We start from the raw sequence: 54,219 nt of genomic DNA on the forward strand, positions 1-54,219 counted from the left end.
TGCGGCGTTTGATCTCTGCGCTGCCAAGCGCACCTCGCGGTGCGACGTTGAGCCGCTCTAGAGGGTTGGTGCTCCACACCTTGCGCCAGTGCTCCTGGGGAAAGTGGAGAAAGGCCAGCACGTCGTCGCGGGCGGCGTCCATCACCGGCACGGCTGTTGGGAACTGCTTGCGCAGCATCTCGGTGACCCGCTGCCAGTGGCCACGCACCTGATCAGGAGCCTGGATCACGAACACGGCCTATGGCCTCCGGCCGACTGCGTCTACATGGCTGCTGCCACCATGTCCTGGCCGGCTTTCGGCACATGGCTGAGCAGGTTGCGCAGGAAGTGCACCCGGCACCTCTGCCAGCTACTGCCCTGGAACATGCGCCTGATCGCTGCCGTCAGTCCCAGGTGGGCATCTGAGATCACAAGCCGGGTTCCAGTGAGGCCGCGTTCCTTGAGTGAACCCAGGAACTGGCGCCAGAAGCCCTCCGCCTCACTGTCACCCACGGCAATGCCGAGCACCTCGCGGTAGCCGAGGGCATTGATGCCAATGGCAACGACGACGGCCCGGGACACCACCTGCATGTTTCGGCCCAGGCGGCCGTGGAGGTACGTCGCATCGAGGTAGACGTACGGGAAGCGGGCATGGTCCAACGTCCGGCCAAGAAAGGCTTTCACCTGCACACCTGTGCCCCTGGCAGATGCGGCTCACCTCTGATTTGGAGATGCCACTGGCCCCGCCCAGGGCCTCCACCAGCGCGTCAACCTTGCGGGTAGAGATGCCGCCGGTGTAAGCCTCCATCACCACGGCGTAGAGCGCCTTGTCCACCCGGCGGCGAGGTTCGAGCCAGTCGGGAAAGAAGCTGCCCTGCCTCAGTTTGGGGATGGCCAGGCTGAGGTCACCCACCTGGGTGGTGAGCAGCCGCTGGCGGTAGCCATTGCGGTGGGTGGATCGCTCATCAGGGCAGCGTTCATGGCGAGTGGCTCCAATGGCAGCGGAGACCTCGGCCTCCAGCAGATCCTGGAAGCCCCGGCGCACGATCTCAGGGATCAGGGCGCCAGCGGTGGTGCCCTCCATGAGCTGGCTCAACTCGGAGGCGCCACTATGGGTAAGGGTCATGGTCTGTGTTCGGTTTGGTGGTAGTGCTCCGAACAGGGTCACAGACCGGCCCACCCATTGCCACAGCTAAAGACTGAGGGAGTTGAGCCGTCAGCCCCGGCGTAGCCGGGGCTGATCCCCCCGAGTTACACCACTCCATGGGACGCCGCTTGGTGGAGCTGGGCGCCGCGATCAAGGTGGCATCAACGATCGTGCCTTGGCGCATCGTCATGCCCCGCGCACTGAGGTGGGCTTTGACGACCTCAAAGATCTGCTCGCCCAGCCCGTGCTTCTCCAGCAGGTGGCGGAAGGTGAGAATCGTGGTTTCATCCGGGATCCGATCGCTGATCAGCTCGATGCCCGAAAAGCGGCGCATGGTGGGCACCTCGATCAGGGCCTCTTCCATGGCCGGATCACTGAGGGAATACCACTGCTGCAGCAGATGGATCCGCAGCATCGTGGCGAGTGGATACGGAGGGCGGCCGCCTTTCTTACTCGCTTTGGGGTAGTGGGGCTCGATCAGATCGATGAGTGCCTGCCATGGCACCACCACCTCCATCTCAGAGAGAAACTTCTCCCGTTTGGTCTGCTTCTTGGCTGTTGTGAGCTCGTAATCCGAGAAGCCAAGCTGCTTGCCGCCCATCAACCCAGTCCTGGCCTGCGGTAACAGGCTCATTTTCGCGCAGATAGGCTGGGTTTTCCAGAGTCTCCCTAGATATCTGCGAGCGGTTTTAGATTTCACTTGTGGTTCAGTTTTAAGGCTCTAATGGCACTACGTACTTAAGTTGATATTTCTAAAACGCTAGTCATTTCTTTTCTTGTCAAGAGAGAACAGCCAAGATTGATGCTGTGCCGACTGGATCATTGATCAGGACCTGATGGGGGCGATAAGGGCGGCGAGATCGTCGTGGTAGGAATGCCTGAAACGTTGGCAGAGCATCCCACCAGCCATGCGGGCAGATACCTCAAGCAAGTGCTGCAGCAGCATCCACCAGAGGTAGTGGTGGTTTGAAGGTGGTGTTGGAGGGGTAGGGGATGGACTGGGAGTGGCTTGGGTGGTGGCTTGCCTATGGGGATCAAATGTGACATGGCTAGATTTTGTGCTAATTTATACTCACATATACGAGCAGTAAAATGAGGGTCTTGCTCCCCAAGCGCCTTGCCTCCTCGGCTTTATTTGTTGGTATATTGATTGAGGGTTCTCTTTTCCCCACTTTGCATGCTGAGGAGTCAACACTAAAAGAACAGTTTTTTATCCAGGAGGCTATGCCCCTAAAAAAAGCACAAGCCTGCGAAAAGGTCACTTATGAATTTAATAATCAACAGCTTGATAGATTCACCTCTAATGGTTCTCGATTCATCGGTGTTGACCTTCATGGAAAGATCTGGGAGGTCAAGCAGAAGCGTGCCGGTATCTGTGTTATTGAAAATATTGCCAGAATTGGAATTGCTGCCCATCAAAAAAATGCAATTGGAGAAACCGAGAAAGCAGCATTTTATTATGAGCCTCCCTCCATCTGCGCATATATTCAAAGTGCTAATGATTTGCGACGTGTCAGGCGCCTGTGTTATCAACCCATTGGGATCGTCAATAAATATGCTCCTTATAAAAGTCCTTAGGCAGCAATTATGCTTCGAGAAAAATCCTTTCGATTTTCTCGGCTTTATTTCACTTCTTGCTGTCAACAGTGATAATGGTGGCGAGATCGTGGTGGTGGGCACCCCCGAAACGGTGGTAGAGCATCCCACTAGCCATAAGGCAGATACCTCAAGCAGGTGCTGGAGCAGCATCCGCCAGAGGTGGTGGTTGGTTGAGTAGATGTTTTTGAGTTATTAGGCATCTAAATTAATTTAAAACCCACAGCCTTGCTTGGTTTAGCTTGTCCAAGTAAGTGGATATACCGCCATTTTACTGCTTACGCCTTTGAGGCTAACAAGATGTTCTTGGGGGAATAAGCTCTCGGATTCGGAAAGATTATCGCGAACTTTTTTTGTGATCAGTACTTCCTAGTCAAGTTCCCTTGTTTTTCTTTCTATCCTGCTTGCAATATTGATAGCATCTCCAACAAGGCCAAATCTTAAGTCGTCAATTGGTCCAATGTTGCCAACAACGGCAGGGTCGTAATGAATGCCAATCCCAACCTCAATTTCTACAGAAAATTCTTTTCTTAGTCCTTCTGATAAAACTTCAATTCTCTTTTTGATCGAGATAGCGGTTTGAACGGCGTCTTCGCAATAGGAAGAATGCTTCATCTCGTTTATGCCGAAGACACAGCTCATTTCATCGCCAACCCACGGATTAATTGTGCCATTATTTTTTATAATCTCTTCCTTGAGTGATGTAAAATATCGATTAAGAATATTTACCAAATCGAATGCTGGAAGGCTCTCTGATAATGGAGTGAAGCCTTTTAGGTCATTAAATAAAACCGCTAAGCTACGGATTGCTCCTGCCCCATCTTGTTTTAATCTCCTTTTCTCAGCTTTTCTTTCGCTGGGTGGCTTAATCAGGCGCTTGATTACTACTGTGCCACCGCTTTTGAATCGGGTGGCACACCCTAGTCGAATGTTATCTCCCCACTTCAGTCGTTCAGCGATCCTCAATTCCTCTGGGGATCTTGGTTCAAGCTCGTCTCGGTCTTCAATTATTTCAACTTTACAGGTACTGCAAATAGCATTGTCTCCGCATGTCGATACCATCTCGATATCTGCTTCTGACGCAATCTCAAGCAGAGTTTTTTCTGGATGATGCCATGGGGTGCTTAATTGTGCGCAATCCCAAGTGATTCCCATGGCCTACGGAGATTTGTTCTCACTATAGCTCATCTTTAGGCTGATGAGATGCTTCTGTCTTGTTGGTTTGACCAGCAGGCTCCATTCCAACAGCCTCCATTCCAGCAGGCTCAATTGTGTATTTGAGGTGCTGAATAGTCGGCCTATTCCCGCACCGTGTATGTGATCTGCTCTCCTACCTTGAATAGGGGAATGGTGGTGTTTATTACCGTGTCTACTGTGGATATCTCGTCGGGGCTTTCTTCTGTGCGTACCACCACCACTCCCTTGGGCTTGCTGTATATGTAGATATTGGTGTTGTTTGATGCTTCGAAGCGGCCAGAGCCTGATGTTTTGATGGGTTTGGGACCTTTTTTATACCAGGTTTCGGTGAAGGCGAAGCTGTTTTTGCCCGTGCTTACTTGGTCAACCCTGCTGTAGGCACCATCGGAGGAGTTGCCGCGCCATTTCGACGTTTTTGCGTTTAGTGCTGAGGCGGGGTCATCCTTGCGGTGGGCACGGGAGAGCTCGTCGCAGCCATAGCCACCAGCATTTAGCAGGAGCCCAGTACCGACGCAAAGCAAGCGATTTAGCGTGATTGCGATGGCCATGCCCAGACCAGGTCCAACACCAACCTATGGGCTGATTTGGTCGCTGCCAACCCCGGCGTAGTGGCTATTTCCGTTGGGCATCCAGTAGCTGAGGTCGTTGTGCCAGAACAGGCGGCCAGGAAGCTGCTGGGTGCTCAGTTTGGTGCTGGCCATCGCAGAGATCAGCTGGCCCATCTCCACTGGCGAAAGATCGGTTTTGATGTCTTCGCCGGCGACTTTCAGTAGTTCCGGTAGCTGGGCCAGGGTGGAGGGCTGGGCTAGTTTGGAAAAAACCTTTGCCAGCACTAGTTTCTGACGCTCCATCCGGCCTAGATCGCCCATTTCGTCATGGCGGAAGCGCAGGAAGCCCTCCAATTGCTCCCCTTTCAGTACCTGCACTCCTGGATAGAGGTCGATGTAAAGGTTCTGGGCATTATCTACGTAATACATCCGTTTAGGCACATCAACTTCCACGCCGCCAATGGCATCGGCTAGGTGCTCCACAGCGCGCATATTCACCCGCACATAGCGATCCACTGGAGCATTCAGCAGGCTGGTGAGCTCCTGTTTCAGGGCACCCATGCCGCCAAATGCATAGAGGGCATTGGCTTTTACAACACCGAATTCGGCTGATTCCACGAAGGTGTCGCGTGGCACCTGGGTGAGCTGGGTGACACCGTCTTTGAGCTGCACCGTGAACATCACATCGGTGTTTTCGCCCACCTTGTCTGTGCCGATCACAAGAACGCGCCTGTTGCCGCCCCCGAATGGATTGATCAGGCTGCTGAGCTGGCTGGGCCCGTGCAACATGGCTGCCCAAACCCCTGAGGCCATTTGCGGCAGGGGCCCGGCAAGTCCATAGCCCAGGCCGATACCTAGTAAGAAGGCCAGAATTGGCGGTTTGCGTCGTCGAGGATTTGGCGCTGTTTGGGGTTTGATGTTGGTGGATGGCGTTGCTTGACGCAGCTCGCGCCGGTTGCGCAGGTCGGTGACCACAGCCCCGCGGCTGCTTTCGCGTCGGCTGCGACGCGGGCGGGGTTGGGCCTGGCTCATATCGGCTCCTATTTAGCGCACCTTAAGGGCCGGATCCCTGCTGCACCAGGGGGTGAGCGCCGCTTGTTCAGCTGGAGGCCCGCACCTGGATGTGGGCTGCGGCCTTGTCTGCCTTGCGGCGGGCCTCCTCATCACTGCTGCCGCGGGCCAGGGCTACGCCCATGCGCCGCTGGGGCCGGGCGTGTTGCTTGCCGAAAAGCAGCACCTCCGTATCGGTTTCGCTGAGGGCCTGCGCTACGCCGCTATAGGAGACCTCGGCTCCGTCGCTGTTGGCCAGAATCACCCGGCTGGCAGCTGCTCCCAGGCTTTGGATTGACGGGATCGGCAGGCCCAGCACCGCCCGCAGGTGGAGTTCGAATTCGCTCAGGTTCTGGCCAACCAGCGTCACCAGGCCGGTGTCATGGGGGCGCGGTGAGAGCTCGGAGAAAATCACCTCAAGCTCCCCTGGCTGACCGGAGCTGCTGCCGGGCTTTTTGCACAGGAAAAACTCAACGCCAAACAGGCCGGCGCCGCCCAGGTTGTCGGTGAGGCCGCGGGCCATGACCTGGGCTGCCTCTAGAGCGGCGGCTGGCATCCGGGCTGGCTGCCAGCTGCACTGGTAGTCGCCCCGCTCCTGGATGTGGCCGATCGGCGGGCAGAAGAGCGTTGGCCCTTGCCACTGCTTCACGGTGAGCAGGGTGATTTCGAGCTCGAAGTGCAGGAACTCCTCCACGATCACCAGCTCCCCGGCACCTCGGGCACCCGCCATCGCGTTCTCCCAGGCGGCGGCAATTTCTGCTGGACCCCGCACCACGCTTTGGCCCTTACCCGAGGAGCTCATCACCGGTTTGACCACCACGGGCCAGCCCAGGCCGGCAGCGGCGCTTGCCAGTTCATTGGCGCTGCCGGCGTAGGCAAAGCGGGCGGTGCGCAGCCCCAGCTCAGTGGCCGCTAGGTCGCGGATGCGGTCCCGATTCATGGTCACGGCCGTGGCCCGGGCTGTGGGAATCACGCAGATGCCTTCCGCCTCCAGCTGCGCGAGGGCATCAACCGCAAGAGCTTCTATCTCTGGAATCACCAGATCGGGCCGGTGCTGGCGCACCACCGTCTTGAGGGCTTCTGGGTCGGTCATGGCGACCACCTCAGCGACATCAGCCACCTGCATGGCCGGGGCGTTGGCGTAGCGATCCACTGCGATCACCCGGCAGCCAAGCCGCTGGGCTGCGATGGCCACCTCCTTACCAAGCTCACCGCTGCCGAGCAGCATCAAGGTGGCCGGAAGAGTGGGAGGGGTGGGAAAGGTCATGGTGGTCGCCCGGATCGCGGGCAGGACAGCAAGATGGAACCGATCTTCTTGCACACCGGGGCGCGTTGATGGCTTGGCTGTTGGGATTGCCCTTGGGTTTCAGTACGGCTGGGGACGCTGCCAACGGCCTGTTATTTGGCTGGGACATCGCCACCTTGCAGAAATGGGCCCTGATCTACTTAGGCCTTTCCTCCCTGGCTTTTGTGGTGGTGTGGCTGGTGGGCTATTTGCGTCGAAACTGATCAGCTCAGCAACGTCAGCTGCCGCACCGGCGATTCCTCGTTGATGAAGCCATAGGCCTCAAATACGTTTGGATCCGGGTGGGTGATGTGCTGGCCATCGCTGTGGCGCTCCAGCTGAAAGCCCTCGCTGGCCATGCGGCGCATCAGGGCAGCGGCCTCCTCGAAGCGGGCAGCCATGGCGGCCAGGCTGGCGCAGTCGGAGCTGAGGCCGGTTTCCTTCCAGGTGAAGTAAGCCATGGGTGATAAGCGAGGGCAGGGCTTAGGGCAGCAGCACTAAACCCAATCCCACCAGTAGCAGGCTGGCGAGCCAAAAGCGGATTACGACCACTTGTTCGTTGAGCCCACCAAGCTCGAAGTGGTGGTGCAGCGGCGCCATCTTGAACAGGCGCCGGCCCTGGCCCGTGGCTGGGTCTTTGGTGGCCTTGAACACCCACACCTGCAGGATCACCGACAGCGATTCCGCCAGGAAGACGCCGCCCATCAGCAGCAGGGGCCAGAGGCTATTGGAGAGCAAGGCGACGGCGCTGAGGGCTGCGCCCATGGCCAGCGAGCCGGTGTCGCCCATGAACACTCGAGCCGGGTGGCGGTTGTGGACGAGAAAGCCCAGCCAGCAGCCAGCCAGCGCGGCGCAGAAACCGGCCATAGCCGCATCGCCTTCATGGCCGCGCAGCATCAGCTGCAGCCCCATGCCTGTGAACACCACGGCGCCGCAGCCTGCGGCTAGGCCGTCGAGGCCATCGGTGAGGTTGGTGGCGTTGCTTTCGGCCATAAACACAAACAACCCCAGCGGCCAGATCAGCAAACCGATCGGCAGCACCCAGCCCAGGGGCAGGGCGATGTCGCCGGGGGAGGCCCCACCCAGCCACTGGCCCGCTGCGGCCCAGATCAGAAACAACAGGGCCGCGCCGGCCTGGAGCAGCAATTTGCCCCGGGGCGTGAGGCCCGTGTTGGTGCGGCGGGTGAGGCTGCGCCAGTCATCGATGGCCCCGATCGCCATGTAGGCCAGGGTTACGGCGGCAACAGCAAGCAGGCGGGGATCGCTTGGGCTCAGCAGGCCGCCCACCAGCACCCCCACGGGCACCGCCAGCAGTCCGCCCATGGTGGGTGTGCCTGCCTTGCTGAGGTGGCCCTGGGGCCCCTCTGCGCGAATCACCTGACCGAGCTTGAGCTGCCGCAGTCGCGGCACCCCCCAACCTGTGACTCCAGCGCTGATCAGGCCGGCAACTAGCAGCGGCAAGGTGAGCTGGGGCGCGCCGCTAAGCCAGTCGCACAGCAGACAGGCCAGCAACAACAAACTGCTGAGAAGGGCAGCCGGGGTCGAAACAACCAAGGGAAAGGGACGGCGACCGCCCCAGTTTCCCCTGCGGAACTCAGTCTTCCCAGTCTTCGTCCTGTTGTTCGTCGTCCTTGTTGTAGTCCTCCTTCTCGCCCATCAGGGCGGAAAGCTCCTCCTCTTCCACCGTGCTCACTTCGGTGCTGGCGGTTTCTTCATCCGCCACCAGGCGGCCACTGCTCTCCAGCCAGCTCAGCAGATCGGGCTCATCGCGCAGGGGCAGCACCGGGGCTGGATCGCTGCGCCGGTAGCGGGTCAGCGAGGGATTGATCGTGTCGAGTCGACTGCTGTCACTGGTCGCGAGTGTGCTCATGCGTGCGCCTACCGGTAGCTAGGTCTGGGGCTAGGCCCATACAGACCAATCAGTCACCATAGCTGCAAAGCAAATGCAGCCCTCGAGCCCATGCCCACCAGCAGCCAAAAGGCCAGCCCCCTAGCCGGGGTGCTGAGGGTTTGGGCCCTGGCCCTGGCCATCAGTGCTGCGCTGGCCGCAGCGGGCGAGCGCTGGCCCCAGCCGTTGCCCCTGCAGCAGGGGGTGGTGTGGTTGCTGGTGGGCCTGCCGCCCCTGTTAGTGGGCTTGTGGTTGCTGACCCACTGGTCCTTGCCACACCCCGACAGGGGAGAATCGAGCAACTGAACGCATGGAGAGGCGTTGATGGGTCGGGCGAAGAAGGCGGTGCTGGCCTATTCCGGCGGCGTAGACACCAGTGTCTGCATTCCCTACCTGAAGCAGGAGTGGGGCGTGGAGGAGGTGATCACCTTCGCCGCCGACCTGGGTCAGGGCGACGAGCTGGAGCCGATTCGCCAGAAGGCGCTCGATTCAGGGGCCAGCCAGTCGATCGTGGGTGACCTGATCGAGCCCTTCATCACCGAATTCGCCTTCCCAGCTATTCGGGCTAACGCCCTCTATGAAGGCCGCTATCCCCTCTCCACAGCCCTGGCCCGGCCCCTGATCGCCCGGCGACTAGTGGAGATTGCCCGCGAGGTGGGCGCCGATGCGGTGGCCCACGGCTGCACGGGCAAGGGCAACGATCAGGTGCGCTTCGATGTGGCCATCGGCGCCCTCGCCCCCGACCTCAAGGTGCTCACCCCGGCGCGGGAGTGGGGCATGAGCCGCGAGCAAACCATCGCCTACGGCGAGCGCTGTGGCATTCCCTCGCCGGTGAGCAAGAAATCGCCCTATTCGATTGACCTCAACCTGCTGGGCCGCTCGATCGAAGCCGGTCCCCTCGAGGATCCCAACGTGGAGCCGCCTGAGGAGATCTACGCCATGACCGTGTCAGTGGATGCGGCGCCGGATCAGGCCCAGACCGTTGAGATCGGCTTTGAGCAGGGCAACCCGGTGAGCATCGACGGCCTGCGCCTCGATCCGGTGAGCTTGATCCGCCAGGCAAATTCCCTGGCCGGCAGCCACGGCTTCGGCCGCCTCGACATGGTCGAAAACCGGGTGGTAGGTATCAAAAGCAGGGAGATCTATGAAACCCCTGGCCTGCTGCTGTTGATCAAGGCCCACCAGGAGCTGGAGAGCCTCACCCTGGCGGCCGATGTGCTGCGCACTAAGCGCCAGCTTGAGCAGCAGTGGGCGGATCTGGTGTATCAGGGCCTTTGGTATGGCCCGCTCAAGGATGCGCTTGATGGCTTCATGGAGCGCACCCAGCAAACCGTGAACGGCACGGTGCGGCTGAAGTTGCACAAGGGCAATGCCACCGTGGTGGGCCGCAGCAGTGCCAGCCACAGCCTCTATGTGCCCGATATGGCCACCTACGGCGCCGAAGATCAATTCGACCACAAGGCTGCCGAAGGCTTTATCTACGTGTGGGGTCTGCCCACCCGCCTCTGGGCGGCAAATCAGCGCCGGCGCTAGGGCTCCTGGTTCGGGCTGAAGCCGAAGGCATGGAGTAGGGCTTGGCGCAGTCGTGGTCTGGCAGGCTCTTGCTGGGGTAGCAGCAGACGCTGGGTACCCGTATCGCTGCCAGGCTGTAACTGCAGCAGGTGCTGGCGCAGGTTGGCGTTGTCGCTGAGCAGCCGCTGTTCCTGGTCGAGCATCGGCTGCAATCGCTGCTGAAATTTGTCTTCAAAGAGGCCGGGTAGGTCTTCGAGCAGGGCCTGCATGGCCAGAAGCTCTTCCCGAGTTTTGGCAAGTTCCTGTTCCAGCTCGTTTTGGCGCTCTTGCTGCTGCTGCCACAAAAAAACCGAAGTGACAGACGGCTGCCACTTCGGTGCTGGTGGTATGGCGACAGGCTCCATGGGCGGAGATTACGAGCGGGCCCGATTTTTTACAAGCCAGGCCTGTATCAGCTCCGCAACTATCTGAAGTCCCTAAGTCAAACTCGGCCCCAGGTCAAACTGGGTCCCGGTCAGACGGTGGCTGGTTCCATGGGAGCGGCTTCAGTGCTGGCGCCGGGCAGGGTGCGTGGTGCCGGCATCGGGCCGTCTTGCTTGACGGTGAGATAGCGAATCACATCTTCCGAAAGACGCATGGCCCGCTCCAGCGGACCTACCTGCTGGCCGTCGCCGTTGTGGTTGAGCTGCACATAGATGCCCTCGCGGTGCTTGGCGATGGAATAGGCCAGGCGGCGCTTGCCGCGCATCTGGCAATCCAGCACTTCACCACCGGATTCGGTGACCAGATCGCGGTACTTAGCGACATGGGTTTCGACCTCTTCTTCCGGAATATCCGGACGAAGGATGTACATGGTCTCGTAATAGGGCTGCGTCATGGTCGCTTCGGGGTTGTCGCCTCAGGAATTGGGGCAGCGGCCGGCGGGCTGATGCCCACCAGCGACGGATCAAACACCTTACAGCTGCATCCGAACGGCTTCCGAGAGGCTGGGAATATCGGCTTCCTTACCCCGCAGGTTTTGCACTACAGCAAACAGCACCAGCACCAAAATGCCGATAAACACTGTGTTGCTGAGGGTTTTGCCGATGAAGTCCAGGGCGCCGAGCTGCAGCACCTGGAAGGCCAGGCTCACCAGCACCACCACGATGTCGATCAGGATCGCCTGCAGCACGTTGAAGCGGATCACGTAGGGCACCTTGCTGTTGCGCACCACCGCCAGGAACAGCACAAGGAACAGCACCAGCCCGCCAAAGGGCACCGCCTGCTCCAGCAGGGCGATCGGCAGGATCGGCACACCAAGCCACTGCAGTGCCGGGAACAGGCCGAACAGCCCCCGACCGAAGGAGAAGGCGTCGCTCCAGGGCAACAGGTAGGCCAGGGCCGCCAGCACTCTCTGCCAGATCGGGGGATCCTGCATGGATGGAGAAACTTCCAGGGCCTTCAGGCTAGGGGCCCAGCTGGGCCAGGGCTGCCGCGCGCATCGCTGCCACCGGCACTTGCTCAAGTCCGCTCCAGCGCCGCAGGGAGGCGGCCCCCTGCTGCACCAGCATCTCCAGGCCATCCAGGCCCCGGCAGCCCCGCTGGCTCGCCGCCAGCAGCAGGGCCGTGGGTCTGGGTGTGTAGATCAGGTCGTACACGGTGGAGCCCGGTTGCAGGGCTTCCAGTTCGCCGGGGCTGAGGGGGCACTGCCGGGCCGCATCCGGATTGCCGGCGGCAGCCATGCCCACGGGTGTGGTGTTGACCACTAGGTCTGCCAGGGCCAGGGCCTCGGCTAGCGCCGCGCTGCCCTCAGCCCATGCCAGCTCCCGCAGTTGGGGCGCCCAGCTGTGGCAGGTGGCCAGCAGGGCCGCGATGCGATCGCTGCTGCGGCCTGCCATGGCGATCGAGCTGCAGCCCAGTTCCACCAGGGCTGCCACCACAGCCCGGGCACTGCCGCCACAGCCCAGCACCACCGCTCGCCGCCCCTGCCAGTTCTGCTCAGTGCTGCGTAGGGGAGCCAAGAAGCCTTCCACATCTGTGTTTTCCCCCAGCCAGCCCCCCTGCTGGTGCCGCACCAAGGTGTTCACCGCACCCACCCGTTGCGCTAGGGGCGAGAGGCTGCGGCAGAGGCCAGCCACGGCCTGCTTGTGGGGCAGGGTCACGTTGAGGCCACGGCAGTCAATGGCCTCCAGCCCTTGCACCACCACCGCCAGCTGGTCTGCCCTGGTGGGCATGGCCAAGTACACCCAGTTGAGCCCCAGCTCCACCAGGGCTGCGTTGTGCATTGCCGGCGATAGGGAGTGGCGCACCGGATCCCCGAGAACCCCAGCAAGGGCAGTGCTTCCGGAGATCGGCTGGGGCATGAAGGTGGGCTGGCTGGCTGGACCTGTTCGGGAACCACCCCTCGCCTGGGATGGCCCCAGCTGCTGAAGATGCTTCCAGTCAGATCCACTCACCGTAAGGAGTTAGTAACCCATGGGCAAGGTTGTTGGCATTGATTTAGGCACCACAAACAGCTGTGTCGCCGTTATGGAGGGCGGCAAGCCCACCGTGATTGCCAACGCTGAAGGGTTTCGCACCACACCCTCCGTGGTGGCATACACCAAAAACCAGGATCAGCTGGTGGGCCAAATCGCCAAGCGTCAGGCGGTGATGAACCCGGAGAACACCTTCTATTCGGTGAAGCGCTTCATCGGACGTCGCGTTGATGAAGTCAACGAAGAATCGAAGGAAGTGAGCTATGGCGTTGAAAAGGCCGGCGCCAATGTGAAGGTGAAGTGCCCCGTTCTCAATAAGCAGTTTGCCCCCGAGGAGGTGAGCGCCCAGGTGTTGCGCAAGCTCGCCGAAGACGCTGGCAAGTATCTCGGTGAGACGGTGACCCAAGCGGTGATCACCGTTCCCGCCTATTTCAACGACTCCCAGCGCCAAGCCACCAAGGACGCCGGCAAAATCGCTGGCCTTGAGGTGCTGCGCATCATCAACGAGCCGACTGCGGCAGCACTGGCCTACGGCCTCGATCGCAAGAGCAATGAGCGCATCCTGGTTTTCGACCTGGGCGGCGGCACCTTCGACGTCTCCGTGCTCGAGGTGGGCGACGGTGTGTTCGAGGTGCTCTCCACTTCCGGTGACACCCACCTGGGCGGCGATGACTTTGACAAGGTGATCGTTGATTACCTGGCCGCCAGCTTCAAAGCCAATGAGGGCATTGATCTGCGCCAGGACAAGCAGGCGCTGCAGCGTCTCACCGAAGCGGCAGAGAAGGCCAAAATCGAGCTCTCCAGCGCTACCCAGAGCGAAATCAACCTGCCGTTCATTACGGCCACCCCAGAGGGTCCTAAGCACCTCGACCTCACCCTCACCCGGGCCAAGTTTGAGGAGTTGGCTTCCAAACTGATCGACCGTTGCCGCGTGCCGGTGGAGCAGGCCCTTAAGGACGCCAAGCTCTCCTCTGCTGAACTCGATGAAATCGTGATGGTGGGTGGCTCCACCCGCATCCCGGCGGTGCTTGAGCTGGTTAAGCGGGTTACCGGCAAGGACCCCAACCAAACCGTCAACCCAGATGAAGTGGTGGCCGTTGGTGCCGCGATTCAGGGCGGTGTGTTGGCCGGTGAGGTCAAGGACATCCTGCTGTTGGACGTCACCCCCCTGTCCCTTGGCGTTGAGACCCTTGGCGGCGTGATGACCAAGATGATCACCCGCAACACCACCATCCCCACCAAGAAAACCGAGGTGTATTCCACGGCGGTGGATGGTCAGACCAACGTGGAGATCCACGTGCTCCAAGGTGAGCGCGAGATGGCCAGCGACAACAAGTCGCTCGGCACCTTCCGCCTCGATGGCATTCCTCCTTCACCCCGCGGCGTGCCCCAGATCGAGGTCACCTTCGATATCGATGCCAATGGCATCCTCAGCGTCACCGCTAAGGACAAGGGCAGCGGCAAGGAGCAGAGCATCTCGATCACCGGAGCCTCCACCCTCAGCGACAACGAGGTGGAGAAGATGGTTAAGGATGCCGAGAGCAACGCTGCTACCGACAAGGAGAAGCGCGAAAAGATCGACCTGAAGAACCAGGCCGAAACCCTCGTTTATCAGTCGGAGAAGCAGCTCGGCGAGCTCGGCGACAAGGTGGGCGCTGAGGACAAGGCCAAGGTGGAATCCTCCTCCGCCAAGCTTAAGGAGGCGATCGCTAAGGAAGACTTCGACACCATGAAGTCTGAGCTCGAGACCCTGCAGCAGGCCCTGTATGCCGCTGGTGCCGCCGTGTACCAGCAGGCTGCAGGAGCTGAGGCCGGCGGCGCCGCCCCTGGTGGCAATGGTGCTGGTGCCGATGCGGCTAGCTCTGCCTCCAGCGACGACGTGATCGACGCTGAATTCACCGAGAGCAAGTGATCAGAATCACTGAGCGCCTTTAGGTGATCTTTATTTAGCCCTCCGTAAGGGGGGCTTTTTGCTGGACTCAGGGGCCTGGCTGGTTTGTCAGCCTTGCTCCAGCTGGTCGGCCACCCATTCCGCTGTTGCCGGTGCCAGCAGCACGCCATTGCGGTAGTGGCCGCTGGCCAGCACCAGGCCTGGCTCCAGTTGCTCGAGCAGGGGCGCAGGGCGGCCGATCGGATGGGGCCTGTGGCCTTGCCACTGGCGTACCACGGTGGCCTGTTGCAGCCACCCTGGCGCGGCACCACCCAGCTGTTGCAGGTTGGCGAGGGCGGCCGGATCGGCTTGATCGCCAGGCTCCAGGGTGGCCCCAAGCCAAAGCTTGCAGCTGGCACGGGGCACCAGGTTGAGTCCCTGCCACACGACTGCCCCAGGCCAGGAGAGTGCCCCAGGCCAGGGTCTGGCGCTGTTCCAGTTTGTGGGGAGTGGCAACTCCAGTTCCAGGGCCTGGCCTAACACCGGCTCCATGGGCACCTGGTGGCCTATGTCCGCCAGCAGAGCGGTACTGGCTACCCCGGCGCTCAGCACCAAAGCATCCACCTTCAGAAGCTCGCCGCTGCGAGTGTGCACGCTCCAGCCACCGGGGCGTTGCTCCAGGCGCTCAACCCGATCGCAGCAGGTCTGCAGGCCCAGCCGCAGGCCATCGGCTAGCAGGGCTGCGAGGGCGGGCCCGGGATCCAGCTGCCCGTCGGCCGGGGAGTAGAGCCCGCCCAGGGCTCCGATCGGCAGGGCTGGTGCCAGGGCGTCAAGCCGGGGCTGGTCCCAGAGCTCCAAGGCAAATCCCTGCTGCCGCCGGCTTCCCACCAACTGGCGCTGGCGCTCCAGTTCCTCAGGGGTGCTGGCCAGCAGCAGCAAGCCGGGCCGCCAGGGCAGCTCCCAGCCCTGGCCCTGCAACTGCTGACGCCATTGGCCCCAGAGCTCCAGGCTGCGTTGACGCAACCGCCAGGCTCGGCCGCTGTTGCGGTGAAACACCTGGGCCATGAGCACCCCCAGGGCCGCCTCGCTGCCTGAGCTGGGGTCGCGCTGGCCGTCCAGCCCAGGATCAATCAGCAAAACTCGGTGGCCACGCTGCAGCAGTAGCCAGGCGCAGGCCCGGCCCACTAAGCCGGCGCCGATTACAGCGATCGAAAGGCGCCTAACGGCTGATCCGACGGGATGGCTCTGCTTAATCAGATTTGCTTTAGGTCTTCCTGCACTTGGGTGGGCAACACCTGGGCATAGAGACCAAAACCGCTCGCCACCTTGATGTAACCCTTACGCAGCTTGTCGCCGTCTTGAAGGCGGGCCGCCTCATCGAGCTGGGCTAGGGCCGTTTTCAGGGCGGTGGCAAGCTTCTCGGCCTCGGGGCGGTCGGCGGGCAGCAGCCTTTGGTTGATGTAGCTCATTTCCCGGCCCACTTCCTGCATGGGGCCGTGGATCAAGTTGGCGGTGAATACCCAGTTGCGTTCATTTACGAGGGCGGCCAACTCGGGCAGGCGGTTGCGGGCTGCCAGGAAGCCCTCGGCTTGGCGCTCGATCAGGGCCATGTCCTCTGGGCTGATGGTCGGCGGCTTCTTGCCCTGGCTGCCGTCACAGGCGCTCAGGCCGAGGCAGAGCACGGTGGCAAGGCAGAGCACCACTAAACGGCGCAGCTGCTGGCCGAAAGCGGTTTGGGTAAAAGCAGTTTTACTGAAAGCATTTTGGCTGAAAGCGGTGAAAACCGCAGGAATCCGCGCAGAAGCCATCAGCAGGTACCAACACCTTTTCGTGGGAGTGAGTTTATCGGGGCGGGCTGGCTCTTCCGGCCTGTCTGTTGCCCCTCGCAACCTGGCCCTACATGCCGCCGAGGTGCTACGTCTGAACTGACGTTGACCATGGCCATGACTACCGCCACTGCCATCCTGCAAATGATCTGCCCGGATAAACCCGGACTGGTGCGGGAATTGTCTGGCTGGGTGGCGGCTAACGGCGGCAACATCGTGCACGCCGACCACCACAGCGATCAAGGCGCCGGCTTGTTTTTGAGCCGGATCGAGTGGCAGCTTGAGGGTTTCGGGCTGCCGCGGGAGGCGATCTGTCCCACGGCCAGCGCCCTGGCGGAGCGCCTGGGTGGCCAATACACGGTGAACTTCTCAGATGTGCGCCCGCCGGTGGCGATCTTCGTGAGCAAGCAGGACCACTGCCTGCTGGATTTGCTGTGGCGCACGCGCACGGGGGAGTTGCCGATGCAGGTGCCGCTGGTGATCTCCAACCATCCTGACCTTGGCGCCCTGGCCGAGGAATTTGGGGCCCGCTTTGCCCATGTGCCCATCTCAGCCGCCAACCGGGAGGAGGCTGAAGCACGGCACTTGGAGCTGCTTGCCGAGCACGGCATCGAGCTAGTGATCCTGGCCAAGTACATGCAGGTGCTGACGCCGGCATTTTTGGAGAGCTTTGATCCACCGGATGCTTTCCATCGAGTGATCAACATCCACCACTCTTTCCTGCCTGCCTTCCAGGGCGCCCAGCCGTATCACCGGGCCTGGGAGCGGGGCGTGAAGCTGATCGGTGCCACCGGTCACTACGTGACCGAGCAGCTGGATGGGGGGCCGATCATTGCCCAATCCACCGTGCCCGTGGGCCACCGCGATGAGGTCCCTGACCTGATTCGCCTAGGCCGCGACTGCGAACGCCTGGCCCTAGCCCGGGCCGTGCGCCTGCACCTCAAGCGCCAGGTGATGGTTTATCGGGGGCGGACGGCGGTGTTTGCTTGAGGTTCAGGCAGCTTCGCCGAGCGCATCAAGCCTGTGTTTGGCGAGAGTTGCCGCAGGCAGCGGTCCCTCCAGGTGCGCCCAGGGCAGCACCCGCTCGCTGTTCCAGGTTGCGTGGATTACTTCCTCCCAGGCTGGTGGGCTCTCGGGGCCTGAGGTTTGCTCCCGCACCGCCCGATATGCCTGCTTCCAGCCCCCCAGGCTCTCGTGTTTGCCGCGGGCGGCGGCGATCACCGGTGCTAGGCGCCGGTCGCTACGCGACAGCAGGGCCTGGATCACGCTCCAGCCATAGCTTTCGGGGCGCAGCTCGATGCCCTTGGGCTTGAGCCGCTTGGCCAGCAGCTTGAGTCGCTTGTCGGCTTCGGGCCGCACCCCCTGCCACTGGAACGGGGTGTGGGCCTTGGGCACGAAGCTGCTCACTCCCAGGGTGAGCCTCAGGCCGGGAGTGGCTTTTTTCAGAGCTAGCAGCAGCTCGGCGGTGGCTTCCACATCGGTGTCTTCTTCCGTAGGCAGGCCCACCATTCCGTAGAGCTTCAGGCCCGTGAGCCCGCCCTCCTTGGCGTAGCGGGCTGCTGAGTAGATCTCCTCGCTGCTGAGCTTCTTATTAACCACCTGGCGCATGCGCTCGCTGCCGCTCTCGATGGCGATCGTGAGCGATTTGCTGCCCCGTTTGGCCAGAATTCGGCCCAGCTCGGCGGTCACGGTGGCGGCCCGCACCGAGCTGACGCTCACCCGCGTGCCTTCAAAGCGGTCCTGGTCGAGCCAGGTCAGCAGGTCGGCGAATTGGGGGTGCTGGGTTACCGAGGCCCCCAGCAATCCCAGGCGTTGGGTGGCGACCAAACCCTTCTCTACCGCTGGGATCAGGCCGTCTTCCAGGCTGGGGGTGCGAAACGGCAGGGTGAGGTAGCTGGCCAGACAGAAGCGGCACAGCTCCGGACAGCTGCGCACCACTTCCACCATGTGGATCGAGGGCCAGGCCGCCTCCGGGGTGATCACAGCCGAATGGCTCAGGGTGTTGCCGCGCCAGGTCTGCTTGGCCACCGTGGCCGGGATACCCGCTTCTGTTGGCTCCACCGCGAGCAGATCGCCTTCGGGGCTGTAGCGGGGGGCATAGAGGCTGGGCACATAGACGCCGGGTACGGCCGCCAGCTGCCTGAGCCGTTCGGCCCGGGGAGCGTCCCGGCCGGCCTGCAGGGCATCGATGAAGGCTGGCAGCAACAGTTCGCCATCGCCTAGCAACACCACATCAAAAAATGGTGCCAGCGGCTCGGGGTTGGCGGTGAGCACCGGCCCACCGCCGAAAACGATCGGATCGTCTTCGCCGCGCTCGGCCGCCCAGATCGGGATGCGCTGCTGCTCCAGCAGATCCAGCAGCACCGGCCCATCCAGCTCCCAGCTCAGCGACAGGCCAAACAGGTCGCAGTGGCGGTGCGCTGGATCGCCCTGGTCGGTGAATAGGCGGCGTACATCCACATCGGCCCGTTGGGCCAGGGTGGCCCACACCACCTGGTACCCCAGGCTGGTGATGCCCACCGTGTAAGTGCTGGGAAAGGCCAGCACGGCACGCAGTGCACCGGCCTCAGCTGGGGCGGGTTCGAACAGCAGGATTTCCTGGTTCAGATGAGACGACGGCTGTAGGCATCCAGCGTCTCACCACGGCAGGCACGACTTACTTACCGGCTAGGGCGGACAGGGGGCCAAGCAGGCCACTGATGGCGGTGTTGGCATCGGCAGCTGATGGAGTGCCCTTGCTGAAGGTGCCGCTTAAGCCTTGGGCAGCGCTTTCGATGGAGGCCCACTTATCCCCGGCCAGGGGCTTGACCACTGGTGCGGCCTTCTCCCAGATGGCCTGGAAGCCGCCCATGGAGGCTGCGGCACCGGCTAGATCGCCGGAGGCCACCTTGCTTTGGCCCTGCTTGAGCAGGTCGAGCACCGGGGTCACGGCCGGCCCTAGGGCCGTCTGGGCGGCACCCGTGGCAGCGGAGGTGGCGGCGTCCTTGGCGCTCTGGGTGACCTGGTTACAGCCGGTGAGGCTTAGGCCACCCGCGAGGGCTAGGGCGATGCCGCCGGCGAGCAGAGAAATGCGACGCATGGGGATGCTGATCAGCAAGCCTCTGGACCCTAGGGACGTCAGTTAGGCCAGCTGATTTCTCTGGTTTGTTGTAAGGATTGATACCAAACTGCGCCAGGTTGTGCAGTGGACGCAGCCCTATTCCCTCACACCCCCGCCAGCACCTTCGCCTCGTCCTCGGCGCTAAGCACGCGGCCGCTGTCTTCAAAGCCTTCGATCTGGTCGAAGTTGAGGTAGCGGTAGAGCTCAGCGCCGAAGGGATCGATCTTTTCGGCGGCGACTTTCAGGTATTCGTTTCTGGAGGGAATGCGGCCCAGCTGGGCGCACACCGCCGCTAGTTCGGCGCTGCCCAGGTACACCTGGGCTCCGTTGCCGAGGCGGTTGTTGAAGTTGCGGGTGCTGGTGGAAAACACCGTGGTGTTGTCGTCGACGCGGGCCTGGTTGCCCATGCACAACGAGCAGCCCGGCATCTCCATGCGCGAGCCCGCGGCTTCGAAGGTGGCGTAGTAGCCCTCCTGCTTCAGCATCTCCTCGTCCATGCGGGTGGGCGGGCACACCCAGAGGCGGGCGGAGTTCTGCCCCTGGCCTTCGAGCACGTTGGCCGCGGCGCGGTAGTGGCCGATGTTGGTCATGCAGCTGCCGATGAACACCTCATCGATAGGTGCGCCGGCTACTTCGGAGAGGGTTTTGACGTTGTCGGGGTCGTTGGGGCAGGCCAGGATCGGCTCTGTGATCTGATCGAGATCGATTTCGATTACGGCGGCGTATTCCGCATCGGCATCGGCCTCTAGCAGTTCCGGGTTGGCCAGCCAGGCCTCCATCGCCTTGATGCGGCGGGCCATGGTGCGGGCATCGCCGTAACCGCGGGCGATCATGTTTTTCAGCAGTGCCACGTTGCTGCTTAGGTATTCGCTCACCGTTTCGGCGCTGAGCTTGATTGTGCTGCCGGCACAAGAGCGCTCCGCGGTCGCGTCTGTGAGTTCAAAGGCCTGCTCAAGCTTGAGATCGGGCAGCCCTTCAATCTCCATGATTCGGCCGTTGAATACGTTTTTTTTGCCTTCTTTAGCCACCGTGAGCAGGCCCTGCTGGATCGCTACGTAGGGAATCGCATTCACCACATCGCGCAGGGTCACGCCTGGCTGCAGGGAGCCTGAAAATTTCACCAGCACCGATTCGGGCATGTCGAGCGGCATGGCGCCGATGGCGGCGGCGAAGGCCACCAGGCCTGAGCCGGCGGGGAAGGAGATGCCTAGCGGGAAGCGGGTGTGGCTGTCGCCGCCGGTGCCCACGGTGTCGGGCAGGAGCATGCGGTTGAGCCAGCTGTGGATGATGCCGTCACCGGGGCGCAGGGCCACGCCGCCGCGGGATGCCATGAAATCCGGCAGCTCGGCGTGGGTTTTGAGGTCCACCGGCTTCGGATAGGCGGCGGTGTGGCAGAAGCTCTGCATCACCAGATCGGCGCTGAAGCCCAGGCAGGCCAGCTCCTTCATCTCATCGCGGGTCATGGGCCCGGTGGTGTCCTGGGAGCCCACGGTGGTCATCAGCGGCTCGCAGCTGCTGCCGGGGCGCACGCCCGCCAGGCCGCAGGCCTTGCCCACCATCTTCTGGGCCAGGGTGTAGCCCTTGCCGGTGTCGGCCGGGGCCACCGGGCGGATGAACAGCTCGCTGGCGGGTAGCCCCAGCTGGGCGCGCAACTTATCGGTGAGCGAGCGGCCAATCAACAGGGGGATGCGGCCGCCGGCGCGCACCTCATCGGTGATCGTGCTGGGCTTGAGCTCGAAGCGAGCCACGATCTCGCCGGCATTCGCTTCGCCGCTGGCCCGCTCGATCGTGCCGGCGTAGGGGCGGATCGTGATCACATCGCCGGAGTTGAGCGCGGACACGTCGCACTCGATCGGCAGGGCGCCGGAATCCTCGGCGGTGTTGAAGAAGATTGGTGCGATCTTGCCGCCCAGGATTACCCCGCCGCCGCGCTTGTTGGGCACGTGGGGGATGTCGCTGCCGGTGTGCCAGAGCACGGAGTTGATCGCGGATTTGCGCGAGCTGCCGGTGCCCACCACATCACCCACGTAGGCCACCGGGTGACCTTTGGTTTTGAGCTGGGTGATCAGCTCCAGGCCGCCAGGCATGCGGGTTTCCAGCATCGCCATGGCGTGCAGGGGGATGTCGGGACGGGTGGTGGCGTGGGTGGCGGGGGAGAGATCGTCGGTGTTGGTTTCACCCTCCACTTTGAACACGGTCACGGTGATCTCGGCGGGCAGCTCGGCTTTGGCGGTGAACCACTCGGCGGCGGTCCAGCTGTCGATCACCTGCTGGGCATAGGGGTTGCTGGAGGCCAGCTCCAGCACCTCGTTGTAGGCGTCGTAGACGAGCAGAGTGGTGCTCAGCCCTTCGGCGGCGGCACTGGCGATGGCCGGATCGGAGTTGCTGAGCAGCTCGATCAAGGCGCTGACGTTGTAGCCGCCGATCATCGTGGCCAGCAGCTTCACTGCCGCCACTGGGTTCACCAGGGGGCTAGTAGCCGTGCCCTGGGCCACAGCCGCGAGCCAGTCGGCCTTCACGTAGGCCGCCTCGTCCACTCCCGGCGGGATGCGCTCACTAAGCAGGTGTAGCAGGAAGTCTTCCTCGCCGGCGGGCGGTGCGCTCAGCAGCTCCGTGAGTGCACTGGCTTGTGTGGCGCTCAGGGGCAGGGCCGGGACCCCCAGGGCTTCGCGCTCGGCCGCAGCGGCGCGGTAGCTGGGGAGGAAGGTGGCTGCAGACATGCCCGGTCGCGTTGATCTACACCCCATTGTTCTTGGCAGCCGGCCCCTTGGTGGTCGCAATCGCTGCTGACTAGGGTGGAAGGCGACTCCACGGCGCCGTTCTGACGGCCTCAGGCCCATGACCACCACCACCTCCGATTTGCATGTGGTGGAAACCCGGCCGCTGGTGCCTCCGGCGCTGTTGCACCGCGAACTGCCGATCAGCGATCGTTCAACGGCAACGGTCCAGCAAGCCAGAGAACGTATTAAGGCGATCCTGCATGGCCGCGATTCCCGCCTGCTGGTGATCGTGGGGCCCTGCTCGGTGCACGATGTGGCCGCGGCCCACGAATACGCCGCGGCAATCGCCCAGGCCCAGGAGCGCTATAAGGACGCGCTCGAGATCGTGATGCGGGTTTATTTCGAGAAGCCCCGCACCACCGTGGGCTGGAAGGGCCTGATCAATGACCCCCACCTCGATGGCAGCTACGACATCAATACGGGACTGCGGGTGGCTCGCGGCCTTTTGCTGCATTTAGCCGAGATGGGCCTGCCGGCGGCTACCGAGCTGCTCGATCCGGTAGTGCCCCAATACATCGCCGATCTGATCAGCTGGACGGCCATCGGCGCCCGCACCACCGAAAGCCAGACCCACCGGGAGATGGCTTCGGGTTTGTCGATGCCGATTGGCTTCAAAAATGGCACCGACGGCAGTGCCATTACCGCCATCAATGCCATGGAAGCGGCGGCTAAGACCCACCATTTCCTGGGCATCAACCACGACGGTCATGCCGCCATTGTGACCACCACGGGCAATCCCGATGGCCATCTGGTTTTGCGGGGTGGCAAGCGCGGCACTAACTACCACCCAGAGGCGGTGCAGGAAGCCGCTGCTGAGCTGGCTAAAGCCGGTCTGCCGCCTCGGGTGATGGTGGATTGCAGCCATGGCAACTCCAACAAGGACTATCGCCGCCAGGGCGAGGTGGCAGCCCAGGTGGCCGCACAACTGCGCGCCGGCTCTGGCCACGTAATGGGCGTGATGCTGGAGAGCCATCTGGTGGCTGGTAGCCAGAAGATTCCGTCAGACCTAAGCCAGCTCACCTACGGCAAGAGCATCACCGATGCCTGCATCGATCTGGCCACCACCGCGGAGGTGCTCGAAACTCTGGCTGAGTCGGTGAGCTAGCTAAGGCAGTGCGCTAGCTAAGCCAGTGCGCTAACTCAGCCGTTGCCAGAGCCAGCCGGCCGCCAGCGGCACGGTGAAGTTGTCGAGGCCCCCCACCGCCACCTGCTCCAGCACCACTGCAGTGGCGCTAATGGCCAGCAGGGCGGGCAGCTCCGGGTGGGGCAGGCCAGCCGCGATCGCCAGCTGGCGAACCAGCAGCAGCATGGCCAGGCTGCCAGCGGCCATGGCGCCGGTGCCAACTACGGATTTGCGCTGGCCCCACACCAGCCAGCAAGGGGAGCTCACCAGGGGACCCAGCAGTCCGGCGAGGCCATCACCCACGGCCATCACCAGCACGCCAGCGGCTACGGCAGCGGGTTGCTGCGGCCAAAACTGCAGCAGCAGCAGGGTGATTGAGGCCCCATAGGCGATGGTGCCGTAGCTGGCCCTACCCACATCTTCTATGGCTGGCAGCAGGCGGAAGCGATGGTTCATTGCCGCCAGCAGCGTGATCAGGCCGGCGGCGGGGATGGCGATCAGGCGATCGATGCCGCTGGCCCAGGCGATCGGCACCACGGCGCCGGTGCCGATGTGCACCAACTTGCGACTCCATTCCCGTTGACCATTCCAGCGCCGCCGCACCTGCAGCGCCGCTAGCGCCAACAGGGCTAGCCAGCCAGCAACGGCCGCCACTCCCAGGAGCTGCTGCGACCATCCAGCGGCCATGGGCTCAAGCGGCCTGCTGGTAGTTGCTCATCAGGCGCAGCTTCATGATCGCTTTTGCCTCCAGCTGCCGGACCCGCTCCCGAGACACATTGATCAGCCGGCCAATCTCCGCGAGGGTGAGAGGCTCGGCCCCTTCCAGGCCGAAGCGCAGCTTGAGGATCTGCTGTTCCCGGTCGTTTAGCTGGGAGAGCCAGGTGCCCAGGTGCTCCTTTTGGATGTGCCGGTCCATCGAGTCCAGGTGCTCGTTGCTGGCCGGATCGGCGATCAGTTCGCCCAGGGTGCTGCGATCTTCTTCGCCGCGGGCGTGGGCATCGAGGGAGGCGCAGGGAGCGCTTTGGGCCATCAGCTCTTCGAGGTCCCGCGGGGCTATGTCCATGGCATGGGCAAGCTCGAGGCGATTCGGCTGGCGGCCGAGGCGATGGGAAAGCTCCCGGCTGATCCGCCGCATCTTCGACAGCTTTTCGCTGATGTGAATCGGCAGACGAATCGTGCGGGCGCTGTTGTCGATGGCCCGGGTCATCCCCTGACGGATCCACCAATAGGCGTAGGTCGAAAATTTGTAGCCCATTGCTGGGTCGAACTTGTCAACGGCTCGCTCTAGGCCGATCGCCCCTTCTTGCACCAGATCCAGCAGCTCAAGACCCTGGTTTTGATACTTTTTGGCGACGCTTACCACCAGGCGCAGGTTGGCGGCCATCATTCGGTCACGGGCCCGCTGGGCCATGCGCAGCTGGCGCTTGTGCTTGGGGGTGTGCTCCCCTGCAGGCAGCTCCAGCAAGCGTTTGCCAGCCTGCACGTGGTGGGCCAGCTCAATTTCTTCGGCGGCCGTGAGCAGGGGCACCCGGCCAATGGTGCCTAGATACCAGCCGATTGAGTCGGCACTAAGCCGCCCCCCGGCTTTTGGGCCTGTGGCGGCGCGTACCTTTGCCGAGGCAGATTTGCTAGCTGCAGCGTTTGGCGCCATCAATGATGGCGACTGCTTCGAGACGCTGCTGTCAACAGCGTCTGAAGCGGATTGCAAAGGCGTCCCCACACCCAAGCCTCCGTATTGAATTTGGCCGAAATGTAGCACTGTTGCGTTGGTTGTGTCTCCTTGATTTGGAAGATTTCCTGTATGGAATGCTGCAGATCAAGCCATCAAACCGCCGCGCCAGCGACGCATCATCTCCCGCTGAACCAGATGTTGTTCGCCTTCGAGCTGTCGTTGACTGAACTTTCCTTGATTGTCCATGTGCCAGGCACCGGTGTCATTCAGGTAGAGATCGATGACCTGCTCAAGCTGATGGCGCAGTTTTGGATCTTCTATCGGGGCTACCGCTTCAACTCGTCTGTCCAGGTTGCGAGACATCCAGTCGGCGCTGCCGAAGAAAAGTTCGGGTTCGCCGCCATTACCAAACCAAAACAGCCGCGAGTGTTCTAGGAAGCGACCGATCACACTCACAACTTGGATGTTGTCGCTGATGCCCTCTAGTTGGGGTCGCAGGCTGCACATGCCACGCACCACCAGCTCGATCATGACGCCAGCCTGAGAGGCCTCATAGAGCAGGGCGATGATCGAGGGATCCACTAGGGAATTCATCTTTGCCCGGATATGACCGCCCCTGCCGGCCTGGGCATGCTCGATTTCGCGGCGGATCAAGCCTTCCATGCGGCTGCGCAGCGTCACTGGAGCCACCAGTAAGCGGCGGAAGCTTTGCTGTTTCGAGAAACCGGTGAGGTAGTTGAACAACTCCACTAGGTCGGCACCGAATTCCGGCCTGGCTGTGAGTAGGCCGATATCGGTGTAGAGGCTGGAGGTTTTGGAGTTGTAGTTGCCCGTACCTATATGCACGTAGCTGTTGAGGCGCTCCTTCTCCTTGCGAACTACCAGCAGGATTTTCGTGTGGGTCTTCAGGCCCAGCACGCCGTAGACGACGTGCACTCCAGATGCCTCCAACTGCTTGGCCCACTGGATGTTGTTGTCTTCATCGAAGCGGGCTTTTAATTCAACAAGGGCCATCACCTGCTTGCCGTTTTCGGCGGCCCGGATCAGTGCTGCCACCACCGCTGAATCCTTAGAGGTGCGGTAGAGGGTCATTTTGATGGCCAATACCGAGGGGTCATCGGCGGCCTGGTTGAGGAATTCCTCTACCGATGTGGAAAACAGGTCGTAGGGGTGATGCAGCAGCACATCTCCCCGGCGGATCACCGAGAAGATGCTTTCAAACTCCTCCGCCTTGATCGAGCCGTCTTCCAGCTGGCTCTTCTGGGTGCGGGCCAGGGCTGGTGTGGTGCGGCCCTTGTGGCTCTTCTCCTTTAACTGGGGCAAGGGAATGGCCAGCAGGCTCATCAGATCGTCAAGGCCCAGTGGTCCGTTGACCCGGTAGACGTCTTCCGCCTCGACGGCGGTGCCTTCCATCAGCAGCTGCACTACCGCTTCCGGCATCTCATCGGCCACCTCCAGCCGCACCACCTCACCGCCGCGGCGGCGTTTGCGTAGGCCCTCCTCAAGGGCCTCCATCAGATCGTCGGCCTCTAGGTCGCGCAATTCCAGGTCGGCGTCACGGGTGACGCGGAAGAAGTAGTGACCCTCCACGTGCATGCCTGGGAACAGCAGGCCGAGGTTGAAGGCCACCACCTGCTCCAGAGGCACGGCCGTATAAACGGCTTCGGGTTGCTTGCCGCTCAGATGGGGGGGGATCTGGACGAAGCGGGGCAGGTTTTTCTGCGGCACCTTCACCCGGGCGAATTCCTGTTGACCCGTATCGGGGTCGCGCACCAGGGCGGCCACGTTGAGGCTCAGGTTGCTGATGAAGGGAAAGGGGTGGGAGGGATCCACCGCCAGGGGGGTGAGAACCGGGAAAATGGCGCTCTGGAAGTAGGCGTTGAGCCAATCCCGTTGGGCTGAGTTGAGGTTGGCGTAGTCGGTGAGGTGAACGCCGTAGTCGGAGAGATGGCTCTTAAGGGAGTGGCGGTAGTGCTGCTGCTGCATCTCCAGCAGGGGGCGCAGCTTGGTGCGGATCGCTTGAAGCTGTTGCTGGGCGGTGAGTCCATCATCGCTAAGACTGCTCACCCCGGCATCGATCTGGGACTTCAGCGAGGCCACCCTCACCATGAAGAACTCATCGAGGTTGTTACTGAAGATGGCGCTGAACTTCGCCTGCTCAAGTAGCGGTGTGTGCTCGTCTAGGGCTTGTGCCAGCACCCGGTAGTTGAATTCCAGCCAGCTAAGTTCACGATTTAAATAAAGCTCGGGAGCTAGTTGGGTTTCAGCCGTTGATTCCGCCATGCCGCATCCTGACTGTGATTAGCGGCAACGTAGCAATCTCAACTGTCCGATCCGTGTAGTCCTGCTGTCATCGCTGAAATTCGGCCAGGTAGGCCACCGGCCACCAGCAGGGCCACGCCCACAAGCAAGGCGATGCCAAGCCAGAAGGGGCTCTGGCGCCCGGTGGTTTCGTAGGCCAGGCCCGCCAGCGGTGGCCCCAGAAAACTGCCCAGGCTCTGTAGCCCCTGGAGGCTGCCCAGGGCGGCGCCCTGGCCTTCGCTGTCGAGTCTGCGGGACACCAGGCTGCGCAGGCAGGGGGTGACCAGGCCGGTGCCCAGGGCCAGGATCGCCACGGCGCTGAATACCACTGGTTGGGCGTTGGCCCGGGTGGCCAGGGGAATCAACAGGCAGCCGGCGATCACAAAGCCCAACCCAGCGAGGGTGAGGCGCCATTCGCCGAAGCGCTTCACCAGCGGGCCGATCAGGCCGCCCTGCACCACGGTGGCCACCACGCCCACCACCAGAAAAGCTGAGGCCGCCAGGCCGGGCCCCCAGTTGAAGGCCTGCTTGAAATAGAGCACCAGCACGGCGGTGAAGCCGTTGAAGGCCAGGAAGAAAAGGAAGAAGGCCACGCATAGCCGCCGCACCTGGGGGTTGGTGAACACCCGTTGCAGGGCGGCAAATGGGTTGAGATCCCGTTTGCGGGGCATGGCCCGGCGTGCTTCTGGCGGGTGGGTTTCTGGCAGCACGGTGAGCACCAGCACCAGGTTGAGCATGGCTATGGCTACGGCAACGAGCAGCGGCAGGGTGACGTTGATCTGGCCGAGTAGCCCGCCCAGGGCGGGGCCAAGAATGAAGCCCAGGCCGAAGGCCACGCCGATCAGGCCGAAGGCCTTAGCCCGTTTTTCCGGCGGCGAGATGTCGGCCAGCACGGCGCTGGCTGTGGCGGCGGTGCCGCCGCTCACCCCATCGATCAACCGAGCCCCAAACAGCAGGGCCAGGGGCAACCCGGCGGCCTGGGCGGCGGGCCAGAGGCTGGCCCAGGGCAAGCTGATCGTGAGAGCAAACAGGGCCAGGCCCAGCACCGAGCCCGCCACGCAGACGCTGATTACCGGTTTGCGGCCGTAGTGGTCGCTGAGGGCGCCAATGAGGGGCGTGAAGGCGAACTGAGCCACCGCGTAACTACCCGCCAGTAGCCCCAGCACCCGGCCATCGCTGGTGAAACCCGCCAGCAAAAAGGGCAGGAGCGGAAACACGATGCTTTCCCCCAGCCGGTCGTTTAGCAGGGTGAGGAAGGCGCAGAAGAAGGTGGAGGGGCGGGAGAGCGACAACGCGTTGGAGCCGGGGGCTGCGGGGTGGTGGGATTTGGGTGGCACTTAGGGCGCCTTGATCTGGCGGCAGGGGTTGGTGCCAAGCATCACCGGTTCTCAAGCTACGGATCCGCCCAGGCCGGCTGCTCGATGATGCCTTGCACCTGCAGCTGCGCGTTCCATGGCTTCGTCCCCATCCCCCGCGGAGCTCACTCACCTCAATGCCGCCGGCGAGGTGCACATGGTGGAGGTGGGCGAGCGCCCGGCTAGCCGCCGCGAGGCCACGGCCGAGGGGTACATCCAGATGGCTCCTGCGGTGCTGGCCCTGGTGCTGGAGGGCCGGGCCCCCAAGGGGGACGTGCTGGCGGTGGCGCGGGTGGCGGCCATCCAGGCGGCCAAGCGCACCTGGGAGCTGATCCCCCTCTGCCACCCGATCGCGCTTAGCGGTGTGGCTGTGGAGTTGGGGCCGGCCGCCGATGGCAGCGGCCTGCGGCTGCAGGCCACCGCCCGCACCACCGGTCCTACCGGGGTGGAGATGGAGGCCCTCACGGCCGTGCAGGTGGGCTTGCTCACCCTTTACGACATGGTCAAGAGCGCCGATCCCGCCATGACCATCGGCCCGGTGCGGCTGCTGGAGAAGACGGGGGGACGCCATGGCCTCTGGCGCCATCCTGAAGCCCCCCACCCCTGTGCCTGAGCGCCCCATGGCCGGCTCCGCTCGATCGTCAGAACCGTTCCCCGCCGAAGGCCTGCCGCTGAAGCAGGCCCAGGCCCAGATCCTCGAGGCCCTGCAGCCCCTGGGATGCAGCGAGGCGCTGCCGCTGTCGGCTTGCCGCGGCCGGATCACTGCGGAGGCTGTGACCGCAGCGGCGGCGGTGCCTGGCTTCCGCGCCTCGATCATGGATGGCTACGCCATCGCCGGGGATGCTCCACCTGAACCAGGCCAGCGTTGGCGTTTGGTGGGGCGCTCGGCTGCCGGGACACCGTTTGCCGGTGTGTTGGCGGCAGGGGAAGCGGTGCGCGTACTCACCGGCGCCGTGGTGCCCCAGGGCAGTGGCCGGGTCCTGCCCCAGGAGTTGGTGCAACCGCTGGCGCTGCCCCAGGGCTCGGGCCTGGAGCTGGTGCGCCCGGCTGGTGCCAACCCCTGGATCCGCGGGCCTGAGGAGGAGGCCGCGGCGGGGCAGGAGCTGGTGGCGGCAGGCTGCCGGCTGGGGGTGGCGGAGCTGGGCCGGCTGGCGAGCTGCGGCGTGGAGCAGCTCAGGGTGTGGGTGCGGCCGCGGCTGGGGCTGCTGATCAGTGGCGATGAACTGCTGTCCCCCGGTGCCGTGCGCGGCCCCGGCCAGATCTGGGAGAGCAACTCGGCCCTGCTGACCGCCCTGCTGGAGCAGCTGGGTTACGGGGTGAGCCAGCAGCGGGTGGTGGCTGATCAACCCGAACCCCTGCGCCAGGCCCTGCTGGAGCTGGCCGGGTGCTGCGATGTGGTGGTGAGCACCGGCGGCGTGTCCGCCGGCGACAGCGATTGGATCCGCGGCCTGGTGGCGGAGTTGGGGGAGGTGCGTTTCTGGAAGCTGTTTCTCAAGCCGGGCCGCCCGTTTGCCTGGGGGCAGGTGGGCGGCACACCGTTTTTTGGGTTGCCGGGCAACCCGGTGGCGGCGGCGATCACGGCCTTGCAGCTGCTCTGGCCGGCCCTGCAGCGGCTGGAGGGCGGCGAGATCCAGTGGCTGCCGCGGTTGCCGGTGCGGCTGGAGCAGGAGCTGCGGCGCGGGGCGGGGCGGCCGGAGCTGGCCCGTGCCCGGCTGGTGGTGGCGCCCGATGGAATGCTGCTGGCCCGGGTGGAGGGCTCCCAGGCCTCCTCCCGCATCGGCTCGCTGCAGGCGGCGGATCTGCTGCTGGAGATCCCGGCCGAGCTGGGCACGCTTGATGCCGGCACCGAGCTCTGGGCCCAGCTGTTGCGGCTGCCGATCTTCTGAGCTGTTTACTTCTGAGGCGTTTAGAGGGGGGTGTTGCCCTGCACCCAGCTACTGCGGCCAGCTGCCAGCCACTCCCGCTTCCAGAAGGGGGCCTCGTGTTTGAGGGCCTCCAGCAGCTCCTGGCAGCAGCGCAGGGCCGGGCCGCGGCGGTTGGCGGCCACGGCCACCAGCACGATCGACTCGCCTGGCAGTACCCGCCCCACCCGGTGGCGCACCAGCACCGCCGTGGCGCCGTGCCTGGCGGCGGCGGCACTGGCCAGGGTGTGCAGCTGGGTCTCGGTCATGCCCGGGTAGTGCTCCAGCTCCAGGGCGGTTAGGGCTTCGCCACCAGCTGCGGTGGGGCGCACCCTGCCGATGAAGTGGCTCTCGGCTGCGGGCAGATCCCCGAGGGCTGCGGCCAGCGTGGTGTGCCAGGCGAAAAGGCTCTGCAGCGGGTCAAACGGTGCAGGCTCCACCGCGATGGCGAGCAAGGGGCCGTCCATGGGCAGAGGCTCCTCAGCCACCGCTGATCGGCGGCAGGAAGGCCAGTTCGTCGCCGTCTGCCAGCGGGGCATCCCAGCTGGCGAACTGCTGGTTGATCGCTACCCGCACCCCGGCGGGCGGCTCGCCTGGCCCGAGCTCAAGCTGCTGCCAGAGGGCCAGGGGTGTGCGGGCCGTGGTTGCCGGGGTCACCAGCTGCACGCTCCAGCCGGTTTCTTCGCGCAGGGACGCGAATAGCCGCACCTGAATGCATGCCCCTGGTTGGGCGGACGCGGCCATGGGTTGCAGCGGCTGGTGGTCAGTCTGGGCCCCAGCACAATGAAACGACGTTTCGTTTGGCCCCCGGTGAGCCTTGCCATCGCCCTGCTCACGGTGTCGGACACGCGCACCCTCGAAGACGACCGCAGCGGCGACGCCCTGCTGGCGCGGCTGCAGGCGGCTGGTCACCGGCTGGTGGAGCGGGCGCTGGTGCCCGACAACCGCTACCGGATCCGGGCGGCGGTGAGCCGCTGGATCGCCGATGAGGCAGTGCAGGTGGTGATCAGTAGTGGCGGCACCGGTCTCACCGGCCGCGACGGCACGCCGGAGGCGGTGGCGCCCCTGCTCGATAAGACGATCGAGGGTTTCGGTGAGCTGTTCCGGGTGCTGTCGTTCGAAACGATCGGCACCAGCACCCTGCAGAGCCGCTGCCTGGCGGGGGTGGCCAACGGCACGGTGATTTTCGTGCTGCCCGGCTCGCTCGATGCAGTGCAAACCGCCTGGGACCGGCTGATCAGCGCCCAGCTGGATGCTGCTACGCGTCCTTGCAATCTGGTGCAGCTGCTGCCGAGGTTGCGGGAGTCGCCGGATCAGCCGGCGGGCCCGTGCTGAGCCCTCCACTGCCCGTGGTGTGCCGGGTGGCCCAACAATCTCTTGCCTGGAATTTCCTGTAGTGATGTCGCTGGTTGAGCGGTATTGAGCAACATAGTTTTGCCCTCAGATTTTTGATCTGGGTTTTCAGCTGCCATCAAGGTTGGCTTGGATGTTAAGTAGAACCGTCAAACACCGTTCACTTCGATCCAAAGAAGCTCGCCTCGTGTTCCCGTCTTCGGTTTGGAGATCCTCTACTCCGAGTAGGGGGCTGCGCCGGACAGCGGCGCACCACTGAACAGGATGAAGAACAGCACGTTGCCAGGCTCTGATGTGGCGTCGCTGCGCAGGCCACTGATGAGGCCGTTGACCGGGCTGGTGTATTCGGCAACCACTTCCCCGAAAGCGTTGCGCTGGATGGCTACCTTTTGCCCTGTTTTGACCTTGGCATTCAGTTTGACTAACAATTCGATGAAGCCACCGTGGCTGGTCAGCACGGGAACCGCATTCTTCGCGATGAAGACGTTGGCATCAACGGCGGTGCGTCCGATCTTCCCGGGGACCACGCCGTAGTGCTTGAAGACGTTCATCGTGCCTTCGACGAAGATCGGAATCGTGTCGAGATCGAGCTTCCGCGCCACACCCACCTCGGGCGTAAAACAGGGAATTCCCGCATCGATGTAGGCGTTGTGTAGTACGCCAGGGTAGATCGGGTTGTCCCATATCGCCGGAACTGGGTACAGCATCATCATGGTCTTCACGTCCGGGATGCCCATGTCACCGATATGAAGGGCGGCTGCGTCTAAGCCGGTGGTCCCGGTATGGAAGTCGATGGCCAAGTCGGTATTGGGCTTGAGCAATCGGTTGAACACAAGTCCGGCCTGGCGGCTCACGGCGCTGAGGCCGTTTTCATTGCCGGGCCATGCGCGGTTCATGTCGTTCAACTCGAAACCGCGCCCGCTATTCGGCCAACTGCGTTGCATGCTCTCCATTGCAGGACGTGCAATGTCCAACACCGCCATGACGGTGCCCGACATTTCCGCTGGGTTTAATCGGCCCATAACCGTTTGTACGGTGTGCACTGAACTCATCTCGTCACCGTGTACACCACTCGTGAGGGTGATGCGCTTGCCTGGTTTAGATCCCTTGGCCACGATCACCGACACGTACCAGTACTGTCCTGTGGACATCTGCACACCCTGGAAGTAAAGCAGGTGTTTCCTGCCAGGCTCCAAATCATTGGTGTTCAGTGATCTCACCACTTTCTTGCCGTTGATCATGTCGCCGGTGTAGACCGTACTGATACTGGCGAGATTTCCAGGGACGCTGACTTGGGCTTGTGCCATGTTCATGCCCATCAGCGCAAGCGCGGTGATCAGTGCAGTGGGTAGCAATGAGTTCTTGAGAATTCGGGGCCTACGGCTAACCAGAGGTTCTTTGAACATCGTCAGTGCCTTCTTAAAAAAAATTGGTCGCGGTGGCATGGGCCATATCCAGTCGAAGGCTATTGCCACTGCAACTAATGAAGTATATATTGTCTTCCAGGAGAGCGCCGTCAATTAAGACTCCTCCGGCCAAGGGGTTAGTGTGAAGTTTGTATCCATTCTGTGCCGTCTTAATCTCAGGCCTGATTCTCTTTACCTTGCCTCTGATTGGCGGCCTGTCCACTCGAGGGGCCGGTTAGACAGCCGTCTTCGCGTCGTCAACAGCCGTGACATGTAATTCCAAACCCAGCGCAGTAATCACCTTCAATATTGTTGCCAGCTCAGGATTGCCCGAGGAGGATAATGACTTGTATAGACTTTCCCTGCCAAGGCCAGCATCACGGGCAACTTGGCTCATACCTTTAGCCCTAGCTATATCGCCTAAGGCAGCTGCAACAAGCTGAGGATCACCATCCTGCAGTGCGGCTTCTAAATAAGCCGCAACATCATCAGTAGTGCGAAGGTGTGTGGAGGGGTCCCAGATTGTCGTGAAGGTTTTGGTCATTGGATTCTCCTAGAGATTTCGAGCAAGGTCTTTGGCGAGACGAATATCCTTGTCTTGGGAACTCTTGTCGCCGCCTGCAAGCAGAATGACGACGGCATCTCCTTGTTTTGTCAGATAGATCCGATAGCCGGTGCCATAATGGATCCGTAGCTCTGAGACGCCATCTCCTACGGGGCGGATATCTCCTGAGTTACCAAGGGAGAGTCTTCTGATCCGGATGTCGATACGAGCCCTTGCAGTCCGGTCACGCAGTGCAGCAAACCACGCGGCATAGGCAGGCGTCTCCCTGATTTCAAGCATGCCTCACTGTATCCCATGAGATACGGATGCGCAACCGGCTGCTTGGTCTGTCTAGCGCTTGCCATCACCTGGCCGCAGTAAGACATCGGTGACCGCTGGAAATGAGTGGAGGCGGCTCAGGTGCATGGCGATGTTGGATGGGCTCTCTAGAATTGGTCAAAGATGTTCTGCCGGTGATACAGCAGGAAGGATGGATTGATCGGAGTTACCCCTGGGGCAGCCAATTTCCGCCCCTGCAAGGAAAGAAGGCGTTCCTGAAGAGGCCCCGAAAAAGAGGAACACCGACTAGACACAATAACTGACAAGTCGTCGTCTACGGAAATAAGGCCTCTATCAAAGTACTTGTCGAATTCGATAAATAGACAAAGCCCATTAGCCGGGTCACTTCTTTTGCTCTTGTCGTGGCTCCATGGAATAATGTGGCTGGCCACAAGCAGGCTTGCTTCGGCTATGCGTGATATGCAGCACTTGGACTCAAAGTTTGAGAGGACTAAAGACCTAAACTCCGACTGGCCGATCCTTACCTTGACATTTGCAAGCGCATCTTCGATTGTGTAATCGACATCAAACTCGTTGACCAAAGCTCCGAAGACGGGCGCAAGCTGAGAGCTGGCATCGACGTAGAACTCACTTATATCAATTGAATATTGCGAGTTTGCGCGCATCATGAAGACGTTATTAACAATCGTGGCGGTCCAACGTCGCAAACCCTTATCTGCCAACTTGCCGCTTGTCATGAGGCTTTCTGTAAACAAGTGCTCAAGTCTTGAAAACGGGATACAGAAGTAGTGATCAAGAGGGGTATTGCCCCAGAGAACTATATTGAAGGATAAGCCATGCCTATTCTTCAATTCATCTATCACTCCTTTGCTAAATCCGCACCACTTATTCTTGGAGTCGGCCTTTTTGATGTAGTTATTACCACCTTGCTTGTACCCCGTAAAGATGTCATTGATGTTCATGGCCCCTTTGCAGGATAAGTTCACGATCTATGTCTGTTTCTACATCTTGCCCATAGCTGCAAACTTTGGCAATCAGTTGCCCGCCTCCGCCTTCGGCGGCGCCATCCAACGCTGCCCTTGAGTGGCAGGCATAACGTTACGGCCATCGGAGTAGAAATAGTGGCGGCCTGTCCACTCGAAGGGCTTGTTGGATGGCAGTCTCAAGCAGACTCAGACAGCAAGGTGAGCTGATCGACCTGCGGTAGCGCAACCAAGCCAGGGCGTGCATCAAAACTAGAAATTAATGCTTCAACCATAGGATTCCGATTATCTTCCTTCGCCCCCACATGATAAAAATGTTCTTTGGTTAGAATGGAGAACTTAGACCATAGAGAGTCAATAAACTCATTTGAGCGATAATCGTTATGATGCCAAGTGCTAAGGATGAACCTGCAAGGAACCGAGTTTAGCGCGTGAAACAACCGCTGCTCACATTCCGCATCCCAACTATTAAAGTAATCAACATGCCTGCCTATATATGGAGGATCGCAATAGACAATATCTTCCTTCTCGGCAATTGCTAGGGTGTCTTGGAAGTCTTGGCAAGCAAAGCTGTAGTCGCCTGTTTTTATCACAGAGGATACCCATGTGATCTGATTAACTATCTTGGTTACATAGGCCTGAGCAAACCTTGACGGCTTGCGACAAAAGGGAATATTAAAGCCGCCCTTGCGATTAAATCTGATCATCCCATTGAATCCCGCTCTGTTCAGAAACAGAAAGTCTAGAGGTTCGTGCTCAGCATTAAATCTATCTCTTATGTAGTAATAGTGGTCTTCCCCTTGACTTAGAAGAAGTTGCCCTTCCTTCTCCAAGTAAGCCTTTACAATACTTGGGGTGATTCGTTCTGAAGCAACCTGCGAATAGAAGTTTATGAGATGAGGATTCGTATCACATAGCAAAGCAGATTTTGGGGCCACATTAAATGCAACCACACCCGTTCCCATAAACGGTTCAATCCATCTACCTCGAAACTTTTCAGGTAGTATGCTTTTGATCCACGGAACCAGCTTTGTTTTAATCCCTTGTGATTTAATAGGCGGTACTTTTGTAACTCTACTCATTGCTTTGCTCCTCATCCTCTGCGAGCTTGGCCATAGCTGCAGGAGATAGATCGATCCTGTCCATGAACCTGTTCTTGTATTCTAGATAACTGCTAAGGTTGTTATAGGGGCGACTTGCGTCCTCTTTCTTGGCCATATCTTCAGTTAGGTAGTACATCCAATAATCATCAAAGACATCTTCGCCAAGAGCATGAAAAGGGCCCGAGCCTGATTTAAGCTGTTGGATATTTGTGCAGCTACCAATGTTTTTAGTATTCCCGCTGCCTGGGCTACCAGTCGCAATTCGAAACTTGGGCTGGACGAAGAAATCAAAACCATAGATAACAGAACTGATGTTTCCCAGTTCTGTTATTGAAAAGGACTTACGCTCATCCGACGCATCTTTGTTCTGGCTATAAATTACCCCAAGCACAAAGTGGCCAGAATAATCGCTGTATGGATAGGTGATATTCTTTTCGGAGGCTTGCGAGCCATCGCGATTTCTAAAGTAACCTGTAAATGCACCTAGCGTCATCATGTTGACAGTTGTGGACGTTTTGCGAATAGTCGACTTTATGTCTAGCGCGAACTTTGTACCATCTTTGCAGATAAATGTCGCGTCAGGGTAATGATTCTGAAACCTAGGGAGCTCAAGAGTCAGATCATATTTACTGGCAAAAGCCTCTAGCTGCGGATAGAGCAGTATTTCCAAGACCTTCGAGACGACCTTTGTGTCGACCGTTATTGTATAGACGCGTTCAAAAATGTCAATAAAACCCTTGATAATCCAATCGCCCTCATCTGTCGCGATTGACTGCTTAAAGTTTTCAACCTCAGCCTGCAGGCAAGCCTGAAACTCGTCGTTTTTCAAATCACTTCTCGACCCTTGCCTGTTCTACCTTAGCAGTGGCGTCATGCCCGTAGCTCGCCATGGCGCACCGGTGCGTGAACCTTTCCGGGAGCCCATCCAACGCCAAGATCAGAAGCGGGCACCAAACCCAAGACCAGCAAATACGTATCGCTCCCGTCTTCTGTATCTTGATGTTGGCAGGCTACTGCTGCAGCAAGATGCACTGTCGCAACCTATGATTATCTCTATTGAACGCCAGAGGGAAGAGCTAAAGCGGATTAAGCCATCGAGATCTGTAGGCCATCGCCCTTTTGCTTGGCTGTAATTGTTATGGCGATACATCCGGCGGCGAAACCTAGGCCTGCACCAACAGCAGCTCCCACTTGAGCTCCCGGGGGACCGGCAACTACTCCCCCGATAACAGCACCCGCGCCCGCTCCAATCACAGTTGAAAAGAAGATTGTCTCAATGATTCTTCTGAGATCTGGATCGGTGATTTGTTCAAGTGCCTCCTTAGCGAACGCGAACCCCTCTCGCGCCAAGACCAGAAGGAAACTCTCTACATGCGACTTAGACACATATACAGAAGGATTTTTGCCATTTGCTGCTCTCTTGGCAAATTCAGTTGCAAAGTCAGCGACAGAAGCCATCGTCAAACCTCATCCTCAAAACGAATGTCACCTTCTTGAACCCTTTCGCTTGAAGCCCTCTTGAAGTCTTGCTTCGTGCGTTCACCTTCGGAATCAACTTTCTTGCTTAAGATTGTTGTGGCACCTGCACCTGCCGCACCTGCTGCTGCGGCTACTACAGCTGTTCCTCCAGCCATACCCAGACCACCTGCGGCCAAGGAACCTCCACCCAAAGCAGCAAGACCTGCCGAAGATGCGGCAGCGCCCGCTAGGGAACCTCCTGCTACCCCTAGACCTGCTGCAGATGCCATCGCACCAACAACGGGAGCAGCAACAACACCACCAGCGCAGGCAACGGCGCCCCCACCTAGTACAACTGCCCCTTTAACAATGGGGTGCTGCTCGGCGTACCACTCCTGAAACTCGCTCAACCAGCTTGCCACTAGCCCAAGGTCTATAGGGGTTCAAAATTTAGAGCAGTGCCGCAAGTACGTCAAGACTCACGAGACGATTGGATGCCCTGCCAACGCCAGCGATCACCTGCCCGCAGGGGCTATTGCCAGAGCTATTCACTGGGTGCATACTTTCGGGGAGCGGGACAGGTGTATTGCGTCGTTAGAGTGGACTAAGGCAGACACCATTGAAATGCCGAATGCGATTCGATTGCTCATAAAGACATTTGCCATTTTAGTTCACCGTCTATCCGTTCGTATAGATCTAGCTTGCGGATGATGTGTTCAGCAGCATCTGTGGCTGAGCTATCAAAAGGCGCTTGATAAACCTGATCCTTGAAAATATCATAGCAAGTCCATTTCTCATCAGCATACAGGTAAGCAAATTCAAGTCTTTCTTTGTGCAGGTGCACACCCCGTCCAAAACCGCAATACCCCAGGAAGTCATCAAGATCTTTGTGAATCATCGAGCCGAATTCGCCAGAACCTCTTTCAGAATAATAAAGAGGCGTCCAGATCCGGCTAGGTGCACCGAATTCATCAAGAACTATACACCCTTCAAAATCAGTATTTGAAAAGCAGCATTGCATATCCCCGCCATCTATCAATGCCTTGACATCTCCAAATGAACAGTAGAATGAGGCAAGAATTCTACCAAGCCACTGCGGGTAACCATCATAGTGATGATAACAAGAAACAACTGCCTTGCTTTCTGCGATATAACCAATGCGAGCCGTGGTCATGAGTAAATGGCGTCAACTCACTCTAACGCTCAAGATCAGAAGCGGGGCAGGCGTTCTCATCTCCGCAACACAACATTTGCTCCCGCCTTCTGGATCTTGATGTTAGAAAGAGGTCAGTAGAGAGCAGGATGAGACAGGAGTAGCGAGTCATTTATGCAGCCAATCACTGGAACTAAATCGCGCGTATCTACGCGCAAATCTGCTGCCCCCAAGGCACATAGTTATTTGAATTGAAGAAGCCAGGTGATACGCACTTGTCTTTGCGAACGACCTGATCCTCATGCAACGAATATCCCTGATTGAGTTCGTAGACATAGAAGTAGACTCTAGCAACGCTTTTGCAGCTACCCAATATCTTTCTTGCATAGCCCATGGACAGCTTGCCGCTGTTGACGACATTTACATTGGCGGCAACTTGCTTGGGACTTGCTCGGAAGTTCTTCAAGGGTGCTCCCCTATCCATATTTGCATCGAGTTCAAAGACAACTTCATCTCGAGCATCGGCAAAAGGCGACTGTTTGTTTTCAACGATCGTGACATCACTGACTTTCCCGCCGAGTCTCAGCTCAATATCTGACCTGACGAAGCTAATTGCTTCTTGACATTTGTCTTGGGCATGCACAGCCATTGGGTGTCTGCATTCCAATAGAAATGCAGAGAGTGTCACAATCAGGCCGGCAGTAAAGGGTGAGTTCTTCAACTTGAAAGTAACCTGGATTTCCAGCGTATCATGAGTATTAAAATGAACCTAGACTGTACAGAGTCCTGACTGGCCTGAGAGCGGCATGAGTGCGATGCCTTCTTTCTAACGCTGAATGGGCGGGTCCGGTAACCACGGTGCGCCATCCCCTCCGGTCAGCCTAAGCAGCTTCACGCATCTCGGCACCGACTGCTGAAAACCCTGCGCTAAGTGGGTTGCTTGCGGCTCGCGCGTCTTGCGGCGGGATCTTATGCGGGTCCGATAACCACATGTTCAATCGGATACTCGATCACAGCAGGTCGGCCGGGCTCGACACGCCGAGTGGGCCGCGATTCAGCACGTGGGTATAGATCATGGTTGTCTTCAGATCGCTGTGGCCGAGTAGTTCTTGGATCGTTCGAATGTCCTGGCCTCGCTCTAGTAGGTGGGTGGCGAATGAATGGCGCAGCGTATGGCAGGTGGCTGGTTTGCTGATACCCGCTGTCAATACTGCCCGGCGTACCGCTTTCTGGATCAGGCTTGGATCAATGTGATGACGTCCCTGTTCTCCTGTGGTCGGCTGGCGCCAGCGTCCGGCTTGCGGGAACACCCACTGCCAGCCCCACTCCACTGGCGCATTGGGGTATTTCCGTGCCAGGGCATGGGGCAGTGTGACGCGTCCCCAGCCATCGGCCAGGTCCTGCTGGTGGAGTGTCCGCACCGTCTGTAGGTGGCTGCGTAGCTGTTCGGCTACCCGATCAGGCAGCAAGGTGCGGCGATCTTTACCGCCCTTGCCATCGCGCACGGTCAGTTCGCGGCGGTTGAAGTCGAGATCCTGCACCCGCAGCCGCAGGGCTTCCATGAGTCGCAGGCCGCTGCCGTAAAGCAACCCCGCCACCAGGGATTCCACCCCATCCAGCCTCTGCAGCACCGCGCGCACTTCCTCCGTAGTGAGCACCACCGGCAGGCGCCGCCGGCTGCGGGCGCGCACCACGCCGTTTAGTTCGAGATCCCGCTCCAGCAGATCCCGATAGAGAAACAGCAGCGCCGCCAGCGCCTGGTTCTGCGTGGAAGGGCTCACCCGCTGCTCCACCGCTAGGTGGGTGAGGAAGGCATTCACCTCAGCGCTGCCCATCTCCCGTGGGTGGCGTAGCGCGTGAAAGCGCAGAAAGCGCCGCAACCACTGTTCGTAGCTGGTCACAGTGCGCCGGGCGTAGTGGCGCGCCTGCAGGGCCTCGCGATAGCGCTGGATCAGCCCAGGTGAGCGTGCGCTCTTGTCCATGTCGGTGACGGTTTGGCGCTGGATCCCCCCAGGGTTCCCACCTCCGTGGGTGATCTCCCTAGTTTTTTCGTACACCGGCAGCCGCGGCCATGGCGTTTGATGAGTCTGCATCGCCCGCCGCCGGCCCGCCGCCCGCCGCAGAAGACGCCACCAGCGGTGGCGGCTGGCCCTTGATTGACGGCTGGGCCCGCGCCACCCTCTCGCCCACTGGCCCGAAGCTCTGGCAGGCGCTCACCCACCAGAGCGCCTGTCTGTCTTGCGCCTGGGGTACAGGCGGCCAGAACGGCGGCTTCCGCGATGAGCTCGGTGAGCCGCTGCAGCGTTGTCTCAAGAGCGTGGAGGCGATCAGCGCCGAGCTGCAGCCTGCCGTGCCCCAGGAGGTGTTTGCCGGGCGCACCCTTGCCGAGCTGCAGCGGCTCACGTCTGCCGAATGCGACCGCCTGGGGCGGCTTGATCGGCCCCTGATCCACCGCGCCGGCAGTGATCACTATGAGCCCATCAGCTGGCCGGAGGTGCACCAGCTGGTAGCCGAGGCCTTCCAATCGGCGCCGCCTGAGCGGGTGGCTTCCTACAGCTCCGGCCGCTCTTCAAACGAGGCCGCCTACCTGCTGCAGCTGCTGCTGCGCGCCCTCGGCTCCAACAACCTGGCCGACTGCTCCGACCTCTGCCACGCCCCCTCCACCCTTGGCCTCACGCGGGCCTTCGGCAGCGGCACCTCAATGGTGAATCTGGAGGGCCTTCAGCACGCCGATGGTGTGGTGTTGGTGGGCTCCAACGCCCCGGCCAACCACCCGCGCCTGATGAACGAGCTGATCCGCCTGCGCCAGCGCGGCGGCACGGTGATCGTGATCAATCCTGTGCTGGAGGGTGGGCTGCTGAAGTTCGGTTCGCCCGCTTTCCCGATCCGCTCGATGCTTGGCGGCGGTAGTGAGATCGCCTCGCTGTTTCTGCAACCAATCCCCGGCTCCGATACGGCGGTGTTCCTCGGCCTTCAGAAGGCGCTGCTGGAGCGGGGCGCCATCAACCTCGCGTTCGTGAAGGCCCACGCCGACGGCTGGCAGCAGCTGATCGCCCAGATCGAGGGCACCGGCTGGGAGGCGATCACCGCCTGCTGCGGCCTCAGCCGCGAGGAGCTGGAGCACACCGCCGCCCGTCTGGCCGCCTGCAGCGCCGTGGTGTTCGCCTGGGCGATGGGCATCACCCACCACGCCAACGGCACCACCAACGTGCAGGCGATCGCCAACACCGCCGTGCTCAGCGGCAACGTGGGTCGGCCCGGGGCGGGCACGATGCCGATCCGCGGCCACTCCAACGTGCAGGGCTTCGGTTCGATGGGGGTGACAGTGCACCTGCGCGAGCCGATGCGCCGTGCTCTCGAGCAGTTGCTGGGCCGGCCCCTCAGCCGCACCCCCGGCTACGACACCTGCGCCCTGATCGAGGCGGCCGCTGGCGGCGCCGTCGATTCCCTGCTCTGCCTGGGCGGCAACCTATTCGGCGCCAACCCCGACAGCACCCAGGCCCGCCGCGCCCTCGGCCGCATCGACACCATCGCCTACCTGGCCACCAAGCCCAACACCGGCCATTTCCACGGCTTCGGCGCCCGCCAGACCCTGCTGCTGCCGGTGTTCAACCGTTTCGAGACGCCCCACCGCACGACAGTGGAATCGGGCAACAACTGGGTGCGCCTCAATGAGCCCGGCACCACCCACCTGCACGGCACTTCCAACGGCGGCGGCCAGCTGATCAGCGAAGTGGAGTTCCTGGCCGAGCTGGCCCACCGCCTCCACGGCAGCGAGCCGATCGAGTGGCGCCGCCTGCAGGATCCGGTGTATGTGCGCGAGCTGATCGCCCGCACCGTGCCCGGCTACGACGCCATGGCCGGCATCGATGCCAGCAAACGGGAATTCGAGGTGAGTGGGCGAGTGTTCCACGAGCCGCGCTTCCCCACCGCCACCGGCCGCGCCCAGCTCGCCGTAACACCTCTGCCGGATCTGCGCCTGCCCGAGCCGGAGCATTTCGGCGGCCAGGCGCCCGGCGAGAGGGGCCTGGTGCTCAGCCTGATCACCGCCCGCAGCTACGGCCAGCACAACACCGTGGTGTATAAGCCGGGCGACAGCTACCGCGGCATGCCCCACCGCCACACACTGCTGATCAATCCGGAAGACCTGGTTGCCAGTGGCCTGGTCGCTCACCAGCGGGTCACGGTGCAGGGGGAGGCCGGCAGCCTTGAGGGCATCGAGCTGATTCCAGGATCGATTCGCCCCGGTGCCGCCTTGATGTTCTATCCGGAGGCCAATGTGCTGATGCGGCCCCTCAAGGATCCCGAGAGCGGCACCCCGGCTTTCAAGCGGGTGCCGGTGCTGCTGCGCGGCCTTTGAGCTCGGCCCAGCGGTGCCCGCCACAACCAGTCACCGCCGCTTGGTTAGCCGCCCAGGTAGGCCATCTCCGCATGGGCTGGTGCGGTTGCTGTGCGCTGCAGGTTGTCGCCTTGCCAAGCCTGCTGGCGCTGCTCGCTCCAGCGGTCGGTACGTTGGCTCCAGAGGCCGGCGATCGCCTCGCGCACGGCGCCGGTTGGGGAGTCTGGTTGCAGCCAGAGGCGCAGATCTAGGCCGCTGCCGGGGGTGGCAAACAGGCAGGTGTAAGCGATGCCGTCGGCGGTGACGCGCAGGCGGTTGCAGTCGCCGCAGAAGGGGGCGCTCACCGATGCCACCACCGCCAGATGGGCTCCGCCGCTTTCTGGGTCGCGATCCCTGTAGCGCCACCGGCTGGCCGTGCCGTGGCTAGCACGCCCCCGGGGCTCCAGCGGCCAGCGTTCGCCAATCCGCTCCAGCATCTCAGCGGCGCTCAGCACCGCCTCGGGCCGCCAGCCATTGCGGTTGCCCACGTCCATGAATTCGATCAGGCGCAGCTCCACCCCCCGCTCGCGGGCCAGGGCCGCCAGGGGCAGCAGCTGGTCGTCGTTGGCGCTGCGTTGGATCACCGCGTTGAGCTTGAGCGCCCCGCGGCCCGGATCAAAGCCGGCGGCGCGGGCGTGCTCGATCGCCGCCAGCACCGCCGCCAAGGCCCGCTCGCCGGCGGCGGCATCGGCCAGGCCAGCCATGCGGGCCACCGACGCGCCCGTTGTGCCATCGAGGCTGAGGGTGATCCGGTCGAGGCCGGCGGCCCGCAGGCTCCGGGCGCGCGCTGCGCTCAGCAGCAGGCCATTGCTGGTGAGCGCGATCTCGCGCAGGCCCGCACGTTCCGGGTGTGTGGCGCGCAGCGGTTGCACGGCGGCGATCAGTTCCTCCAGGCCGCCGTGCAGGAGGGGTTCGCCGCCAGTCAGCCGCAGGCTGCGGGCTCCCAGGCTCACCGCCGCCCCGATCACCTGCAGCCGCTGCTCCAGCGTCAGCAGGCCCGGTGGCTCCACCCCATCCGGCAAGCAATAGGCGCAGGCCAGGTTGCAGCGGGCCGTGAGCGACAGCCGCAGTACCCCGAGGGGCCGGTTGAGCTGGTCGGTGGCACTGGCCATGGCGGCCACGCTATGGCTGTTGGCTTGATGTTGGCGGTAGCGTTTCAGCATGGTCGCCACCGCTGCCGAGCGTTTCACGCCGCCCACCATCCCCTGGCGCAAGCCCCTGGCGCTGGAGCCGGCTCCTGAGCTGGGTCCGGGGTTGGATCCCCAGAGGTCTGGGGAAGCCTTGGCGCGTCTCTGCGCCGAGCCCGATGTGCAGGCGGTGATCGCGTTTGGTTCGCGGGCCAGGGGTGAGGCGCGCCCCGACTCAGATCTGGATCTGGCGGTGATCGTGGGCCAGCCCCAGCTCACGCCGGTCGAGAAGCTGGCCTGCTGGAAGCGCTTCAACCGAGCGCTGGGTAGGCAGGGAGTAGCTGTCGACCTGGTGGTGGCGGGCAGCGCTGATGCCGAGCGCCTGAGTGGCTCCCGCTGGCATGTGTTTGGCGATGTGGCCCGTGAGGGCCGGGTGCTGTATGTCGCCCGCTGAAGACGCCTTGCTGCTCCTGGCGATTGTGCGCCGCCATCTGCGCAGCCTGGGGCTAACCCTTGACCCTGCCTATCCCGACGAGGATTGGGGCTTCACTGCGCAGCAGGCGGTGGAGAAACTTCTCAAGGCCTGGATTGTGCTGGCCGACCGGCGGCCACCCCGGGTCCATGACCTCGAAGATCTGGTCGCCCTGGCTGGTCAGCAGCTTGATCCCCTGCTGCTGGAGCTGCAGGTGTTTGCGGTGGAGGCCCGCTATGAGGAGGGGCCCTTCCCGCTCCCCGCGCCGCGGCAGGAGCTGCTGGCACTGGTTGAGGCGGAGCTGGAGCGTTGTGAGCGGATGGTGGTGGCGCTGGGGGAATCGGCCGGTTGACTTGGCTCGGGTCGGTTCACGTTGCGGATGGCACGGGGATCCAATGGCACCGCTTGGCAGGGCAGCGTTGCCAGCCAGCCCTGCAGCCGCCGTTCGCCCCGCTCCACCGCTGCGGCCAGGTGGGCGCGGGTCGGGGCACTGCTCGGATACAGGCCCAGCAGCGGTTGCAGCCGCTCGCCGTCGTGGGCCAGATGGAGCCGGGTCGGGCTCCCTGTTGCTGCGCTCGCCAGCAGGGTTTGTAGGGCGGCCAGGCTGAGCTCCGGCATGTCCACCGGGCAGAGCAGCAGCTGCTCGTTTGGGTGCTGCTGCATCAGCCGGTGCAGCGCCAGCAGCGGCCCCTCCCAGGGCGGCGGTTCGGCCAGGGCCATCACCGGCGAGCCCGGGGCGAGCTCCAGGGCCAACTGTTCCGCTTGTTCGAGATGGGCCGGATGGCGGCTCAGCAGGCTGATCGGCGTCTCCAGCTGGGCCAGCAGGCGCAAGCTGCGCTCCAGCCAGGTGCCGCCTTCCGGGTGGGGCAGCAGCGCCTTGTCGCTGCCCATGCGCCGGCTCTCGCCACCGCTGAGCAGGCAGGCGCGTAGGGGCAGTTGTAGCAACGGCTGCCAGGCAGGCCCGCGCCCATCCGTAGGGTCCCGCCGCATGTCCGCTTCCTCCATGGCTCTGTCTCCCCACACCACGACCCTGCTCGACGCCAAGCGCTGCAGCGGGCTCAGCTTCGCCGACCTTGGCGCCCGCCTGGGTCAGGACGAGGTGTGGACCGCCAGCCTGCTCTACGGCCAGGCCACGGCCTCAGCCGATCAGGCTCAGGTGCTGCTCGAGGCCCTGCAGATCACCGAGCCGGAGCGGCCTGCCCTGCTGGCTGCCCTCACCACCTATCCCGTGAAGGGGGCCCTCGATCCGGTGATCCCTACCGATCCACTTCTCTACCGCTTCTACGAGATCCTGCAAGTTTATGGCCTGCCGCTCAAGGACGTGATCCAGGAGCAGTTCGGCGATGGGATCATGTCGGCGATCGACTTCAGCCTGACGGTGGCCAAGCAGGAAGACCCGAAGGGTGATCGGGTGGTGGTGACGATGAACGGCAAGTTCCTGCCCTACCGCAAGTGGTGAGGCTCAGGGCGCCTCTGTTCAGGGCTCTTCAGCCAGCAGCCCAAACTCCGCCAGGGCCCGCGGCAGGTTGCGGTGCTCGTGGCCGGGGTGGCTGAGCTTCACTAGGGCGAAGCGCTGCAGTTCGTCCAGCTCCGCCCAGCTGCCGCTGCGCAGCTCCAGGCCGAGCTGGGCGCAGGAGGAGGCGAGCACCGCGGGCAGTTGCTCGGCCTGCTGCCAGGGCTCCCCGCAGGGGCGCGGCAGCTCCTTGGCTTGGCCGGCGCTGAGGCCGATGGTGCGTGCCAGAAGGTGCTGGTGCAACGCCTCGATGGCGGCGGCATTGTCGGGCCAGGCCAGCAGGTCGCTGCGCTCGCCGTCGCCCAGCTCGCTCCAGTGCTGCAGCTTCAGCTTTACGCCGGCCAGATCGAGCTTGCGCCGCACGGCCATCGGAATGCAGCGCAGGTCGGCGGTGAAGTCGGCCTCGAAGTGGAAGCAGGTGCTTGCTAGGAGAGAGCCCAGGGGAGCTGCGGTAACAACTGGCACCATCATCGGGTGCCCTGGCTTGATCCAATGACCCCATGGTCAGTGATTCCGCCAGCCCGGCTGCCAGTCCAGCTGCCCTAGCCCAGTGCCCCTACTGCGGCGTGGGCTGCGGTCTGGAGCTGAAGGCCCCGGCCGAACCCGGCGGCCTCTGGACCGCCCGCGGCGACCGCCACCATCCCTCGTCCTTGGGCCAGGTGTGCATCAAGGGCGCCACTGTGGGCGAAACCCTGCACCCCAACCGCCTCACCACGCCCCTGTGGCGTGCGCGCATCGACCAGCCCCTTGAGCCGATCAGCTGGCAGCGGGCCTTCACCATCCTGGTGGAGCGCATCCAGGCCACCTTGGCCACCAAGGGGCCGCAAGCGTTGGCGATCTACGGCTCTGGTCAGTTCCTATGTGAGGACTACTACGTCGCCAACAAGCTGCTCAAGGGCGCCCTGGGCAGCAACAACTTCGACGCCAACTCGCGCCTGTGCATGAGTTCGGCGGTGGCCGGCTATGCCCGCAGCTTCGGCTCCGATGGCCCGCCCTGCTGCTACGACGACCTCGATCTGGCCGATCTGGTGCTGCTGATTGGCACCAACACGGCCGAGTGCCATCCGGTGCTGTTCCAGCGGCTGCTCAAGCGCCGGCGCAAGGGGAATGGGCCGCGCCTGGTGGTGGTGGATCCACGGGCCACCGCTACCAGCGATGCTGCCGACCTGCACCTGGCGATCGCCCCCGGCAGCGACCTGGCCCTGCTCTGTGGCTTGGGCCACCTGTTGCTGGAGCGTGGCGGCGTGGATCAGGCCTGCGTGGCGGCCCACTCCGAGGGTTTCGCCGAGCTCGAGACACTCTGGCGGGCCTGGCAGCCGGCCCGGGCGGCGGCGGTGTGCGGTATTGCCGAGGCCGACCTGCGCCAGCTGGCTGAGTGGTGGTGTCAAGCGACCGGCGCGCTCAGTCTTTGGTCGATGGGGGTGAACCAGAGCCGCGAGGGCAGCGCCACCGTGGCCGGGATCTGCAACCTGCACCTGGTGAGCGGCCAGATCGGCCGGCCGGGAGCCGGACCCTTCTCGCTCACCGGCCAGCCGAACGCCATGGGGGGCCGCGAGGTGGGCGGCCTGGCCCAGCTGTTGCCCGGTTACCGCGCCGCGAGTAATCCAGAGCACCGGGCCGAGGTGGAGCGCCACTGGGGCTTTGCTGCTGGCTCGATTTCGCCAGAGCCCGGCTTGGCGGTGTGGCCACAGATCGAGGCGATGGAGCGCGGGGAGCTCGACCTCTGGTGGGTGGCGGCCACCAACCCCTTAGTCAGCCTGCCCAGCCTCGATCGGGTGCGCTCAGCGGTGGCGAACTGCCCGCTGGTGGTGCTGAGCGAGGCCTATGCCGGCACCGAAACCGAGGCGCTGGCCCACCTGGTGCTGCCGGCGGCCCAGTGGAGCGAGAAGGCTGGCGTAATGGTGAACTCCGAGCGCCGCGTCACGCTCTGCTCTGCCTTCCGCCAGCCCCCCGGTGAGGCCCGGGCCGACTGGGCGATTTTTGCGGAGTTGGGCCGGCGCCTCGGTTTTGGGCAGCAGTTCGGCTGGCGTGACGCCGGCGAGGTGTATGCCGAGTTCGTGGCGCTCACGGCCGGCCGGGTGTGCGATTGCAGCGGCCTCAGCCACGAGCTCCTGGCCGAGCACGGCCCCCAGCAGTGGCCCTTCCCCGCCGACACCGCCCCCGGCGGCGGCAAGGCGCGTCTCTATGGCAATCTGGCCTTCCCTACCGCTTCCGGCAAGGCACGCCTCTGGGCTGATCCGCCCCTGGGCTTAGCCGAACCCCCTTGCGACTCCTATCCCCTGGTGCTCACGGTGGGGCGGGTGCTGGGCCACTGGCACACCATGACCCGCACGGCCCATGTGGCGAGGGCGCTTAAGGCCCACCCCGAGCCGCTGCTGGAGGTGCATCCAAGCGATGCGGCTCGCGCCGGCTTGGTTGATGGGGCCTGGGCCCAGGTGCGGTCGCGACGGGGTGCGGTGTCGGTGAAGGTGCAAATCACCGATCGCATTCGGCCCGGCACCGTGTTTTTGCCGATGCATTGGGGCGCCTCCCAAGGCGAGCTGGCTTGCGAGGCCAATCGACTGATGCATGAACTGGGCTGCCCGATTTCGATGCAACCGGAGCTCAAGGCAGCGGCGGTGGCGCTGACGCCGGCCTGACCTAATCCACGTCGTGGGCGTAGCGGCGATAAAGAAAATCGAGGGCGTGGTTGCGCAGTTGGCCGTAGCGGGGGTCGACCTGGATCGCTTCGTAGCGGCGCGGCCGCTCGAAGGGCACCTCAAGGATTTCGCCGATGCCGGCGGCAGGGCCGTTGGTCATCATTACGACCCGGTCGGCCAGAAACAGGGCCTCGTCGATGTCGTGGGTGATCATCAGCACTGTGGGTTTCTGCTCGCGCCAGATCGCCATCAGCTCCTCTTGCAGTTCCTCCTTGGTAATCGCATCGAGGGCGCCGAAGGGTTCATCCAGCACCAGCACCGCTGGTGACACGGCCAAGGCGCGGGCGATCGCCACCCGTTGCTTCATGCCTCCAGAGATCTGGCCGGGGCGCTGATCGGCTGCGTTGCTGAGGTGGACCATCTCCAAGTGATGGTCCACCACCTGGCGGCGTGACGCCTGGTCCAGCTCGGGCCGTGCTGCCTTGACCGCAAGTTCCACGTTCTGGCGTACGGTCTTCCAAGGCAGCAGGGAATAGTTTTGAAACACCACCATTCGATCGGGGCCTGGTGATTCGATGGCGGCCCCATGAATCGTGACGCTTCCACTTGTGGGGTGTAGGAAGCCTGAGACCATATTGAGCAGCGTTGATTTGCCGCAACCTGAATGGCCAATCACGCAAACAAATTCACCGCGGTCCACGGTTAGATTGATGTTGCGTAGAGCCTCAAACTCACCTGAGCGGCTCTTAAAGACTTGCCCCACTCCTTCAAAATGGAGAAAGGGCAGGTCATGTCCTGAGGGCAGTTGGCTGGTTTCTGGCATTGGTCTAGCTCAGGCAGTGGGAATCAATGCGGGTTATCTGGTGGACGCTGCTGGGAGCTCTGCATGTTCCATGGGTGGAGCCGATCCCTGAAGTTGGGTTTTCAGGTAGGGGATCGGCTCGTCCGCGTTGAAGGGGATGCCATCAGCCAGCGCAAAGGTGGGACGCGGAGCAGGCAAGGCTTGGAAGCCTGCCGCGACCAGGGCTTGATCACAAATGTCTTGGCGGTAGGTCAGTGCGAGCAATTCTTGTCTGTTGGTTGGGAATGGGCACCAACCCCAACGGCTGAATTGGGTGAGTAACCAGGTGCCTTCAGAACGATTAGGAATGTGGGCCCGATCGGCATGGAACTGGTTGAATCGCAGTAGTTCAGGGCTCGAATCCCCCAGGCCGGTTTTGAACTGCCGTGTCAGGGCAATGGCGGAACGGGTTCCGAGCCACTGGGGCTGGCTTAGAACGCGTGTCATCTCTTCGCGTTGGTTGCCGTTGTCGCAGCGTGCAGCTGCCTGCATGAGGCCACTGCAGATGGCAACCAGGGCATCGGGATGGGCAGTGGCCCACGCTTCTGATGTGGTGAGCACTTTTTCAGGATGCCCACTCCAGATGTCGAGGTCGGTGGCCAGGACATAGCCCTGCCGATCTTCAACGGCCTCAGCAACCCGATAGCGGCCTGCACAAAACGCATCGATGGCCCTCGTGCGCAATGCTCCAACCATGGCCATCGGTGACAGCATGGTGAACACAATGTGCTCTTCAACATTGAGCCCGCCAGCCGTTAACCAGTGACGCAGCAACAGCTCGGCGATGCCGTGATGTTGAGGGATGCCAATGGTGAAGGGCTTGTCCCTGTCTTGAATCCACTCCACCAAGCTTGCGCGATCCCCAATGCCCTGATCCATGAGATGGCGGGCAAGGCAGAGGGCGTTGCCATTACGGCTGACGGTCATCGGTGTGATGGCCGCCCAGGGAGTTCGCTTTTGACCGGGCCGGTTACCCAGTCCCAGGTTTAGTTGCAAAGGGGTGGTGGCTGAGGTGATCGCCATGTCCAAGCCACCTTCTACCAAGCGATCCTCGAGTCGACGCCAGTCGGCGAAGGATTCGGGGATGAGTTGCACGACAGAGGAATCAAACAACTTGCTGTCGATCGCCATCGCCAGGGGAGCGATATCGAGACCTGGTAAGTAACCCAACCGCACAACTGTGGCTGCGCGGCTTGGAGCTGCGGGTGATCCTGCGGTCACTGCTGTGCGCCGTTCCCGCATCCGCCGTTGTTGCTGCAAGAAACCAATCAGTTCAATCCGCAACTGGTAATAATCTGGATGTTCCATCACCTCGAGCCGTTGCCGGGGCCGTGGTAGGTGCACGTTGAGAATTTGACCAATCTCTGCTTCTGGTCCATTGGTGAGCATCACCACGCGATCGGAGAGGAGCAGCGCCTCATCCACGTCATGGGTCACCATCACGGTGGTGACACCCTCCGCCTGGCAGATCTGCATCAACTGCTGTTGCAGGTTCCCGCGGGTTAGGGCATCAAGCGCTCCGAAGGGTTCGTCGAGGAGTAGCAAGCGCGGCTGGATGGCCAGTGCTCTGGCAATGGCGACCCGTTGTTTCATACCCCCAGACAATTCGCGGGGATACTTTTCGGCAGCGGTACTGAGGCCAACCGTCTTCAATTGCTTGTCAACCAGTTCTCTGCGTTCTTCGCTGGAGAGATGACGCAGTACGTTCGTTACAGCTAGATCAACATTTTGTCGAACGGTTTGCCATGGCAGCAGCGAGTAATTCTGAAACACCACCATCCTGTCGGGCCCAGGGGAGGTGACTTGACGGCCATCCATCAAGATCCCACCCTTTGTCGCTAAAGTGAGACCTGCCAGTAGATTGAGCAGGGTTGATTTGCCGCAACCTGAATGGCCGATAAGCGATACGAATTCTCCTTCCTTAATCTCAAGAGTAATGTCTTTAAGCGCTACGTACTGACCTCCATCTTGTAGGGCAAAGGATTGGGTGACGTTGTCAATGGTGACTAGTGAAGTCATCTCAACGTCCTCCACCACTAATCCGATCTCCCACCATGCCTACCAGGCGATCAAGGATCAGGCCAACAACACCCACATAGAAGATGGCCAGGATGATTTGACTTGTGCTGGTATCTCCCCCGGCGTTGTAGGCATCCCAGATGAAGAAGCCAATTCCGCCATCGGCCTTCAGCATCTCCGCTGCCACGATGGCAAGCCAGGCCAGACCCACAGAGATCCGCAGGCCAGTAAACACGTAGGGGGCCGTAGCTGGCAGCAGGATGTCGCGCAGATAACTGCGTTTGCGCAACCTAAGAACCCGAGCCACATTGGTGTAGTCCTGGGGAATTTCGCGGATTCCCACAGCCGTGTTGATGATAATTGGCCATATTGCTGTGATAAAGATCACGAAAATGGCTGCCGCATCAGCCTGCTGGAGTAGGAGAAGGGAGATAGGTAGCCAGGCCAAGGGCGGTACGGTGCGCAGGACCTGAATCAGGGGATCAAAGCCCCGCCGTAGAAATTCATTCAGGCCGATCGCAAGTCCAGCGGCGATGCCAACAATTGCCGCCAGGCTATAGCCAATGACGACCCGTTGAAGGGAGATCAGAATCTGTAGGCCCAATCCCTTTGCCGTGCCGCCATCGTCATAGAAGGGTTGGCTGATGTAGGGGGTCCAGGTTTGGGTTATCACTTGGATCGGCCCGGGGAAGCCATCCGGATTGGGAAGGCACATGAGCTGCCAGAGGGCCAAGGTAAGGCCGATGCAAACCACCGGGGCTTTCAGCTGACGAGCCAAGGGCGAATGCAGCCAAGAGATTCTTGGTCGCCGTGGCTTGCGGCTTTTCGCGAGGGCGGGGGTCATTAAAGGAGCGTGGTTTTAAAGGAAGTCAGAAAGGAGACCCGGCAGGGCCTCCTTGGGATCAGGATCATCGACCTGTCGGCTTACTTCATCGCCTTGATCTTTTGGCTGTTGAGGTAGGCCTTGGGATTATTGGGATCAAACTTGATCCCATCAAAGAAGGTTTCTACGCCCCTCGAATCGCTAGTGGGAACATCGGTGTAGCCGTTGGCCTTAGCTGCTGCACGCCAGAGGTCAGCTCGGTTTACTTTGTCGACGAGCGCCTTTATATTGGTGCTTGAGGGCAAATAACCCCAGCGGATATCTTCTGTGATGAACCAGGCGTCATGGCTCTTATAGGGGAAAGAGGCATTACTGGCCCAGAACTTCATCTTGTAGCGGCTGTTTTTCACCACCTTGCCTGTGCCGTAGTCAATGGTGCCCTGGAGACGGGGGAGCAGATCATCAACGCTGGCCTTGACGTATTTGTCTTGGGCAAGCATTTTGGCCAACTCACTAGTGTTGGCTGGGTTGTCGGCCCATTTCTGGGCCTGCTGCACGGCCATCAATAGCCTGAGAGCAGCGTTGGGGTTTTTCTTCACCCAATCTGCCCGCATGGCAAAGGCTTTTTCAGGGTGGTCGCGCCAGAGCTCACCGGTGATGAGAGCCGTGTATCCCAGTTTCTTGTTTACAAGGCGCTCGTTCCATGGCTCACCCACGCAGAAGGTATCCATGGTTCCCGATTGCATGTTTGCAACCATTTGGGGCGGGGGAATCACCACAAGGTTGGCGTCTTTATTGGGGTTGACTCCATTGGCGGCCAGCCAATAGCGCATCCACAGATCATGGGTGCCACCCGGGAAAGTAACAGCAGCTTTGAACTTGTCTCCAGTGGCATTCTTCTTGGCCACGGTTTTGACTAAGCCAGGGGCCTTAACGGTGAGCTTATCGCTCAAGAATTCTTTGGATACGGAGATGGCTTGCCCATTCAAATTAAGCCTGGCCAAGAGGTTCATTGGCACCGGCTTTTTGCTTTTGCTGATTGCCCCAGTGGTCAGCAGGTAGGCCATCGGGCTGAGCAGGTGTGCCCCATCAATCCCTCCTCCGGAGCTACCAAGCTCGAGGTTGTCGCGGGTGACCGCCCAGGAGGTTTGTTTTTTCAGCTCCACCCCGGTCATGCCTTGCTTAGCGAAGAAGCCCTTCTCTTTGGCAACAATCAGCGGAGCGGCATCGGTGAGGGCAATAAAGCCCAGGGTTGCCGAGGTGGTTTCCGGCTTGCCCGGTGCAGCGTGGGCGGCGTTGGTGATTAGCAGGCTGGCAAGTCCACCCACCTGGAATGCAAGCACCGCTGTTGTGGTGGCTGTGCGAAGCAGAAATTGGCGGCGTGATGCGTTTGTCATTGGTTAAAACTCCGGTTCGGGGCACGAAATAGCCGCCAATCCCTATTGGGTCAGCGGTGCGGAATTTGGGTTGCCTGTTTGATGCCAGCGCAATCACCGGTCACTGAGGGCCTTTTGATTCCCC

57 protein-coding genes and 3 pseudogenes are annotated in these 54,219 nt (G+C 61.7%); 16 read left to right on the forward strand and 44 right to left on the reverse strand.

Annotated features, from left to right (window positions below; translation table 11 throughout):
- The 4 genes and pseudogenes from KBY83_RS15445 to KBY83_RS01205 all read right to left on the reverse strand — a co-directional run.
- Positions 1-235, reverse strand: a 235-nt coding sequence (locus KBY83_RS15445) for a transposase (RefSeq protein ID WP_255017913.1), incomplete at its 3' end; no start/stop codon positions are given.
- Positions 236-261: 26 nt separating this feature from the next.
- Positions 262-669 (reverse strand): transposase, encoded by a 408-nt coding sequence (locus tag KBY83_RS15450; RefSeq protein WP_396093164.1) that lies wholly within the window; start codon positions 667-669, stop codon positions 262-264.
- A gap of 22 nt (positions 670-691) precedes the next feature.
- A pseudogene (locus KBY83_RS15455) lies at positions 692-1,105 on the reverse strand (transposase); the annotation flags it as partial.
- A 133-nt stretch (positions 1,106-1,238) separates the two neighbouring features.
- Positions 1,239-1,727: pseudogene (locus KBY83_RS01205) on the reverse strand (IS5 family transposase); the annotation flags it as partial.
- 205 nt (positions 1,728-1,932) lie between these two features.
- Here KBY83_RS01205 and KBY83_RS15460 point away from each other — a divergent pair.
- Positions 1,933-2,096 (forward strand): annotated as a pseudogene (locus KBY83_RS15460) (DNA helicase UvrA); the annotation flags it as partial.
- 131 nt (positions 2,097-2,227) lie between these two features.
- A complete protein-coding gene (locus KBY83_RS01210) occupies positions 2,228-2,704 on the forward strand; it encodes a hypothetical protein (protein ID WP_255017917.1) in 477 nt (158 codons plus the stop codon).
- A gap of 387 nt (positions 2,705-3,091) precedes the next feature.
- Here the strand turns inward: KBY83_RS01210 and KBY83_RS01215 are convergent, their stop codons facing one another.
- The 4 genes from KBY83_RS01215 to purT form a co-directional block, all read right to left on the reverse strand.
- Positions 3,092-3,877, reverse strand: a complete 786-nt coding sequence (locus KBY83_RS01215; protein ID WP_255017919.1) for an adenylate/guanylate cyclase domain-containing protein — start codon at positions 3,875-3,877, stop codon at positions 3,092-3,094.
- Positions 3,878-4,020: 143 nt separating this feature from the next.
- Positions 4,021-4,467, reverse strand: a complete 447-nt coding sequence (locus KBY83_RS01220; RefSeq protein WP_255017920.1) for a hypothetical protein — start codon at positions 4,465-4,467, stop codon at positions 4,021-4,023.
- A gap of 24 nt (positions 4,468-4,491) precedes the next feature.
- Positions 4,492-5,499: an LCP family protein gene (locus KBY83_RS01225; RefSeq protein ID WP_255017921.1), complete on the reverse strand. Its 1,008-nt coding sequence runs from the start codon at positions 5,497-5,499 to the stop codon at positions 4,492-4,494.
- A 67-nt stretch (positions 5,500-5,566) separates the two neighbouring features.
- On the reverse strand, positions 5,567-6,784 hold the full coding sequence (gene purT, locus KBY83_RS01230) for a formate-dependent phosphoribosylglycinamide formyltransferase (RefSeq protein WP_255017922.1): 1,218 nt from the start codon (positions 6,782-6,784) through the stop codon (positions 5,567-5,569).
- Between the two features lie 68 nt (positions 6,785-6,852).
- On the opposite strand from purT, the gene KBY83_RS01235 reads away from it, so the two are divergent.
- Positions 6,853-7,026, forward strand: a complete 174-nt coding sequence (locus KBY83_RS01235) for a cytochrome B6 (protein ID WP_193486212.1) — start codon at positions 6,853-6,855, stop codon at positions 7,024-7,026.
- Here KBY83_RS01235 and KBY83_RS01240 read toward each other — a convergent pair whose 3' ends face one another.
- From KBY83_RS01240 to KBY83_RS01250, 3 genes are read right to left on the reverse strand one after another with little or no spacing between them, the layout of a single operon-like run.
- Positions 7,027-7,263 (reverse strand): hypothetical protein, encoded by a 237-nt coding sequence (locus KBY83_RS01240; RefSeq protein WP_254942684.1) that lies wholly within the window; start codon positions 7,261-7,263, stop codon positions 7,027-7,029.
- A gap of 22 nt (positions 7,264-7,285) precedes the next feature.
- Positions 7,286-8,356, reverse strand: coding sequence for a phospho-N-acetylmuramoyl-pentapeptide-transferase (gene mraY, locus KBY83_RS01245; RefSeq protein WP_106502586.1), 1,071 nt, complete (start codon positions 8,354-8,356; stop codon positions 7,286-7,288).
- 40 nt (positions 8,357-8,396) lie between these two features.
- Positions 8,397-8,672: a DUF3134 family protein gene (locus KBY83_RS01250; protein ID WP_106502587.1), complete on the reverse strand. Its 276-nt coding sequence runs from the start codon at positions 8,670-8,672 to the stop codon at positions 8,397-8,399.
- 90 nt (positions 8,673-8,762) lie between these two features.
- On the opposite strand from KBY83_RS01250, the gene KBY83_RS01255 reads away from it, so the two are divergent.
- Both KBY83_RS01255 and KBY83_RS01260 read left to right on the forward strand, forming a co-directional pair.
- Positions 8,763-8,996, forward strand: a complete 234-nt coding sequence (locus KBY83_RS01255; RefSeq protein ID WP_106502588.1) for a hypothetical protein — start codon at positions 8,763-8,765, stop codon at positions 8,994-8,996.
- 18 nt (positions 8,997-9,014) lie between these two features.
- Positions 9,015-10,223 (forward strand): argininosuccinate synthase, encoded by a 1,209-nt coding sequence (locus tag KBY83_RS01260; RefSeq protein ID WP_254942685.1) that lies wholly within the window; start codon positions 9,015-9,017, stop codon positions 10,221-10,223.
- Here the strand turns inward: KBY83_RS01260 and KBY83_RS01265 are convergent.
- The 4 genes from KBY83_RS01265 to KBY83_RS01280 all read right to left on the reverse strand — a co-directional run bounded on the left by KBY83_RS01265 (position 10,220) and on the right by KBY83_RS01280 (position 12,544).
- Entirely contained in the window at positions 10,220-10,606 is a 387-nt protein-coding gene (locus tag KBY83_RS01265; RefSeq protein ID WP_255017923.1) for a hypothetical protein, read from the reverse strand. The genes KBY83_RS01260 and KBY83_RS01265 overlap by 4 nt on opposite strands.
- Positions 10,607-10,716: 110 nt before the next feature.
- Entirely contained in the window at positions 10,717-11,079 is a 363-nt protein-coding gene (gene rpsF, locus KBY83_RS01270) for a 30S ribosomal protein S6 (RefSeq protein ID WP_106502591.1), read from the reverse strand.
- A gap of 78 nt (positions 11,080-11,157) precedes the next feature.
- Complete coding sequence (locus KBY83_RS01275; RefSeq protein WP_255017924.1) at positions 11,158-11,763, reverse strand: Tic20 family protein; 606 nt, start codon at positions 11,761-11,763, stop codon at positions 11,158-11,160.
- Positions 11,648-12,544 (reverse strand): shikimate dehydrogenase, encoded by an 897-nt coding sequence (locus tag KBY83_RS01280; protein ID WP_255017925.1) that lies wholly within the window; start codon positions 12,542-12,544, stop codon positions 11,648-11,650. The genes KBY83_RS01275 and KBY83_RS01280 overlap by 116 nt, the downstream gene beginning before the upstream one ends.
- A gap of 112 nt (positions 12,545-12,656) precedes the next feature.
- On the opposite strand from KBY83_RS01280, the gene dnaK reads away from it, so the two are divergent.
- On the forward strand, positions 12,657-14,570 hold the full coding sequence (dnaK, locus tag KBY83_RS01285; RefSeq protein ID WP_255017926.1) for a molecular chaperone DnaK: 1,914 nt from the start codon (positions 12,657-12,659) through the stop codon (positions 14,568-14,570).
- Between the two features lie 87 nt (positions 14,571-14,657).
- Here dnaK and KBY83_RS01290 read toward each other — a convergent pair whose 3' ends face one another.
- Together KBY83_RS01290 and psbQ are read right to left on the reverse strand one after the other, a co-directional pair.
- On the reverse strand, positions 14,658-15,785 hold the full coding sequence (locus KBY83_RS01290) for an FAD-binding oxidoreductase (protein WP_261354155.1): 1,128 nt from the start codon (positions 15,783-15,785) through the stop codon (positions 14,658-14,660).
- Positions 15,782-16,336 (reverse strand): photosystem II protein PsbQ, encoded by a 555-nt coding sequence (gene psbQ, locus KBY83_RS01295; RefSeq protein WP_255017927.1) that lies wholly within the window; start codon positions 16,334-16,336, stop codon positions 15,782-15,784. The genes KBY83_RS01290 and psbQ overlap by 4 nt, the downstream gene beginning before the upstream one ends.
- 135 nt (positions 16,337-16,471) lie before the next feature.
- Between psbQ and purU the strand changes: the two genes are divergently transcribed.
- Positions 16,472-17,344 (forward strand): formyltetrahydrofolate deformylase, encoded by an 873-nt coding sequence (gene purU, locus KBY83_RS01300; RefSeq protein WP_254961891.1) that lies wholly within the window; start codon positions 16,472-16,474, stop codon positions 17,342-17,344.
- A gap of 3 nt (positions 17,345-17,347) precedes the next feature.
- On the opposite strand, the gene KBY83_RS01305 is transcribed toward purU, so the two are convergent.
- The 3 genes from KBY83_RS01305 to acnB all read right to left on the reverse strand — a co-directional run bounded on the left by KBY83_RS01305 (position 17,348) and on the right by acnB (position 22,174).
- Positions 17,348-18,901, reverse strand: a complete 1,554-nt coding sequence (locus tag KBY83_RS01305) for a radical SAM protein (protein WP_255017928.1) — start codon at positions 18,899-18,901, stop codon at positions 17,348-17,350.
- Between the two features lie 109 nt (positions 18,902-19,010).
- On the reverse strand, positions 19,011-19,433 hold the full coding sequence (locus KBY83_RS01310) for a hypothetical protein (protein ID WP_255017929.1): 423 nt from the start codon (positions 19,431-19,433) through the stop codon (positions 19,011-19,013).
- 125 nt (positions 19,434-19,558) lie between these two features.
- Positions 19,559-22,174 carry a bifunctional aconitate hydratase 2/2-methylisocitrate dehydratase gene (acnB, locus tag KBY83_RS01315; protein ID WP_255017930.1) on the reverse strand — a complete coding sequence of 872 codons (2,616 nt, stop codon included), beginning with the start codon at positions 22,172-22,174 and terminating at the stop codon, positions 19,559-19,561.
- A gap of 118 nt (positions 22,175-22,292) precedes the next feature.
- On the opposite strand from acnB, the gene KBY83_RS01320 reads away from it, so the two are divergent.
- A complete protein-coding gene (locus KBY83_RS01320) occupies positions 22,293-23,339 on the forward strand; it encodes a 3-deoxy-7-phosphoheptulonate synthase (protein WP_255017931.1) in 1,047 nt (348 codons plus the stop codon).
- A gap of 30 nt (positions 23,340-23,369) precedes the next feature.
- Here the strand turns inward: KBY83_RS01320 and KBY83_RS01325 are convergent, their stop codons facing one another.
- From KBY83_RS01325 to KBY83_RS01340, 4 genes are all read right to left on the reverse strand, one after another.
- Complete coding sequence (locus KBY83_RS01325) at positions 23,370-24,044, reverse strand: diacylglycerol/polyprenol kinase family protein (protein ID WP_255017932.1); 675 nt, start codon at positions 24,042-24,044, stop codon at positions 23,370-23,372.
- Positions 24,045-24,048: 4 nt separating this feature from the next.
- Positions 24,049-25,077 (reverse strand): sigma-70 family RNA polymerase sigma factor, encoded by a 1,029-nt coding sequence (locus KBY83_RS01330; RefSeq protein ID WP_255017933.1) that lies wholly within the window; start codon positions 25,075-25,077, stop codon positions 24,049-24,051.
- Positions 25,078-25,173: 96 nt separating this feature from the next.
- A complete protein-coding gene (gene ppk1, locus KBY83_RS01335; RefSeq protein WP_255017935.1) occupies positions 25,174-27,312 on the reverse strand; it encodes a polyphosphate kinase 1 in 2,139 nt (712 codons plus the stop codon).
- A gap of 38 nt (positions 27,313-27,350) precedes the next feature.
- The gene (locus tag KBY83_RS01340; RefSeq protein WP_255017936.1) at positions 27,351-28,622 is read right to left on the reverse strand and encodes an MFS transporter; all 1,272 of its coding nucleotides are present in this window, start codon (positions 28,620-28,622) and stop codon (positions 27,351-27,353) included.
- Positions 28,623-28,782: 160 nt separating this feature from the next.
- Here KBY83_RS01340 and moaC point away from each other — a divergent pair, with 160 nt between their 5' ends.
- Entirely contained in the window at positions 28,783-29,298 is a 516-nt protein-coding gene (gene moaC / locus KBY83_RS01345; RefSeq protein ID WP_255017937.1) for a cyclic pyranopterin monophosphate synthase MoaC, read from the forward strand.
- Positions 29,299-29,305: 7 nt separating this feature from the next.
- A complete protein-coding gene (locus KBY83_RS01350; protein WP_255017938.1) occupies positions 29,306-30,571 on the forward strand; it encodes a molybdopterin molybdotransferase MoeA in 1,266 nt (421 codons plus the stop codon).
- A 20-nt stretch (positions 30,572-30,591) separates the two neighbouring features.
- Here the strand turns inward: KBY83_RS01350 and KBY83_RS01355 are convergent, their stop codons facing one another.
- Both KBY83_RS01355 and KBY83_RS01360 read right to left on the reverse strand, forming a co-directional pair.
- Positions 30,592-31,053, reverse strand: a complete 462-nt coding sequence (locus tag KBY83_RS01355; RefSeq protein WP_255017939.1) for a molybdenum cofactor biosynthesis protein MoaE — start codon at positions 31,051-31,053, stop codon at positions 30,592-30,594.
- A 13-nt stretch (positions 31,054-31,066) separates the two neighbouring features.
- Positions 31,067-31,330 (reverse strand): MoaD/ThiS family protein, encoded by a 264-nt coding sequence (locus tag KBY83_RS01360; protein ID WP_255017940.1) that lies wholly within the window; start codon positions 31,328-31,330, stop codon positions 31,067-31,069.
- A gap of 66 nt (positions 31,331-31,396) precedes the next feature.
- Here KBY83_RS01360 and moaB point away from each other — a divergent pair, with 66 nt between their 5' ends.
- Entirely contained in the window at positions 31,397-31,921 is a 525-nt protein-coding gene (gene moaB, locus KBY83_RS01365; RefSeq protein ID WP_255018097.1) for a molybdenum cofactor biosynthesis protein B, read from the forward strand.
- 233 nt (positions 31,922-32,154) lie between these two features.
- Here moaB and KBY83_RS01370 read toward each other — a convergent pair whose 3' ends face one another.
- The 11 genes from KBY83_RS01370 to KBY83_RS01420 all read right to left on the reverse strand — a co-directional run bounded on the left by KBY83_RS01370 (position 32,155) and on the right by KBY83_RS01420 (position 40,868).
- A complete protein-coding gene (locus KBY83_RS01370; RefSeq protein WP_255017941.1) occupies positions 32,155-33,384 on the reverse strand; it encodes a succinylglutamate desuccinylase/aspartoacylase family protein in 1,230 nt (409 codons plus the stop codon).
- A gap of 196 nt (positions 33,385-33,580) precedes the next feature.
- Positions 33,581-33,889 carry an addiction module antidote protein gene (locus KBY83_RS01375; protein WP_255017942.1) on the reverse strand — a complete coding sequence of 103 codons (309 nt, stop codon included), beginning with the start codon at positions 33,887-33,889 and terminating at the stop codon, positions 33,581-33,583.
- A gap of 9 nt (positions 33,890-33,898) precedes the next feature.
- Positions 33,899-34,189: a type II toxin-antitoxin system RelE/ParE family toxin gene (locus KBY83_RS01380; protein ID WP_255017943.1), complete on the reverse strand. Its 291-nt coding sequence runs from the start codon at positions 34,187-34,189 to the stop codon at positions 33,899-33,901.
- A gap of 146 nt (positions 34,190-34,335) precedes the next feature.
- Positions 34,336-35,151, reverse strand: a complete 816-nt coding sequence (locus KBY83_RS01385) for an HNH endonuclease (protein WP_255017944.1) — start codon at positions 35,149-35,151, stop codon at positions 34,336-34,338.
- Positions 35,152-35,351: 200 nt separating this feature from the next.
- Positions 35,352-36,254 (reverse strand): Dam family site-specific DNA-(adenine-N6)-methyltransferase, encoded by a 903-nt coding sequence (locus tag KBY83_RS01390; RefSeq protein ID WP_255017945.1) that lies wholly within the window; start codon positions 36,252-36,254, stop codon positions 35,352-35,354.
- Positions 36,247-37,104 carry an EcoRV family type II restriction endonuclease gene (locus tag KBY83_RS01395; RefSeq protein ID WP_255017946.1) on the reverse strand — a complete coding sequence of 286 codons (858 nt, stop codon included), beginning with the start codon at positions 37,102-37,104 and terminating at the stop codon, positions 36,247-36,249. Before KBY83_RS01395 ends, KBY83_RS01390 begins: the two co-directional genes overlap by 8 nt.
- A 257-nt stretch (positions 37,105-37,361) precedes the next feature.
- The gene (locus KBY83_RS01400) at positions 37,362-37,733 is read right to left on the reverse strand and encodes a hypothetical protein (RefSeq protein WP_255017947.1); all 372 of its coding nucleotides are present in this window, start codon (positions 37,731-37,733) and stop codon (positions 37,362-37,364) included.
- A 2-nt stretch (positions 37,734-37,735) separates the two neighbouring features.
- Positions 37,736-37,930 carry a hypothetical protein gene (locus KBY83_RS01405; protein WP_255017948.1) on the reverse strand — a complete coding sequence of 65 codons (195 nt, stop codon included), beginning with the start codon at positions 37,928-37,930 and terminating at the stop codon, positions 37,736-37,738.
- Positions 37,931-38,379: 449 nt separating this feature from the next.
- Positions 38,380-38,907 carry a hypothetical protein gene (locus KBY83_RS01410; RefSeq protein ID WP_255017949.1) on the reverse strand — a complete coding sequence of 176 codons (528 nt, stop codon included), beginning with the start codon at positions 38,905-38,907 and terminating at the stop codon, positions 38,380-38,382.
- A gap of 187 nt (positions 38,908-39,094) precedes the next feature.
- Positions 39,095-39,535 carry a hypothetical protein gene (locus KBY83_RS01415; RefSeq protein WP_255017950.1) on the reverse strand — a complete coding sequence of 147 codons (441 nt, stop codon included), beginning with the start codon at positions 39,533-39,535 and terminating at the stop codon, positions 39,095-39,097.
- 361 nt (positions 39,536-39,896) lie between these two features.
- Positions 39,897-40,868, reverse strand: a complete 972-nt coding sequence (locus KBY83_RS01420) for an integron integrase (protein ID WP_255018098.1) — start codon at positions 40,866-40,868, stop codon at positions 39,897-39,899.
- A gap of 89 nt (positions 40,869-40,957) precedes the next feature.
- Between KBY83_RS01420 and KBY83_RS01425 the strand changes: the two genes are divergently transcribed.
- Complete coding sequence (locus KBY83_RS01425; protein ID WP_255017951.1) at positions 40,958-43,246, forward strand: FdhF/YdeP family oxidoreductase; 2,289 nt, start codon at positions 40,958-40,960, stop codon at positions 43,244-43,246.
- Between the two features lie 44 nt (positions 43,247-43,290).
- Here the strand turns inward: KBY83_RS01425 and KBY83_RS01430 are convergent, their stop codons facing one another.
- Positions 43,291-44,427, reverse strand: a complete 1,137-nt coding sequence (locus tag KBY83_RS01430; RefSeq protein WP_396093179.1) for a GTP 3',8-cyclase MoaA — start codon at positions 44,425-44,427, stop codon at positions 43,291-43,293.
- Here KBY83_RS01430 and KBY83_RS01435 point away from each other — a divergent pair.
- Both KBY83_RS01435 and KBY83_RS01440 read left to right on the forward strand, forming a co-directional pair.
- A complete protein-coding gene (locus KBY83_RS01435) occupies positions 44,426-44,845 on the forward strand; it encodes a nucleotidyltransferase family protein (RefSeq protein WP_255017952.1) in 420 nt (139 codons plus the stop codon). The genes KBY83_RS01430 and KBY83_RS01435 overlap by 2 nt on opposite strands.
- A complete protein-coding gene (locus KBY83_RS01440; protein ID WP_255017953.1) occupies positions 44,832-45,215 on the forward strand; it encodes a HEPN domain-containing protein in 384 nt (127 codons plus the stop codon). Before KBY83_RS01435 ends, KBY83_RS01440 begins: the two co-directional genes overlap by 14 nt.
- Here the strand turns inward: KBY83_RS01440 and KBY83_RS01445 are convergent.
- Positions 45,098-45,868, reverse strand: a complete 771-nt coding sequence (locus KBY83_RS01445; RefSeq protein WP_255017954.1) for a molybdenum cofactor guanylyltransferase — start codon at positions 45,866-45,868, stop codon at positions 45,098-45,100. The two genes, KBY83_RS01440 and KBY83_RS01445, sit on opposite strands and share 118 nt — an antisense overlap.
- Here KBY83_RS01445 and cynS point away from each other — a divergent pair.
- A complete protein-coding gene (cynS, locus tag KBY83_RS01450) occupies positions 45,867-46,322 on the forward strand; it encodes a cyanase (protein ID WP_255017955.1) in 456 nt (151 codons plus the stop codon). The genes KBY83_RS01445 and cynS overlap by 2 nt on opposite strands.
- A gap of 18 nt (positions 46,323-46,340) precedes the next feature.
- On the opposite strand, the gene KBY83_RS01455 is transcribed toward cynS, so the two are convergent.
- Positions 46,341-46,844, reverse strand: coding sequence for a nitrate reductase associated protein (locus tag KBY83_RS01455; RefSeq protein ID WP_255017956.1), 504 nt, complete (start codon positions 46,842-46,844; stop codon positions 46,341-46,343).
- Between the two features lie 32 nt (positions 46,845-46,876).
- Here KBY83_RS01455 and KBY83_RS01460 point away from each other — a divergent pair, with 32 nt between their 5' ends.
- Positions 46,877-49,015, forward strand: coding sequence for a molybdopterin oxidoreductase family protein (locus KBY83_RS01460; RefSeq protein WP_255017957.1), 2,139 nt, complete (start codon positions 46,877-46,879; stop codon positions 49,013-49,015).
- 1 nt (position 49,016) lies between these two features.
- Here the strand turns inward: KBY83_RS01460 and KBY83_RS01465 are convergent, their stop codons facing one another.
- The 4 genes from KBY83_RS01465 to KBY83_RS01480 all read right to left on the reverse strand — a co-directional run bounded on the left by KBY83_RS01465 (position 49,017) and on the right by KBY83_RS01480 (position 54,095).
- On the reverse strand, positions 49,017-49,838 hold the full coding sequence (locus tag KBY83_RS01465) for an ABC transporter ATP-binding protein (RefSeq protein WP_255017958.1): 822 nt from the start codon (positions 49,836-49,838) through the stop codon (positions 49,017-49,019).
- 33 nt (positions 49,839-49,871) lie between these two features.
- On the reverse strand, positions 49,872-51,875 hold the full coding sequence (locus tag KBY83_RS01470; RefSeq protein ID WP_255017959.1) for a nitrate ABC transporter ATP-binding protein: 2,004 nt from the start codon (positions 51,873-51,875) through the stop codon (positions 49,872-49,874).
- Between the two features lies 1 nt (position 51,876).
- Positions 51,877-52,719, reverse strand: coding sequence for a nitrate ABC transporter permease (gene ntrB, locus KBY83_RS01475; protein WP_255017960.1), 843 nt, complete (start codon positions 52,717-52,719; stop codon positions 51,877-51,879).
- Positions 52,720-52,799: 80 nt separating this feature from the next.
- On the reverse strand, positions 52,800-54,095 hold the full coding sequence (locus KBY83_RS01480; RefSeq protein WP_255017961.1) for a CmpA/NrtA family ABC transporter substrate-binding protein: 1,296 nt from the start codon (positions 54,093-54,095) through the stop codon (positions 52,800-52,802).
- Positions 54,096-54,219: the final 124 nt, after the last annotated feature.

Source organism: Cyanobium sp. WKJ7-Wakatipu (genome assembly GCF_024345355.1).
GTDB classification, from domain to species: domain Bacteria; phylum Cyanobacteriota; class Cyanobacteriia; order PCC-6307; family Cyanobiaceae; genus Cyanobium_A; species Cyanobium_A usitatum.

What these genes read in the sequence shown, in the direction of transcription:
- KBY83_RS01215 (WP_255017919.1), bottom strand. Translation starts at nt 3,877, where the DNA reads ATGGGAATCACTTGGGATTGCGCACAATTAAGCACCCCATGGCATCAT.
- KBY83_RS01220 (WP_255017920.1), bottom strand. Translation starts at nt 4,467, where the DNA reads ATGGCCATCGCAATCACGCTAAATCGCTTGCTTTGCGTCGGTACTGGG.
- KBY83_RS01225 (WP_255017921.1), bottom strand. Translation starts at nt 5,499, where the DNA reads ATGAGCCAGGCCCAACCCCGCCCGCGTCGCAGCCGACGCGAAAGCAGC.
- purT (WP_255017922.1), bottom strand. Translation starts at nt 6,784, where the DNA reads ATGACCTTTCCCACCCCTCCCACTCTTCCGGCCACCTTGATGCTGCTC.
- KBY83_RS01235 (WP_193486212.1), top strand. Translation starts at nt 6,853, where the DNA reads ATGGCTTGGCTGTTGGGATTGCCCTTGGGTTTCAGTACGGCTGGGGAC.
- KBY83_RS01240 (WP_254942684.1), bottom strand. Translation starts at nt 7,263, where the DNA reads ATGGCTTACTTCACCTGGAAGGAAACCGGCCTCAGCTCCGACTGCGCC.
- KBY83_RS01250 (WP_106502587.1), bottom strand. Translation starts at nt 8,672, where the DNA reads ATGAGCACACTCGCGACCAGTGACAGCAGTCGACTCGACACGATCAAT.
- KBY83_RS01255 (WP_106502588.1), top strand. Translation starts at nt 8,763, where the DNA reads ATGCCCACCAGCAGCCAAAAGGCCAGCCCCCTAGCCGGGGTGCTGAGG.
- KBY83_RS01260 (WP_254942685.1), top strand. Translation starts at nt 9,015, where the DNA reads ATGGGTCGGGCGAAGAAGGCGGTGCTGGCCTATTCCGGCGGCGTAGAC.
- KBY83_RS01265 (WP_255017923.1), bottom strand. Translation starts at nt 10,606, where the DNA reads ATGGAGCCTGTCGCCATACCACCAGCACCGAAGTGGCAGCCGTCTGTC.
- rpsF (WP_106502591.1), bottom strand. Translation starts at nt 11,079, where the DNA reads ATGACGCAGCCCTATTACGAGACCATGTACATCCTTCGTCCGGATATT.
- KBY83_RS01275 (WP_255017924.1), bottom strand. Translation starts at nt 11,763, where the DNA reads ATGGCCTGGAGATGCTGGTGCAGCAGGGGGCCGCCTCCCTGCGGCGCT.
- KBY83_RS01280 (WP_255017925.1), bottom strand. Translation starts at nt 12,544, where the DNA reads ATGCCCCAGCCGATCTCCGGAAGCACTGCCCTTGCTGGGGTTCTCGGG.
- dnaK (WP_255017926.1), top strand. Translation starts at nt 12,657, where the DNA reads ATGGGCAAGGTTGTTGGCATTGATTTAGGCACCACAAACAGCTGTGTC.
- psbQ (WP_255017927.1), bottom strand. Translation starts at nt 16,336, where the DNA reads ATGGCTTCTGCGCGGATTCCTGCGGTTTTCACCGCTTTCAGCCAAAAT.
- purU (WP_254961891.1), top strand. Translation starts at nt 16,472, where the DNA reads ATGACTACCGCCACTGCCATCCTGCAAATGATCTGCCCGGATAAACCC.
- KBY83_RS01310 (WP_255017929.1), bottom strand. Translation starts at nt 19,433, where the DNA reads ATGCGTCGCATTTCTCTGCTCGCCGGCGGCATCGCCCTAGCCCTCGCG.
- acnB (WP_255017930.1), bottom strand. Translation starts at nt 22,174, where the DNA reads ATGTCTGCAGCCACCTTCCTCCCCAGCTACCGCGCCGCTGCGGCCGAG.
- KBY83_RS01320 (WP_255017931.1), top strand. Translation starts at nt 22,293, where the DNA reads ATGACCACCACCACCTCCGATTTGCATGTGGTGGAAACCCGGCCGCTG.
- KBY83_RS01325 (WP_255017932.1), bottom strand. Translation starts at nt 24,044, where the DNA reads ATGGCCGCTGGATGGTCGCAGCAGCTCCTGGGAGTGGCGGCCGTTGCT.
- ppk1 (WP_255017935.1), bottom strand. Translation starts at nt 27,312, where the DNA reads ATGGCGGAATCAACGGCTGAAACCCAACTAGCTCCCGAGCTTTATTTA.
- moaC (WP_255017937.1), top strand. Translation starts at nt 28,783, where the DNA reads ATGGCTTCGTCCCCATCCCCCGCGGAGCTCACTCACCTCAATGCCGCC.
- KBY83_RS01350 (WP_255017938.1), top strand. Translation starts at nt 29,306, where the DNA reads ATGGCCGGCTCCGCTCGATCGTCAGAACCGTTCCCCGCCGAAGGCCTG.
- KBY83_RS01355 (WP_255017939.1), bottom strand. Translation starts at nt 31,053, where the DNA reads ATGGACGGCCCCTTGCTCGCCATCGCGGTGGAGCCTGCACCGTTTGAC.
- KBY83_RS01360 (WP_255017940.1), bottom strand. Translation starts at nt 31,330, where the DNA reads ATGGCCGCGTCCGCCCAACCAGGGGCATGCATTCAGGTGCGGCTATTC.
- KBY83_RS01370 (WP_255017941.1), bottom strand. Translation starts at nt 33,384, where the DNA reads ATGCCACCGCGACCAATTTTTTTTAAGAAGGCACTGACGATGTTCAAA.
- KBY83_RS01375 (WP_255017942.1), bottom strand. Translation starts at nt 33,889, where the DNA reads ATGACCAAAACCTTCACGACAATCTGGGACCCCTCCACACACCTTCGC.
- KBY83_RS01380 (WP_255017943.1), bottom strand. Translation starts at nt 34,189, where the DNA reads ATGCTTGAAATCAGGGAGACGCCTGCCTATGCCGCGTGGTTTGCTGCA.
- KBY83_RS01385 (WP_255017944.1), bottom strand. Translation starts at nt 35,151, where the DNA reads ATGAACATCAATGACATCTTTACGGGGTACAAGCAAGGTGGTAATAAC.
- KBY83_RS01390 (WP_255017945.1), bottom strand. Translation starts at nt 36,254, where the DNA reads ATGAGTAGAGTTACAAAAGTACCGCCTATTAAATCACAAGGGATTAAA.
- KBY83_RS01400 (WP_255017947.1), bottom strand. Translation starts at nt 37,733, where the DNA reads ATGGCTTCTGTCGCTGACTTTGCAACTGAATTTGCCAAGAGAGCAGCA.
- KBY83_RS01410 (WP_255017949.1), bottom strand. Translation starts at nt 38,907, where the DNA reads ATGACCACGGCTCGCATTGGTTATATCGCAGAAAGCAAGGCAGTTGTT.
- KBY83_RS01415 (WP_255017950.1), bottom strand. Translation starts at nt 39,535, where the DNA reads ATGGCTGTGCATGCCCAAGACAAATGTCAAGAAGCAATTAGCTTCGTC.
- KBY83_RS01420 (WP_255018098.1), bottom strand. Translation starts at nt 40,868, where the DNA reads ATGGACAAGAGCGCACGCTCACCTGGGCTGATCCAGCGCTATCGCGAG.
- KBY83_RS01425 (WP_255017951.1), top strand. Translation starts at nt 40,958, where the DNA reads ATGGCGTTTGATGAGTCTGCATCGCCCGCCGCCGGCCCGCCGCCCGCC.
- KBY83_RS01435 (WP_255017952.1), top strand. Translation starts at nt 44,426, where the DNA reads ATGGTCGCCACCGCTGCCGAGCGTTTCACGCCGCCCACCATCCCCTGG.
- KBY83_RS01430 (WP_396093179.1), bottom strand. Translation starts at nt 44,427, where the DNA reads ATGCTGAAACGCTACCGCCAACATCAAGCCAACAGCCATAGCGTGGCC.
- KBY83_RS01440 (WP_255017953.1), top strand. Translation starts at nt 44,832, where the DNA reads ATGTCGCCCGCTGAAGACGCCTTGCTGCTCCTGGCGATTGTGCGCCGC.
- cynS (WP_255017955.1), top strand. Translation starts at nt 45,867, where the DNA reads ATGGCTCTGTCTCCCCACACCACGACCCTGCTCGACGCCAAGCGCTGC.
- KBY83_RS01445 (WP_255017954.1), bottom strand. Translation starts at nt 45,868, where the DNA reads ATGGAGGAAGCGGACATGCGGCGGGACCCTACGGATGGGCGCGGGCCT.
- KBY83_RS01455 (WP_255017956.1), bottom strand. Translation starts at nt 46,844, where the DNA reads ATGGTGCCAGTTGTTACCGCAGCTCCCCTGGGCTCTCTCCTAGCAAGC.
- KBY83_RS01460 (WP_255017957.1), top strand. Translation starts at nt 46,877, where the DNA reads ATGGTCAGTGATTCCGCCAGCCCGGCTGCCAGTCCAGCTGCCCTAGCC.
- KBY83_RS01465 (WP_255017958.1), bottom strand. Translation starts at nt 49,838, where the DNA reads ATGCCAGAAACCAGCCAACTGCCCTCAGGACATGACCTGCCCTTTCTC.
- KBY83_RS01470 (WP_255017959.1), bottom strand. Translation starts at nt 51,875, where the DNA reads ATGACTTCACTAGTCACCATTGACAACGTCACCCAATCCTTTGCCCTA.
- ntrB (WP_255017960.1), bottom strand. Translation starts at nt 52,719, where the DNA reads ATGACCCCCGCCCTCGCGAAAAGCCGCAAGCCACGGCGACCAAGAATC.
- KBY83_RS01480 (WP_255017961.1), bottom strand. Translation starts at nt 54,095, where the DNA reads ATGACAAACGCATCACGCCGCCAATTTCTGCTTCGCACAGCCACCACA.